Raw genomic sequence first — 56,753 nt, 5'->3', positions numbered from 1 at the left:
ATTCGAGTCGCCGGCCGTGAGCTCGTCGGCATGACCGATCGTGACCTGGCAGCGGTGCGGGGCACCGAAGTGTCGATGATCTTCCAAGAACCTCGCCGCAGTTTGGACCCGGCCTTCACGGTCGGATCCCAGATCGCCGAGGTCGTGCGGAGGCATGAAGGGGTGGATCGGAAGGTCGCCTGGGGGCGCGCGGTGGAGATGCTCGATGCGGTGGGGATCGCGGACGCGGCGCGGCGCGCCCACGCCTATCCGCACGAATTCTCCGGTGGCATGTGCCAGCGGGTGATGCTCGCGATCGCGCTGGTGTGCCGGCCGAAGCTGCTGATCGCGGACGAACCGACCACCGCACTGGATGTGACGGTGCAGGCGCAGATGCTCGAACTGATGCGCGACGTGCAGCAGCAGTTCGACGTGTCGATCCTGTTCATCACCCATGATCTCGGTGTCGTCGCCCAGATGTGCGACGTCGTCAACGTCATGTATGCGGGCCAGGTCATCGAGTCTGCACCGGTCGAGGATCTGTTCCTGTCCCCGCTACACCCCTACACACAGGGGCTGCTCGACGCGATTCCGGATCACCGGGATCGATCGGCCCCACTGAAGTCGATCTCGGGAGCGGTCCCTGCACCGTGGGACTGGCCGCAATCGTGCCGCTTCGCGCCGAGATGCCCCCACGTGCGTCCCGAATGCGAAGTCGGTCCGGTTCCGCTCGCGGGCACCGCACCGGCCGGTTCCATGCGTGCAGTGCGGTGTAGCCGTGCGAATGATCTGGTCTTGGAAGGAATTACAGGATGAGCCCGCTGCTGGAAGTGTCCGAGTTGGTCAAGACCTATCCGGTGAAGCGGAACCTGCTCGGGCGGGTACGTGAGCGCACCACGGTGACCGATCACGTCTCCTTCACCGTCGAGCGGGGGGAGACTCTCGGAATCGTCGGCGAATCCGGTGCAGGAAAATCTACCGTCGGCCGCCTGGTGCTGCGGTTGATCGAACCGGATTCCGGCTCGGTGGCGTTCGAAGGTCGCGATGTTCTCGCCCTGTCCAAGAAGGAATTGCGTGCGTTCCGGCAGCGGGCGCAGATGATCTTCCAGGATCCCTTCTCGTCGCTGGATCCACACATGACCATCCGCGAAGCGGTTGGTGAGCCGCTCACGATCCACCGTGGCTTGAAAGGTTCGGAACGGGACGCAGCGGTGACCGCGCTGTTGGGGCGGGTCGGGCTGCGGGTCGACCAGCTCGACAAGTATCCGCGCGAGTTCTCCGGCGGACAGCTCCAGCGCATTGCGATCGCGCGCGCGTTGGCTACCGAGCCGGATTTCATCGTGTGTGACGAGCCGGTGGCCGCGTTGGACGTCTCGATCCAGGCGCAGGTGCTCAATCTGCTGATCGACCTGCAACGCGAGCGGGGATTGGCCTATGTGTTCGTCTCCCATGACCTGTCGTTGGTGAGGTTCCTGGCGCATCGGGTCGTGGTGATGCAGAAGGGAGTCATCGTGGAGACCGGTCCCACCGAGCAGGTGTTCACCGACCCGCAGCACCCGTACACCAGGAAACTGCTCGAAGCGATCCCGGATCCGCGGGCGCACTTCCTCGCTCGGCGCGCCGAAGTGCTTGCAGGCAAGGCTGTGGCGGCGACGGCCGGCCCAGCGAAGGAGTCCTGATGGTGAACCTGATCGCGAAGCGGATCCTCTCGGCGATTCCGATGTTGTTGTTCGTCAGCTTCTTCGTCTACGCATTGGTCGATCTCGTTCCCGGCGATGCGGCGACTCAGCTCGCGGGGGACAATGCCAGCCCCGAGCAGATCGAAGAGACCCGGCAAGCTCTCGGGCTGAACGAACCTTTGATCGTTCGGTACATCGACTGGCTCGGCGGGGTGTTGAGGGGAGACCTCGGGACCTCGCTCTACAGCTCCCAGACAGTTGTGCAGGTGATCGGGGAACGGCTTCCGGTGACCCTCTCGCTCACTGTCGTGACGATGGTGATCGTCGTGTCCGTCGGACTGCCGGCGGGGATCGCCGCCGCGGTGCGCCCGAACTCGTGGTTGGATCGGGGTCTGACCGTGCTGTCGAGCGTGGCAATGGCGGTGCCGCCGTTCATCGTTGCGCTGGCCTTGGTGATTCCCTTCGCGATCCTCAGTCCGATCTTCCCCGCCACCGGGTACTCGCCTCTCGCCGACGGGGCCGGTGCGTGGCTGCAGCATCTGATTCTGCCGTCGATTGCGATCGCGGCAATTTCCGCCGCTGAACTGGCACGACAGACACGAGCCTCGCTCGTGGATGTGCTGGGACGAGACTTCATCCGCACAGCCCGCGCAAAAGGTCTGCTGCAGAAGACGATCATCGGCAAGCACGGACTCAAGAACGCTGGAGTCCCGATAGTCACGGTGCTGGGCCTGCAGGTGTCCCGGGTTCTCGCCGGTGCTGTGACGGTCGAGTTCGTGTTCGCCCTTCCGGGGCTGGGAACGCTCGCTGTCGACTCCGTGTTCTCCCGTGATGTCCCGGTGATCCTCGGCATCGTCATGGTCTGCGCGGTGTTCATCGTGGTGATCAACGTGATCGTCGATGCCTCGTACGGCTATTTCAACCCGCGTGTCCGCGTCTGAAAGGCTCAATCATGATCCAAACGACAGTCGCCACAGCGCCGCGCACGTCGAATCGCCTCATCCATTTCTGGACCAACAGTCGGCCACTGCGTTTGCTCAGAAGCAATCGAAGTGCAATGGCGGCCTTGGTATTTCTTGCCTTCGTTGCGTTACTGGCCGCGATCGGTGGATTGTTGGCGCCGCATGATCCGAACGCTCAGGACCTGTCGAACAGCTTCGCGCCGGCAGGCGGATCGAATCTGCTCGGAACCGACCTGTACGGCCGCGACAATCTCAGCCGCCTGTTGGACGCGGCATCGGTGACCTTGACCGCGATCGTTCAGGCCGTGGGTGTCGCTGCGATCCTGGGAATCCCGTTCGGACTACTCGCCGGCCTGCTCGGTGGCGGAACGGGGGCTGTCCTGTCGCGGATCTCCGACGCCTTGCAGTCGCTGCCGCCCCTGATCCTGGCCGTCGCCATCGTCGGTGTCCTGGGTCCGGGACTGACCAATGCGATGCTTGCGATAGGTATCGTCCTTGCTCCGTCCCTCTTCCGTCTTGCTCGCGGAGCCGCCGAGTCCGTTTCTACCGAAACCTATATCGAGGCTTGTCGTGCCCTCGGTTGTTCCCGGTGGCGCCTACTGTGGCGACACGTGCTTCCCAACGCCGCGTCCCCGATCCTGGTGCAACTCACATTCTCCGCGGGCGTTGCGATCGTCGCCGAAGCGTCGTTGAGCTTCCTCGGTCTCGGAGTCCAGGCGCCGCAGACATCTTGGGGCAGTATGTTGCGTGATGCGTTCGACAACGTGTACACCGATCCGACTGCACTGATCGCCCCGGCAGTCATGATCGTCGCGACCGTTCTGGCATTCTCCACGTTCGGCGACGGTCTCCGTGATGCCATGGAAGGCACCGGCACCACCCGGAAGGTTCGTCTGCTGAGCCGAAACAAGTGACACCCGGCGGTATTCCGCATGGTTCGGCATGTGGGTGCGGCCGTCGTATTCGTACTCGAGCGGAAGCGGTGCTACCGGTGCCGGCGCGGTCCCGGTTGCCTTCGACATTCGGTTCGGCATGGATAGCGCCGCAACAATATTGGTGGTGCCGAGTCGGCGCCGGAGAAGAGCGTTTCTACCCTGGTGGTTGTGCACCCGTCCCCCTATAATACCGGAGTGAAACCGCCGGAAAACGATGCTAATCGACCGCAATACCCGATCGAATCCGTGGACAATGCGCTGCGAATAATCCTGCTGCTGGGTGAGCGTCGTAGCATTCGACTCACCGAGGTGAGTGAGTACCTCTCCGTCGCTTCGTCAACGGCGCATCGCCTACTCGCAATGCTCCAGTATCGCGGGTTCGTTCGGCAGAGCGAAGGATCGAAATCGTATGAGCCGGGACCGGCGTTGACGACGATTGCATTCTCGGTTCTGCGTCAGATCGACGTGCGCGCCCGACTGCATCCGCTTCTCGAGCGACTCGCTGCCGAAATCGGCGAAACGGTTCATCTCAGTCGACTGGAGGGAAAGACGGTGACCTTCGTCGATTCGGTCGAGAGCCCTCAGGCGGTGCGAGTGGGGTCCCGTGTCGGTCTTTCGATGCGGGCGAGTTCGACATCGTCCGGGAAGGCACTGCTGTCACTTCACGACGATCAGACGCTGCGTGAAATGTACCCTTCGCAGCGCCTCGATGGGATGACGGAGAAATCGATTACCAGGAGATCGGACCTTCTCCGTCAAATAGCGGAAGTGCGAAAGTCCGGTTACGCAACCAGTATGGAGGAGAGCGAAGCGGGTGTGGCCTCAGTGGCGGTTCCGTTGGGCGAGTACGGCGCCACCCGGTACGCACTCAATGTGTCCACGCCGAAGGACCGCATGACGGACGAAAACCAAGTCGAGATCGTCGAAGCACTGTTGAAGGCGGCGGAAGACGCTGCGGTCTATTTCCTCTGAGGGCCGATTTCCGACGAAGTGGCTCCGAATGGGGTCGGAATGTCGGCGCTCCGCCGTCGTGAACCCCATCGCCATCGCACGCTGAGTCGGGGTTGCCGGTCTGGGATCATCGTCAGGTGACGCGAATCAGACTGGTGGCCTCCGACCTCGACGGGACCCTGTTGGGGTCCGACCGAACGGTCTCGGCGCGGACGGCCCGAGCAATGGCCGCTGCCCGCGACGCCGGGATCGAGGTGGTGTGGGCGACAGCCCGTGCCCGCCACTCGGTGGACGCGCTGGCACGTTCGTGCGGCTTCCGAGGAGAAGCCATCTGTGCCAACGGTGCGGTCACGCTCGACCTGACCGACGGCACCCCCGAGATCACCGGCACGGTCTCGATCGAGGTCACCGAGGCCCTGGCCGCGATGGAGCGCGTGCGCACACTTGTCCCGGGCGTGGTGTTCGCGAACGTCGGGCCGACGACGTTCGTGGCCGAACCCGAGTACGCGGCGCTGTGCGACTACGCCGACCACCATCGGACGCTGGACGAGATGATCCTCGAGGAGCAGTTGCCGCGGATGACGGAGCCGATGGTCAAGATCGTCGCCCGGCACCCCGAGGTCTCCAGCCACGAGCTGTACCGCCTCGCGGTCGACGCCGGCGTCGACGGTGTGGAGCTGACGCACTCCGGGGCACCGTACGTCGAGATGGCGGCGACCGGGGTGTCGAAGGCCAGTGCGCTGGCGCGCCTGTGCTCGTCGAGAGGCATTGCGGCGCACGAGGTCGCCGTGATCGGAGACGCGGTGAACGACATCCCGATGTTGATGTGGGCCGGGACCGCGCTGTGTCCGGAGAATGCATTGCCGGAGGTGCGCGCGCTCGCCGACCGGGTGCTGCCGTCGAACGACGACGACGGTGTCGCGCAGTACCTCGAGGAACTGGTGGCCTGACCCGATCTGGAGTCGGCCAGGACCTGGCCCGATTCACCGTAATCGGCAATGATGCAATCCGTTGGACAATCGAGACGAAGGGTGCGGCTGGATGCTCAAGCAGGAGCGGGCGGCGATCACGCGGAACCAGATCGTCAAGGGGGCGGCCGAGATGTTCGACCGCGCAGGATACGAGCGCGCAAGCCTCGCCGAGATCGTCGATCTGTCCGGTATCACCAAGGGAGCGCTGTACTTCCACTTCAAGTCCAAGGACGATCTGGCGAGTGTGGTCATCGAGGAACAGCACGCCATCTCGATGAATGCCGTGCAGGCCATCTTGTCGTCGGGTGCTCCCGCACTCGAGCAACTGGCCATGCTCTGCTACGAGATGGCCCGGCAGATGATCGAGGACCCGATCGTTCGAGCCGGTATCCGTCTCACTCTGGAGATGAGCGCCGACGGCGGTCCACGGAAGCCGTACGCGGACTGGATCGTCAGCTGCGAACGGGTCGCGTGCGCCGCGATCGATGAGGGGGACGTCGTCGACACGGTCGTTCCTGCCGAGCTGGGCCGCTTCATCGTCGGTGCCTTCACCGGCGTGCAACTGGTTTCGAACGTGCTGACCGGACGGGACGATCTGTACGAGCGCATCGATCAGATGCTGACGCTGCTGCTGCCCGGGATCATGCCTCCGCGGCGCCGACACAAGATCGACCGGATCCGTGCGGCTCGCTGGACACCACCCGCCGCCGACTGAATCGACCGAGACACCGAGGGCCGGCCCGGGATCGCCGGGCCGGCCCTCGTGTCGGGGAAGCGGAATCAGGCGGGCAGACCCGCGAGCGACTCCATCTCCTTGATGAACTCCTCCGGCTGCCCGAACAGCTGCGAGCTGCCGTGGGCGCGCTTGAAGAACAGGTGCGCGTCGTGCTCCCACGTGATCGCGATGCCGCCGTGCAGCTGGATCGAATCACCGGTGATCGCGAGCAGCGCCTCCGAGCAGTAGGCCTTCGCGACCGCCGCATCGGCGGCGGCCGTCGGCAGACCCTCGCTCAGCGAGTACACGGCCGCGTACGACGCCGACCGCGCCGTCTCCACCAGGAAGTACAGATCTGCCATGCGGTGCTTGAGCGCCTGGAAGCTGCCGATGGCGCGACCGAACTGGACGCGGTCCTTGCTGTAGTCCACCGTCATATGCAGGCAGCGCGCGGCGGCGCCGACCTGCTCGGCCGACAGCGCCACGATCGCGATCTGACGCACGCGCTCGAGGGCCGCGGTCGCGTCGTCGGCGGTGAGCCGGACGGCCGGGGCGGAATCGAACTCCACCAGCGACATCGGACGGGTGAGGTCCATCGTCGGGAGCTGGCGGCGGGCGACACCGTCGGCGGACGGGTCGACCTCGAACAGCGCGATCGCGCCGTCCACCGACGCCGCCACGATCAGCACGTCGGCGTGCGCGCCGTCGAGCACGTAGTGGGCGGCACCGGAGACGGTGTAGCCGTCCGCGTCGCTGCCGGCGGCCGTGCACGCGACCTCGTCACTGCGCCAGTGACCCTCGGGGCCCACCCAGCACAGGGCGGCGATGGACGAGCCCTCGGCGATGCCGGGGAGCAGGCGTTCGCACGCCTCGTCGTTGCCGGTCGCCAGGATCGCCTGCGCGGCCAGGACCGCGGAACCGAACATCGGCGACGGCGTCAGCGCGCCGCCGAGCTCCTCGAGCACCAGGTGCTGCTCGACGAGCGTGGCGCCGAAGCCGCCGAACTCCTCCGGGATCGCGAGCGCCGCGACACCGACCTGCTGGCACAGCACGTCCCACAGGCCGCGGTCGAACGCCTCGCCCGACTCGAGCGTCTTGCGCAGCGCGGCCGCGTCGGCGCGCTTGCTCAGCAGCTGGGCAACCGTCTTGCGGAGTTCGATCTGCTCCTCCGCGAACACTCCGACCCCACTCACAGCGCGCTCGCAATCCGTGCGCGGTGTGCAGAAGCGGTGCCCCACGCGGACTGCAGCGCCCGCGTCTTGGTCAGCCACAGCGACAGGTCGCACTCGAGGGTGTAACCGATCGCGCCGTGGACCTGCAGCGCCTTGCGCGACGCCACGTACGCGGCGTTCGCGGCGGCGACCTTGGCGGCCGACACGTCGCGGGCGACGGTGTCGGATCGCTCGGCGATGGAAATCGCCGCGCCGTACACCAGCGGGGTCGCCATCTCGACGGCCACGAGGGCGTCGGACATGTGGTGCTTGACGGCCTGGAAGCTACCGATGACGCGGCCGAACTGCGAACGGTTCTTGGCGTACTCGGTGGCGGTCTCGATCATCGCGTGGCCGGCGCCGATCAGCTGCGCCGACGCGGCCAGGACCGCGAGGTCGTAGGCCTTCTCGGCGGCGGCGGCGACGTCCGCGCCCTGCGCGAGCGTCTCGACCGACTCGACCTCGAACAGGCGGCGGGCCGGGTCGACCGACTCGAGCTGCGTGGTCGGGCGGACCAGCTCGAGGGTGTCGCCGGAGACCCGCAGGACAGGCTCGGCGACATCGGCGTCGAGGGCGCGCGGCGTGGACGGCTCGAGCACCAGCGACGCGAGGGTGCCCTCGGCGATGCCGGGCAGGAAGCGCTTGGCCAGCTGCTGGTCGTTCAGCGCCGACAGCAGGGCGGGGACGGCGGCGGCCGTCTCCAGGATCGGACCCGGAACCGCGGCGCGGCCCAGCTCGATGAACGCGACGGCCAGGTCGGCCGGATGGGCGCCGATGCCGTCGAACTCCTCGGGCACGGCGAGCGCGGTCACGCCGGTCTCGGCGAGCTGCTGCAGCAGGGCCAGACCCGGAGCGGTGTCGTTCTCACCCCACGACCGGACGACGGCCGGGGTGTTGGCGTTGGTGAGCAGGCCGCGGAGGCTCTCCGCGAAATCGCGCTGCTCGGTGGACAGAGAGAATTTCATCGATCCGCCTTCGGGAGTCCGAGCATCCGCTCGGCAACGATGTTGCGCTGAATTTCGTTGGTGCCGGCGTAGATCGGGCCGGACAGCGAGAAGAGGTACCCGTCCTGCCACTTGCCGGCGAGCTCGCCGTCGGCGCCCATCAGGTCGAGCGCCGTCTCGTGGATGCGGACGTCGAGCTCGGACCAGAAGATCTTGTTGATCGAGCCCTCGACGCCGAGGGGCACACCCTCGAGCATGCGGGTCACGGTGCCCCACGTGTGCAGGCGGTACGCCTCGGCGCCGATCCACGCGTCGACGACGCGGTCACGCATAGCCGTATCGGGTGCGTCGGCAGTGTTCTCGACGCTCTTCCACACCTCGATCAGACGGTTCACCGCGGAGATGAAGCGGCCCGGGCTGCGCAGCGACAGGCCGCGCTCGTTGGAGGCGGTGCTCATCGCGACGCGCCAGCCGTTGTTGACCTCACCGACGACGTCGGCGTCCGGCACGAATACGTCCTCGAAGAAGATCTCCGCGAAGCCGGGCTCACCGTCGAGCTGCGGGATGGCGCGCACGGTGACGCCGTCCTGGTTCAGCGGGAACATGAAGTAGGTCAGACCCTTGTGGCGCTGGGCCTCCGGGTCGGTGCGGAACATGCCGAAGCCCCAGTCCGCGTACACCGCGCGCGAGCTCCACGTCTTCTGGCCGTTGAGGATCCAGCCGCCCTCGGTGCGACGAGCCGTCGAGCGGATGCCCGCGAGGTCGCTGCCGGCCTCCGGCTCGGACCACGCCTGCGCCCAGATGACGTCGGCGCGGGACATGCTCGGCATGATGCGCGCGAGCTGCTCCTCGGTGCCGTGCTCGAACAGCGTCGGCGCGAACAGGAAGATGCCGTTCTGGCTGACGCGGCCAGGGGCACCGGCCTTGTAGTACTCCTCCTCGAAGAGCACCCACTCGATCATCGACGCGTCGCGGCCGCCGTACTCCACCGGCCACGCGACGGTCGACAGGCGTGCGTCGGCGAGCTTGTGCTCCCACTCGCGGTGGGCCTCGAAGCCCTCCGCGGTGTCCATCGACGGCAGCGGTTCCGCCGGGACGTTGGCAGCGAGCCATTCGCGCACTTCCAGCTGGAAGGCGCGGGCCTTTTCATCCAGTTCGAGATCCACTATTTCGCCTTCGCTTTCATACTGTTGACGTCCATTCCACCCAGCGAGTCCCTGCCCACCTCGGCATTGTGCGCGTGGGCAAAGTGGTGCAGGCCGAACACCGAATCCATGCCGGCGCGCTGACCCATGAGGTCCTCGCACTGGTTGACAGCCTTCTTGGTGAGCGCCAGTCCGAACCGCGGCATCTCCACGATGCGGGCGGCCAGCTCGAGGGTCTCGGTCTCGAGGTCGGCGCGCGGCACCACCCGGTTGACCATGCCCACCTCGTACGCGCGCTGCGCGGAGAACCGGTCGCCCGTGAAGAGGATCTCCTTCGCGAACCGCGATCCCAGCACCCACGGGTGTGCGAAGTACTCGACACCCGGAACACCCATACGCACAACGGGATCCGCGAAGAACGCGTCCTCCGAGGCGACGATCAGGTCGCAGCACCACGCGAGCATGAGGCCCCCGGCGATGCAGGCGCCGTGGATCTGGGCGATCATCGGCTTCGGGATCTCCCGCCACCGACGGCACATGCCCAGATAGACCTCGGTCTCGCGGGCGAAACGCTGGTCACCGCCGGCCTTGCCGAGGTGGTCCCACCACAGCGCGGCCTTGTTCTCGTAGTGCACGTGGTGATCGCGGCCGGGCGTGCCGATGTCGTGGCCGGCGCTGAAGTGCTCGCCGTTGCCGGCCAGCACGATCACCTTCACGTCGTCGTCCTCGACGGCCCGCTCGAAGGCGGCGTCGAGGGCGTACGTCATCACCGAGTTCTGGGCGTTGCGGTAGTTGGGACGGTTCAGCGTCACGAACGCGATGTGGTCCCGCACCTCGTAGGTGACGACTTCCCCCTCGTCGGGAACATCCCCCCGATCGGAAACACTGTGGGGGACGGTCATGCCTTGCCCTCCCGCAGATCGTTCTTCAGCACCTTGCCCGAGGGGTTTCGCGGCAGCGCGCCGACGATCGCCACCTCGCGCGGGATCTTGAAGTTCGCCAGGCGCTCCTTGCAGAACGCGATGACCTCGTCCTCGGTCACGACGGCGCCGGCCTTCGGCACGACGTACGCGCGACCGACCTCGCCCATCCGCTCGTCCGGGATGCCGATGACGGCGGCCTCGGCGAGGGAATCCATTCGGGCGAGGGCGTTCTCGATCTCCGCGGGGTACACGTTGAACCCGCCGGAGATGTACATGTCCTTGAGACGGTCGGTGATGTCGAGGTAGCCGCGCTCGTCGAGCACGCCCACGTCGCCGGTGTGCAGCCAGCCGTCCGCGTCGATCGTCTTCTTGGTCGCCTCGGGATCATCGAGGTAGCCGAGCATGACGTTCTCGCCGCGCACCAGGATCTCGCCGTGCTCGCCGATCTTGACCTCCATGCCGGGGATCGCGCGGCCGGACGACGTCGACACCGTGACCGGGTCGTCGTCCATACGGCACATCGTCACGACGACGGCCTCGGTCTGGCCGTAGGCGGTGATGACGGCGTCGTAGCCGAGTTCGGCCTGCATGCGCTCGACGAGCACGACGGGCACGGCAGCGGCGCCGGTGATCGCGACGCGCAGGCTCGACAGGTCGTAGTCGTCGCGGGTCGGGAAGTCGAGGATCGTCTGGTGGATGGTCGGGGCACCCGGCAGCACGCTGATCTTCTCGTTCGCGATCGTCGCCATGATCGTGGGGACGTCGAAGACCGCCGCCGGGACCATCGTGGCGCCGCGCAGGATGCACACCATGAGTCCGGCCTTGTAGCCGAAGGTGTGGAAGAACGGGTTGATGACGAGGTAGCGGTCGTTGCTGTCGACCTCGGCGCAGTCGGCCCACGCGTCGGCGATGCCGACCGTCTGGCGGTGCGCGGTCATGACGCCCTTGCTCTTGCCGGTGGTGCCGGACGTGAACAGGATGTCGGCGACGTCGTCGGGGGAGACGGCGCGGGCGCGAGCGTCGGCCTCCTCCACGGTGACCGGCTCGGCCGCGGCCGCGAGCTGATCCCACTCGAGGATCTCGCCGCCGGGGAACTCGGTGGTCGGGGCGGCGGCCGCGGGATCGTCCGACGGCGTGCGCAGCACGAGCTGCAGAGTCGGGATGCCCTCGTCGCCGGCAGCCTTCAGGACGTCCGCGAGGCGATCGTTCTTGAGGAAGCGGTCGGGGACGACCAGGACCTTGGCCTGGGTGCGCTCGAGCAGGTCGAGGGCCTCGTGACCGGTGTAGCGGGTGCTGATCGGGACGAGTGTCGCGCCGGCGTAGTGCGCGGCCAGGAACGCCTCGATCCAGTGGTGGGTGTTGGGCGCCCAGATCGCGACGCGATCGCCCGCCTCGATGCCCTTGGCCATCAGCGCCCGGGCCGCGAGGCGCACGCGCTCCAGCAGTTCGGTGTAAGTGGTCCGGTCGGATCCGTCCGCAACAGCCTCGTTCGATCCGAATTGTTCAACGGCGCGCCACAGCGCAGCCGGGGTCGTCCGGGGCTCGGTGGTCACATTCGTGCTCACAATCTCTCCTAAGGCGAGGCGGAACCTCTATACAAAGCAAGTGCTTGGTAGGGTACCGTATCGCTGTGGACGTTAGCCAGGGAAGTGCGACCAGCGAGAACGCGACCGCCGACGCGGCCTTTGCGAAGGAAATTCGTGAATGGCTCGAAGAGAACCTCTCCGGGAAGTTTGCCGAGCTGAAGGGCCTCGGCGGGCCGGGGCGTGAACACGAGGCGTTCGAGGAACGCCTCGAGTGGGACCGTCACCTGGCTGCCGCCGGTTGGACCTGCCTCGGATGGCCCAAGGAGTACGGCGGCCGGGAGGCGACGCTGAGCCAGCAGATCATCTTCCATCAGGAGTATGCACGCGCGAATGCGCCTGCGCGCGTGAGCCATATCGGTGAGGAGCTGCTGGGCCCGACGCTCATCGCCTTCGGCACCGAGGAGCAGAAGCAGCGCTTCCTGCCGGGCATCAAGACCGTCACCGAACTGTGGTGCCAGGGCTACTCCGAGCCCGGCGCCGGCTCCGACCTCGCGAACGTGTCGACCACCGCGCGCCTCGACGGCGACCAGTGGTCGGTCAACGGCCAGAAGGTCTGGACGTCGCTCGCCCACCTGGCCGACTGGTGCTTCGTCGTCGCCCGTACCGAGCCGGGCTCGTCGCGCCACAAGGGCCTGTCGTACCTGCTGGTTCCCATGAACCAGGAGGGCGTCGAGGTTCGCCCGATCATCCAGCTCACCGGCACCTCCGAGTTCAACGAGGTGTTCTTCGACAACGCGCGCACCGACGCCGACCTGGTCGTCGGCGGCGAGGGCAACGGCTGGGGCGTCGCGATGGGCACGCTCACCTTCGAGCGCGGCGTCTCCACCCTCGGTCAGCAGATCGGCTTCGCCCGTGAGCTCGAGTCGATCGTCGAACTGGCCGAGCGCAACGGCGCGGCCAAGGATCCCGCGATCCGCAACAAGATCTCCCGCGCGTGGATGAGCTTGCAGGTCATCCGCGCCCACGCGCTGCGCACCCTCGCGAGCGTCGACGCGAGCGCCAACGGTGGCGAGGCGTCGGTCGCGAAGCTGCTGTGGGCCAACTGGCACCGCGGACTCGGCGAACTCGCCATGGAGGTCCAGGGCGCGGCCTCGCTGGTCGGCGTGGAGAACACCGAGCCGGGCGAGGAGCTCAACGATCTGCAGCGCCTGTGGCTGTTCACGCGCGCCGACACCATCTACGGCGGATCCAACGAGATCCAGCGCAACATCATCGCCGAGCGTGTGCTCGGCCTTCCCCGAGAGGCACGCCCGTGACCGCCACCATCAAGTCCCCGCTCGCCGTCGCTCCCGAAGAGGTTGCGGGCCACGACCTGCTCAAGGGCAAGAAGATCGTCGTGACCGCCGCGGCCGGCACCGGCATCGGCTTCTCGACCGCGCGCCGCGCGCTGCTCGAGGGTGCCGACGTCCTGGTCTCGGACTTCCACGAGCGTCGTCTCGGTGAGACCGTGGAGAAGCTGTCTGCCGAGTTCGGCAGCCAGCAGGTCGAGTCGTTCGTGTGCGACGTCTCGAGCACCGAGCAGGTCGACGCACTGATCGTCGGCGCGGCCGAGAAGCTGGGCCGCATCGACGTCCTGGTCAACAACGCCGGCCTGGGCGGCGAGACCCCGATCGTCGACATGACCGACGAGCAGTGGGACCGCGTCGTCGACATCACGCTGACGAGCACCTTCCGCGCCACCCGCGCCGCGCTGCGCTACTTCAAGGGTGTCGAACACGGCGGCGTCATCGTCAACAACGCCTCCGTCCTGGGCTGGCGTGCGCAGCACTCGCAGTCGCACTACGCGGCCGCGAAGGCCGGCGTCATGGCGCTCACCCGCTGCTCCGCGATCGAGGCCGCCGAGTTCGGCGTCCGCATCAACGCGGTCTCGCCGTCCATCGCCAAGCACCCGTTCCTGGCGAAGGTCACCAGCGACGAGCTGCTCGACAGCCTGGCGTCGCGCGAGGCGTACGGCCGTGCCGCCGAGGTGTGGGAGATCGCGTCGGTCATCGCGATGCTCGCGAGCGACTACACCACCTACATGACCGGCGAGATCGTCTCGGTCTCCAGCCAGCGCGCGTAGGTCGTCGACCGTGCCCGCGGTGGCCGAATGTCACATCGGTTCAGTTCAGCTGCGCCGATGTGACATTCGGCCGCTGTGGAAAACTGCCCGCTGGGCGAAATGCGGCGATACCCTAGCAATCGCTTGGTTGGTAGGATGTCCGGCATGACTCCACCCCGAGACGCCGACGAGTCTTCGAACAAGTCCGGGCGTCGCGCCGAGCTCCTCGAACTCGCCGCGGGCCTGTTCGCCGAACGTGGTCTGCGGGCCACCACCGTGCGTGACATCGCCGACGCGGCGGGCATCCTGTCCGGCAGCCTCTACCACCACTTCGACTCCAAGGAGTCGATGGTGGACGAGATCCTGCGCGGCTTCCAGGACGACCTGTTCGGCCGCTACCGAGAGATCGTCGACGCGGGCATGGGCTCGCGCGAGACCTTCGAGGCGCTCGTGATCGCGTCGTTCGAGGCGATCGACGCCTCGCACAGCGCGGTCGCGATCTACCAGGACGAGGTCAAGCACCTCGCCGCCAACGAGCGATTCGCGTACCTCGCCGAGCGTAACCAGGAGTTCCGCGACCTGTGGGTCGGGGTACTCGAGGCCGGTGTCGCCGACGGGAGCTTCCGCAAGGATCTCGACATCGAAATCGTCTTCCGCTTCATGCGCGACACGGTCTGGGTTGCCGTGCGCTGGTACCGGCCGGGTGGTCCGATGACCGCCGAAGCCGTTGCCAAGCAGTACCTCTCCATCGTTCTGGACGGGCTTGCCAGCCCCGACTCCCACAAGTAATCCGAATCCAGGAGCTGTTATGCCCGAGGTTTACATCGTCGACGCGATCCGCACCCCGATCGGCAAGAAGAATGGTGGCCTGGCCCCCGTTCACCCGATCGACCTGGGCGCGCACGTCATCAAGGCCGTCGTCGAGCGCACCGGCATCGACCCGTCGGATGTCGACGACGTCGTCTTCGGCTGTGTCGATGCGATCGGCGGTCAGGCCGGCAACATCGCGCGCATGTCGTGGCTGGCCGCAGGTCTGCCGCAGCACGTGCCCGGCGTGACGGTCGACCGTCAGTGTGGTTCGAGCCAGCAGGCCATCCAGTTCGGTGCGCAGGCGATCCTCGCGGGTACCGCCGACCTGATCATCGCCGGCGGCGTCCAGAACATGAGCCAGATCCCGATCTCGGCCGCCATGATCGTGGGCCAGCAGTACGGCTTCAGCACCCCGACCGCCGAGTCCAAGGGCTGGACCGCGCGCTACGGCGACGAGGAGGTGTCGCAGTTCCGCGGCGCCGAGATGATCGCCGACAAGTGGGACATCAGCCGCGAGGAGCTCGAGAAGTGGGCTCTGCAGAGCCACGAGCGCGCCAAGGCCGCGATCGCCGAGGGGCGTTTCGACAACGAGATCGTCCCGTTCGGTGAGGTCACCACCGACGAGGGCCCGCGCGAGACCAGCCTCGAGAAGATGGCGGGCCTCAACGTGCTGGTCGAGGGTGGCCGCCTGACCGCCGCCGTCGCCAGCCAGATCTCCGACGGCGCCAGCGCGCTGCTGCTCGCGTCGGAGGAGGCCGTGAAGAAGTACGGCCTGAAGCCGCGCGCCCGCATCCACCACATGAGCGCCCGCGGCGACGACCCGATCTTCATGCTGAGCGCGCCGATCCCGGCCACCCAGCACGCGCTGGAGAAGACGGGCCTGACCATCGACGACATCGACCTGGTCGAGATCAACGAGGCCTTCGCGCCGGTCGTGCTCGCCTGGATCAAGGAGCTGGGGGCGGACCCGGCCAAGGTCAACGTCAACGGCGGCGCGATCGCGCTCGGCCACCCGCTCGGCGCGACCGGCACCAAGCTCATGGCGACCCTGCTCAACGAGCTCGAGCGCACCAACGGTCGCTACGGCCTGCTCACCATCTGCGAGGGTGGCGGCACCGCGAACGTCACGATCATCGAGCGCATCCAGGACTAGTCCCGGCCGCTTCCGAAGACCTCCCGAGCCCTCCCGGTCGTCGATCGGGAGGGCTTCGGCGTCTGCACCGCTGTCGAGGTGTCCGTCAGCTGTCCTTGCGCGAGACGCCGGCGATCTGCGTGTTGACCGGCAGGAAGGGCGAGTGCAGCCGGTAGGCCTCGATGGTCGTCTCCGCGAATCCGGCAGCCTCGATGGATGCCTGCAGGTCCCGCTCGCAGGAACAGCCTTCGAAGATCCAATTCCACGGCCGGCGGGCGGCCCGCTGCAGACGCCGGAGCACGGTGCCGTCCGGGGCGGCGACGTGTTCCAGGAAGGCGTATCGCCCGCCGGGACGCAGGACGCGGTGCACCTCGGCGAGGACGGCGCCGGGGTCGGACACGGTGCAGAGCACGAGGCTGGAAATCACCGCGTCCACCGACGCGTCGGGCAGGTCGAGCTGTTCGGCGCCGGTGGTGTGCAGTTCGAGATCGATGTGGGCGCGTGCGGCTCGCGCGCGCAGGCGATCGTGCATGGCCGGGTTCGGCTCGACGGCGATCAGCCTGGTGCCGGCGCGGAGATAGCGCAGGTTGGCCCCCACACCGGGCCCCAGCTCGAGGACCGTAGCGGGAAGGTCGTCGAAGAGGGATCGCTTGTGCGGCCACAGCAGGTGATCCAGGTACCGGTCGAGTGCCGTGAAGAACAAGGCGTTGAACGGCCCGCGGAGTGGATGGGGCCGAAATGCTTCTGGCGTTGTCGGCGTCGGCTCCTTCGGCTCGAAGGACAACACGTCGTGGCTGGCGTCCATCGCTGCGCTCCTTTCGAGGTTCGCGGTCAGTCGATGTGACTACGAGCCTCGCGGAGGGGCGTACCGGCGGATAGGCGGGAATCACCCCTGCCGGTACCTCAATCCGGTACCTCGACGTCGGTTCCCGGGCCGGGGGAGACGCGTCGGGCCCACCAGGCGGCCACCTGGGCGCGGGAGGTGACGCCGAGGCGGAGACGGATGCGCTCGACGTGTCCCTCGGCGGAGCGTTCCTCGATGCCCAGCCGTCGGCCGATCTGCCGGTTGGTCATGCCCTCGGCGACAAGTGCCGCCACCTGCAGCTGCCGTGCGGTCAACTCACCCGAGGGCGGGGCCGGCCGCTCCGACGGGGGCACGGCGGAACTGTCCCCCAGGAATTCCAGGATCACCCGGACGACGGCGGCGGCATCGCCCACATGTGGGAAATGGCTGCTGCCGGGCAGCGAGACCAGGCGCGCGCCGGGGATCCGCGCGGCCAGCTCCCGGCCCGCACGGTAGGGCATCGCCCGGTCTCCGCGCCGGTGCACCACCAGCGTCGGCGCGGAGACGCGGGCGAGTAGATCGGTCACGTCGATCTCGTAGCACTGCGCGAGCAGGTCGACGGCGAGGAGTGGCGACGCCGCCTCCCGCTGCAGCCGAGCGAAGAGCGCCTTGGTCGCGGCACTGCCGTCCGGCAGGAAGATGTCGGTGAGTAGCTCCGACCCCAATCCCCAGTGCGCCCGGATCATGCCCAGCATGGCGGTGCGGACCTCCGGCGTGGCGATGTGCGCGCCGTCGGCGTAACCGCCGTACAGGATCAGCCGGCCGACCCGCCCAGGGAACCGCGCCGCGAAGGCGACCGACACCGGCGCCCCCAGGGAGATGCCCAGTAGGTCGAAGCGCTCCAAGTCCAGGTGATCGGCGAGGGCCTGAAGCACCGCCACATCGGTGTCCAGCCCCTGGGCGCCGGGCCAGGGGTCGGAAAGCCCGCAGCCGGGCCGGTCGTACTGCACCACCGTGCGGACCGCTGACAGAGGAGTGAAGAAGGCGCGGTAGGCCGGGTCCTGCCACAACAGTTCCAGATGGCTGATCCACGCCGCGGGAACGAGGAGTGCCTGCCCCCTTCCCATGCAGGTGTAGGCGATCCGCGCGCCGGTCGGCGCCGTGCAGAAGCGGACCGGGCGGCGCGGCTCGGGTGCCTCCTGCGAGGACGGTTGGCCCATGTGGGCCTCCAGCCTTGTGATGCCTAGGTCAAAACACCATCATGCCCGAAGACGCGGCAGTGTGGCTTGCCGTCGCGTCGTTCATTCGTGATCACGCGGTCGCAGCTTCAACGTGAAGCCGACGGGCATGAGCGTCAGACGTTCCTGGATGCGCAGCCGGTAATCCGGGTCCGCGGAGAAGTCGTAGCGGCGCAGAATGGTTCCCAGCACGAGGACGGCTTCGTGGATCGCGAATTGTCTTCCGATGCAGGCGCGTTCGCCGGTGCCGAACGGCTTGTAGATGTGCGGCGCCCGGCCGCGGACGTGCTCGGGGGAGAAGCGTTCGGGGTCGAACCGCTCCGGGTCGTCGCCCCACGCCGGGTCGCGGTGCAGTGCCGGGATGAGCACGAGCATCCAGTCGCCGGCCCGCATCGGGTACCGGCCGGCGAGCACGGTGTCCTCCCGCGCCTCGCGTGCGTACGCGGGAGCTGTCGGCCACAGGCGCAGCGTCTCGTCGAGGATGCGTCGGACGTAGCGCAGCTTCGCGATCTTCTCGAACGGTGGCGTCTCGTCGCCCCACACCGCGTCCACCTCGGCGCGCGCCCGCGCGAGGACGTCCGGGTTGTGTGCGAGGTAGTAGAGAGCGAACGACAATGCGCCCGAGGTAGTTTCGTGACCGGCGACGAGGAATGTCACCACCTGGTTGCGAATGTTCACCTCGTCGAGGCGGTTCGGGTCGCCCTCGCGGGCTGTGCGCAGCATGATCTCGAGCAGATCCTCGGGGCCCTCGCCGACCGTGTCACGGCGATGTCGGATCACCTCGTCGACCACGTCTGCCATGTACGCGGTGTCGGCCGCGTTCTGCTGATCGGACTTGCGGTACAAGAACTTCGAGAGCAGTGGCACATTGCGGAACGTGCGGCGCTGCGCGTGCGTGAGGGCCCGGACCATCGCCTCGACGAACGGGTGCGGATGCTCGCGGCGGAACGAGTCGAACGAATAGCTGAAGCCGGTGCGCCCGATGGTCTCGAGGGTCAGCTTCGTCATGTCCGACGACACGTCCACCGGGGCGCCCACCCGTGCGTCCCAGTGGTCGGTGAGCTCACCCGCCACCTGCACCATGATGTCGTGGTACGAGCGCATCGCGGCCTGCGTGAACGCCGGGCGCAGCAGGTTGTGCGCCCGCGCCCAGTTCGGTTCCTCGTTGTACGCGGTGAACAGGCCGTCGCCGCCGATGCCACGCAACTCTGCGATGCCGGGCGCAACGTTCTTCGCGAAGCGGGACTCGTCGGACAGCTCCGCGACCATGTCGGCACCGGAGACGAACACGAACCGGTGGCCCAGGGCCTTGCGCTCGAAGATCGGTCCCAGCTTCCTGCCGAGCCGCATCGAGTCCTGGACCGGGGTGTGCAGCGAGACGCCGAGGACGTCGCCGAGCAGGGGCAGACGGCGCGGCGGATGGGGGATCGACGCGGCTTCGGTATCCAGTTCCAACGCGACGCGCATGGTTCCCCCGCAGTGACGGCCCGGTATCTGATACCGAAAGTACGCGGTATCTCGGGCACGTGGAACCCTTTCGGACGTCGTTTCGCGGGATTACCGTTCGAGGCATGTGCCGAAACATCACCGAGCTGCGCGGGCTCGAACCGGCAGCCACACCCGAGGAGATCGAGGCCGCAGCCCGGCAGTACGTCCGCAAGGTCAGTGGCATCCACAAACTCTCGGACGCCAACCGGGCGGCCTTCGAGAAGGCCGTCGAAGAGGTCACCGCGACGACAGCGGAGTTGCTTGCCGCCCTGCCGGCGCGAAGGCAGCCACCCAAGACCGTCCCACCGCTGCGGCGGCCCGAGGTCCGGGAGCGGATCGCTGCACGGGGTGCGGCAGCGTCTTCCTGACTCCCCTCGAGGCGCTCCGAAGCCCTCCGAGGGGGCGGGTCGAATCGGTCCGCCGGCCCAGGTACTATCCCGAATTGCAAATTGTCCGGCCTGGGGGATGCGGGTCGGCGGGGGACGATCATCGTGATGGGGGCGGCGTTGTTGCCGAGGGGGATTGCCGGGCGTTCACGTGCCCGGGTGGCGGGCGCTTCGGTCGCTAGCCACGTCGATGCCTCCTTCCCCGCGAGCCATCGGACGTCTCTGTCGCCGTCTCAGTGCTCCGTCTGGTCGGGCCGATCGACTTCGTTCAGGACACCGAGGGGGATTCGATAGATGGGTAAGCACCACAAGTCGCGTGTAGGGACGGTTGCACGCGTCGCGATCGTTCCGTCCGCTGCGGCCGCCGTACTGGTGGCGGCCTCGGGCGCGGCGCAGGCGGCACCGAACCAGCTGCCCTCGCAGGGTGGTGTCACATCCACTCCCTCGACGCAGGGTGGCGTGACGTCGGCGCCGTCGACGCAGGGTGGCGTCACCTCGGCGCCCGCGCAGCCCGAGCCCGTGTACTGGGTGGAGCCGCCGGCGCAGTACCAGAACATCGAGTACCAGCCGCTCGAGTACTACAACTACGACACCAACACCTACGACGCACCCGACGACTACTACGTTGCGCCCGTGCAGGTTCAGGACCTGCACCTGCCCACGTACGTCGAACCCACCGCGCCGATCATCGCGCCGCGGGAGACCCTGCGCCTCGGCACCTACCATGTGTCGCAGCCCAACTGGATGACCGACGGCGACCTCGCGCGCACCAACAACACCTCCGCCGTCATCGAGGCCGAGGTGTCGACATTCTGGCGCTCGCTGGGCGTCGAGACCAGCCGCGCCAACCGGGTCGCCGCCGCGCAGCTCGGCATGGGTGCGGCGCACGCGGCCGGATGGGGCGTCGTCGGCGCCTTGGCGGGTGGGACGATCGGTGGCGTCATCGGTGCCGGAATGTCGGGCGGGACGCTCCTCAGCATTCCGGGGCAGGTCATCTTCGTCACCAACGGTGTTGCCGGCACTGCGATCGGTGCTGCGGTAGGAGCAGCGGTCTTTGCCGCGCCAGCCGCTGTCACGGGCGTCGTGGCCGGAACCATGGTCGGCGCCGGCGATCTCGGTGAGCCGCAGCCGCTGCCGGATCCTGCCGACAAGGTCTTCCGCGACGTCGACAAGCCGGAGATCAAGGCCTGGACGGAGGAGACCCTCGCGCAGTGGGAGACGAACCCGGCCGGTGCTGCTGCGGCGTCGGCTGTGCGTGACGCCGTTGCTGCGGCGCCCGGAATGGACCGTCAGGCACGCGATTTCGTCGCATCCCAGCCCGGCGGCGACCAGATGCTCGAGCAGGTCGACGCACGCCTCGCGGGATTCTTCAAGGACTCGTCCCTCGGTGTCGCGTCGAACATGATCAGCGACGCCGTCGGGACCGGCATCCAGGCTTGAGACAGGGGTGGGGCGGGCCCGGACGCGGGCCCGCCCCACCTTCGCAGGAGGACATATGGCGACGGACAACCGGACCGAGCACTCTCTGTTCCCGGACGTGACCGAGCACTACGAACGGGAACCGGCCACCGAGGAATCCGCGCCGCAGGCTCCACCCGAGCCACCCGCCGTGCCGGAGGAGGTGTCAGTTCGGGTTCCGAACCCTGCACCGGAGCAGGATGTTCCGGTCGACGGTGCGTCGGTCGGCGCCCTGCCTCCCCAGGCCGACCTATCGATGGATTCGACTCTGCCCGACGAGTTCGACCAGATGCCGACCTGGTTGGTTGCCCCGGAATCACCTGCCCCCGACCGAAAGAAGCGCGAGAAGCGCGCGAAGGGCGAGAAGCGGGAGAAGCCTGAGAAGGCGGCGAAGCCTGAGAAGGCCGCGAAGCCCGAGAAGGCTGCGAAGCCCGAGAAGGCTGCGAAGCCCGAGAAGCCCGAGAGGGCAGCAAGACCGGAGAAGGCGGCAAAGCCCGAGAAACCCGAGACGGCGACGACCGGCGGCCGGAAGCCCCTCCTGATCGGCGGCGCTGCGGTCGCACTCCTCGCGATCGCGTCGGCGGCAACCGTGATCGTCCTCGGTAGTGGCGACACTGCGACCGAGGGCACGCCGAAACCGGCTGCCGTCGCTGCGGCCACGACATCGGCGACCTCGACAACGCCGGAGGCGGCGGCCCCAGCCCCGGCGTGGTGTGTGGAATCGGCGGCCGACGGCCGCAGCGTTGGCCGCGGCCCCGGTAGCACCTCGGACGGCCCCGGTGTCATCCGAGCCTTCGACCACGCCTACTACGTCGAACGGGACGGTGCACGGGTTGCATCGCTCATGGTCGCGCCCAACGCGGTTCCGGAGATCCAGAAGTGGATCGACGACGTCTCCCTCGGCACCGAGCACTGCGTCACCGTCGCCTCCACCCCCGACCCGAACGTCTTCAATGTCGATCTCGGGCTGCGCAAACCGGGCTCGTCCGATGGCGTCATCCGTCAGCGGATCACCGTCGCCCCGTCACCCACGGGATTCAAGATCGCGAAGGTGGAGGACACGCAATGAGCAACGTGGTCTCGCTGCGCCGGGTGCCGAACATGCCCGAGCCCGAACGGGTGTCCGCGGCGGTCGTGGCCGGTTCGGGCGGTGCGGCAACCACCACTACCGCCTACGGCCTGGCAACCGCGCTGCGACTCGGAACCGGCAAAGAGGTCTCGGCCGTCGACGCGACCAGCGACGGCGGAAACCTGCTCTCCCGAACAGGATTCGAGGGCGTCGACCAGGCACGGTCGATTCGGCAGTTCGAGTCCCGTATGGCGCTGACGTCGGCCGGTGTCGTGGTGGTCGGTGGCAGCGACGGGCAGCCCAGCGACCCCGCGATCGTCGACGAACTCCTCGCGGCCCGCCACAGTGCCCGCATCCACGACGTCGGTACGGCACTGCGTTCCCCGCGACTGGCCCCGCTGATCAGGTCGGGTGCCGCGCTGGTGATGGTCGCCCCCGCGCGCTCCGAACCGCTGAGTCGCCTGCGCGACGCCCTCACATGGGTGATGTCGACGTACGGGGCGCAAGTGCTCGGCGAGGCGATCGTCGTCGTCTCGCACCAGATGCCCGACGCGCCTGTCGATCTGGGTCCGATTCGGGACGCCCTGTCGCCGCGGGTCGCGGGGTTCGTCGAGGTCCCGTTCGATACCGCCCTCGCGCAGCCCGGCGTTCTCGACCACCGCAGGCTCGCGCCGTCGACCATCGACTCGTGGACGGACGCGTTGGACGTGATCGGCGGGCTCCTCTCGCGGTCGGAGCCCGGAGCGACGGCCGGTAGCGAACTCGCCTGACATCGCGGCGGAACCGCCGAACGGGCCGCCGGCTGATCGAACTATTGATCGGCCAGCCGACCACCTGCGTTCGTGATCGTGCCTGTTCGCATCGGTGAGAGGCCGTGGAAGCGTAGACTTTTTGCGGACAGAGAGTCGCTGGCAGTCGACAGTTCGGCGGTCTGACATGACGGTCAAGGTGGGAAACCTGCCGTTCGAACTGACCAGTTTCGTCGGTCGACGGTCAGAGGCAACGGAGGCGCGGCGTCTCGTCACGGAATCGCGTCTGGTGACGCTCACCGGTTTGGGCGGTGTCGGCAAGACGCGTCTCGCGCTTCGGGTCGCTGAGGATTCGTCCAGGACGTTCCCGGACGGGACCTGGCTCGTCGAATTGGGCGAACTGCAGGACCCGGCGCTGCTCGAACGGACGGTGATCAGCGCACTCGGGATCCAGGACCGGTCGACCCGTTCACCGCGCAAGGTGCTGATCGACCACCTGTGTGACAGTCGAATCCTGCTGGTGCTGGACAATTGTGAGCATCTCGTGGCAGCCGCCGCTGACCTGACGGCGGAGTTGCTCCGGAACTGTCCGGATCTGTCGGTTCTGGCGACGAGTCGCGAGCAGCTCGGTGTCCCCGGGGAGATCGTGATGCGGGTTCCGCCGTTGGGCGTGCCCGGAGAAGCCGGGATTCCGTCGTCGCCCGCCGAGGACGCTGACGGCGACGCGGTCGCCCTCTTCGAGCAGCGTGCGCAGGCTGCGTTGCCGAGCTTTCGGATCACCGAGGAGAACCGCGCTGCTGTCGAGCAGATCTGTCGGCGGTTGGACGGTCTGCCCCTGCCGATCGAACTCGCCGCCGCTCGGTTGGGGGCGATGTCGGTGGACGACATCCTTCGGCGATTGAACGATCGATTCCGGCTGCTGACCCGCGGCAGTCGGACGGCGCCGAGTCGGCAACAGACGCTGGGTTGCAGCATCGATTGGAGTTACGACCTCTGCACCGAGGCGGAACGTCGGCTGTGGACGTGGCTGACCGTGTTCGCCGGCAGTTTCGATCTGGAGGCGGTCGAGGGAGTGCTCGTCCGCGAGACTGCACGTGATGACCTCCTGGACCTGGTGACCTCACTGGTCGGCAAGTCGATCCTCATTCGGGACGAGTACGACACGACCGTGCGGTATCGGATGCTCGACACTCTCCGCGACTATGCGCGAGGCCACCTGGCCGACGACGAGTGGACGTCTCTGCAACGGTGTCATCGCGATTGGTACGAGCAGTTGGTCGTGCGCGCGCGGGACGACTGGATCGGACCCCGGCAGGTCGAGTGGACGCGCAGGCTCGATCTGGAGCAGCCGAACCTGCGGGACGTGTTCGAGTTCAGCGTGGGGGATCCCGACTCGGGTGAGGCGGCGCTGCGCATCGCCGCTGCCCTGCACGACTACTGGATGGTGCGAGGCCGATTCGGCGAGGGCCGACTCTGGTTGGACCGCGCCCTCGCCGCCGACACCGGATCGACCGCGTGCCGGGTCGAGGCGATCGCGATGGACTGTCTGCTGGCCGCGCTGCAGCGGGACATCCCGGCGGCGACGGCGTTGGCCGAGGAGATGCTGCGCCTGGCAGACGAGGTACCGGATCCCGTCGTGCAGGCGACGGCCTACTACGCCGCCGGCTGCCTGGACATTGCGGCCTGGGACGTCACGGACAGCGCCGAGCACCTCGGGCGGGCCAGCGAATTGTTCCGTTCCACATCGGATCTCGTGCGGTTCGTGCCGACGCTCTACTGGCTCGGATTCGCCGTCGACGCGCTCGGCGACGCGGACCGGGCCGCTGCGGTCTACGAGGAGGTCCTGGCTGTCACCGAATCTCACGAGGAGATCATGTGGCGCGGCATGTCGATGACGGACTTCGGGTCGATGCTGTGGCGGCGAGGCGACCACGAGCGCGGGATCGCACTGCTCGAGGATTCCCTCGGGCTGCTGCGCAGGCTCGACAACCTGTACGGCTGCGCCTGGTGCTTCGAGCAGTTGGCGTGGACGCTCGTCGACCGGAAACCGGACCTCGCGGCGGTCCTGATGGGCGCCGCGGACGCGCTGTTCACCGCGACCGGAAGTCCCCTGGAGACATTCTTCAACCTGGTCGGCTACCACGACGCGTGTACACGATCCGCGCGTGATGCTCTCGGCGACAGGGGGTTCGACAGCGCACTCGAACGTGGGCGAGGCCTGAGTCTGGACGAGTCGATCGCCCGTGCGCTCGGGGAACAGCCGAGCGAGGAATTGCCGGCGTCCGCGCCCGACGGTGCCCGCGCGCTGACGCCGCGAGAGACGGAGATCGCCGAACTCGTCGCGACCGGCATGACCAACAAGGCGATCGCCGAGCGGCTGGTGATCTCCCAGCGGACGGTCGAGGGACACGTCGAGCACATCCGCGAGAAGCTCGGATTCACCTCGCGCACCCAGATCGTCACCTGGGTCATCCGGCGCGACGAGGACACCTGAGGCGCGTCCGACCCCGTCACGAGCGAAGGGACCCTGCACGCGCTGGTGGCGCGCGCGGGGTCCCTTCGGACGAAAACCCGGACCGGTCAGGCCTTCAGGTCTCCAAGTGCGTCGATACGCGTCACGGCCTCGGCCATGATCCGATCGATCAGTTCCTTGCAGCTCGGCAGGTCGTCGATCATGCCGACCACCTGACCGGAGGCGAGCACGCCGGCCTCCGTGTTGCCCTCGACCAGACCGGCCTTGAGTAGCATCGGGGTGTTGGCGGCCATGATGATCTGCTGCCACGTGCGGTCGCCCGACTTCTTCATGGCGAGCCCGTCCTTGGCGAGGGTGGACCACTTCATGCCCGTCATCGCCTTGAACTTCATGGCATTCTTGGTTGCCGCGACGAGTCCCTTTGCGTAGCTGGACTTCTCGAGTGCGTTCACCAGGTCGGTGTTGAGCACGCGGTGCGGCATGCCGTCGACCTTCACGGACACCGTGGTGTCGGTGAGGCTGCGCTTGAGGTACTCCTGCTTGACCGAGTCCGGCACCGCCGAATCGCTCGTGAGCAGGAAGCGGGTGCCCATCGCGACACCCGCGGCACCGTACGACAGCGCCGCGGCCAGGCCGCGACCGTCGAAGAAGCCGCCGCCGGCGACGACCGGGATGTCGACCGCGTCGAGCACGGACGGCAGCAGCAGCGTGGTCGCGACACCACCGGTGTGGCCACCGCCCTCACCGCCCTGCACGATCACCGCGTCGGCGCCCCACGAGGCCACCTTCACGGCGTGCTTGGCGGCACCGATCGACGGGATCACGACGATCCCGTTGTCCTTGAGCTTGGCGATCAGTTCCTTCTTGGGCGCCAACGCGAACGACGCGACCTTGACGCCCTCGCGGATCAGCAGATCGCACCGCTTCGAGGCGTCCGACGCGTCGGCGCGCATGTTGACGCCGAACGGCTTGTCCGTGAGCTGCTTGGTCTTGAGGACCGCGGCCTCGAGCTCCTCGTACGTCATCGTCGCCGAGGCGAGGATGCCGAGGCCGCCCGCGTTGGCGGTGGCCGCGGTCAGGCGCGGGCCGGACACCCAGCCCATGCCCGTCTGCACGATCGGATGCTCGACACCGACAAGTTCGGTGAACGGCGTCTTCAGCACGGCGGTCACGCCGAGACCTCGCGGTCACGCAGGTTCTTGGGATCCAGGACCTCGCGGATGATCCGCAGCTCCTCGGCGGTGGGCTCGCGGGTGATGCCCACCGAGTCCAGGCCCTCGACCTCGAAGGAGGTGTTCGACGCGACGTCCTCGGCGGTGACGCCGGGGTGCAGCGACAGCGCGCGGAACGCGTGCTTCTCGCCACCGAAGTCGAAGACACCGAGGTTGGTGACGACACGGTGCAGGTGCAGGAAGCGGAACGCCGGGTCGCCCTCCTCGAACTGGTCGTAGCCGACGCCCGAGACGACGTCGACCTTGTCGACGAAGACACGCGAGGAGTGCTTGCCGACCCAGTAGCTGGTGGCGTGGTTTATCGTGTTGCCCGGGGCGCCACGAACACCGAACATCTGGCGGGTCGGCTGCTGGAGCGGGCCGAACGCCGACAGGTTCTGGTTGCCGTAGCGGTCGATCTGGTTGGCGCCCATGACGACGTGGCGGCGTCCGCCGGCGACGACGTCGAACACCTTGCGGAACGGCATCCAGCCCTCGATCGCGCCCTTCTTGCCGACCGCGGGGGTGTCCGCGAAGATCAGCGCCTCACCGTCGGTGATGAGCAGATCCGGCTCGGAGGTCAGACGCGCCAGGCGGGCGCCGATGAGCGGCAGCGTCGCCATCGGGCTGGCCATGATCTCGCCGGCGCCGGCGAAGATCTCGGCGCATGCGATCGCGCAGTATTCGGCGCGAGTGACGGTCTCGGTGGAGGTCATGCCTGCTGCTCCTCTGCGAACTTCTTGACGGCGGCCTGGTAGTCGTCCTCGGATCCGGACAGGAACCGGTCGACGAACGCCTGCCACGACTCGGGGGTCTTGGCGGCCTCGGCGTAGTGGCGCTGGAACTTCTCGTCGCGGCCGTAGCTCTCGCCGGCGAGGGTGAAGTGCGCGCCGCCCGGTGCCTCGACGACACCGTCGACCATCATGCGGTTGAGGATCAGCTGCTGCAGCGGAACCTCCTTGACGAGCTGCTCGGTCTCGACGACCTTCTCGACGGAGACGTAGCGCTTCTCGGCGGCCATGCAGTACAGGTCGTCGAAGTACGGGTCGACGCCCTGGTAGCCGGCGTTGCCTTGCGCGTCACCGATGTTCAGGTGCACGAACGACGCGTCCAGGTTCAGTGCCGGCATCGCGATGAGCGTCTCGGCCTTGCCCGACGCATCGGTGTACGGCGAGGTGACGGTCTTGAGCTCGTCGCCCCAGAAGTTGCGGACGTCCGAGCCCAGTCCGGCGCGGATCGGCAGGAACGGCAGGCGCGCCGCAGCGGCCTCGAGGCCGCACTTGACCATGCCCTCGTCCATCTCGCGGACGTCGATCTCGCCGTTGGTACGCGCCTTCGCGAACCACGGATCGTAGAACGGGGCCGAGTCCAGGGACACGAAGCCGTAGTAGGCCTTCTTGACCTTGCCGGCCGAGCACAGCAGGCCCAGGTCCGGTCCGCCGTAGGTGACGACGGTCAGGTCCTTGATGTCCGAACGCAGGATCGCGCGCACGAAAGCCATCGGCTTGCGACGCGAACCCCAGCCACCCAGGCCGATGGTCATTCCACTGCGCAGTTCGCCGACGACCTCGTCGAGCGACATCCTCTTGTCACGCATTGTTGTTCACTCCCTACTTGTTCGCGCGCGGCTTGCCGGTGGCGACGAACTCGTCGCGGTGCTCGTCGGCGACGCCGGCGAGGTTCAGCTCGAACGTGAAGCCCTGCTCGATCCGGTAGCTGGTGTGCACGTCCTGCACGTCGATGCGGTTGATGGCTTCCTTGGCACGGCGGATGACCCGGGTGTCCTTGGCGGCGATCTCACCGGCGATCTTGCGGGCGCACTCGTCGAGCTCGGCGCGCGGGACCACGTCGTACACGGAACCGAAGTGCTTGAGCGTCTGGGCGTCGACGTTCTTGGCCGTGTAGTACAGCGTGCGCATCATGTGCTGCGGGACCAGGCGGGCCAGGTGCGTGGCCGCACCGAGCGCGCCGCGGTCGACCTCAGGGAGGCCGAAGACGGCGTCGTCGGACGCGACGATGACGTCCGCGTTGCCGACCAGGCCGATGCCGCCGCCGACGCAGAAGCCGTTGACGGCGACCACGACGGGAACCTCGCAGTCGTAGACGGCGGAGAACGCCGCCGCGCAGCCGCGGTTGGCGTCGATCAGGGCGCCGTGACCCTCGGTGGCCTGCATTTCCTTGATGTCCACGCCCGCGTTGAAGCCGCGGCCCTCGGCTCGCAGGATCACCACGTGGGTGTTGGGGTCCTTGCCCGCTTCGAGGATGGCGTCGGCCAACTCGAACCAGCCCTTGGAGGGGATGGCGTTCACGGGCGGGTAGTCGACGGTGACCGTGGTGATACCGGCACCGTCCGAGGTCGAGGTGATGCCCATGGCATGTTCCTTACGTCTATTGACCGAACCAAGCGATTGCTTGGTAAGTTATCACAGACGGGTGCGAATGGCCCGTGCCGCTTCAGGGAGGAACAAGGTGGATCTCGGTCTCGAAGGCAAGGTCGTACTGGTGACCGGCGGAGTGCGCGGAATCGGTGCCGGAATCAGCCGGTCGTTCCTGCGTGCGGGGGCGACGGTCGTGACGTGTGCGCGCCGTCCGGCGGACGAGCCGATCGAGGTCGACGGTCGTGGTGTCGACTTCATCGCGTGCGATGTCCGCGACGCCGAGCACGTGCAGTCGATGGTCGATCAGATCGTCGCGAAGTACGGCCGGCTCGACACGGTGGTCAACAACGCCGGCGGCGCCCCGTTCGCGATGGCGGCCGACGCCAGCCCCAAGTTCCACTCCAAGATCGTCGAGCTGAATCTGCTCGCGCCCCTGCTGATCTCGCAGATCGCCAACGCGGTCATGCAGAAGCAGGAGGACGGCGGATCGATCGTGATGATCTCCAGCGTCAGCGGCAGCCGACCGTCCCCGGGCACCGCGGCCTACGGTGCGGCGAAGGCCGGTATCGACTCCTTGTCGGCGAGCCTGTCCGTCGAGTGGGCGCCCAAGGTGCGCGTCAACTCGATCGTCGTCGGCCTGGTGCAGACCGAACTGAGCCATCTGCACTACGGCGACGACGCCGGCATCGAGGCGGTCGGTAGCACCGTCCCGCTGGGTCGGATGGCGCGTCCCGAGGACATCGGCAACTGTGCGACATTCCTGGCATCCCCGCTGGCGGCCTACGTCAGCGGTTCGACCCTTACCGTCCACGGCGGCGGCGAGCGCCCGGCCTTCCTGGCCGCGGCTACTACAGAGGAGAACAAGTGAGCGGTTTGCTTGACGGCCGAGTCGTCATCATCACCGGCGCCGGCCGTGGAATCGGTCGCGCCCACGCACTGGCCTTCGCGGCCGAGGGCGCCAAGGTCGTCGTCAACGACATCGGTGTCGGCGGCGACGGCTCCAACACCGGCGAGACCCCTGCCGAGCAGGTCGTCGCGGAGATCAAGGCCGCCGGCGGCGAGGCTGTCACCAACGGTGACGACGTCGCGTCGTGGGAGGGTGCCCAGAACCTGATCCAGACTGCGATCGACACGTTCGGTGGCCTGGACATCCTGGTCAACAACGCGGGCTTCCTGCGTGACCGCATGCTGGTCGGCATGAGCGAGGAAGAGTGGGACGCGGTCATCCGCGTGCACCTCAAGGGCCACTTCGCGCCGCTGCGGCACGCCGCCGCGTACTGGCGTGCCGAGTCCAAGGCCGGACGCCCGGTGGACGCCCGCATCATCAACACCAGCTCGGGCGCGGGCCTGCAGGGCTCCATCGGCCAGGGCAACTACGCCGCGGCCAAGGCCGGCATCGCCGAAATGACCATCCAGGCTGCCGCCGAGCTGAAGAACTACGGCGTCTCCGTCAACGCGATCGCCCCCGCGGCCCGCACCCGCATGACCGTCGGTGCCGGTGGCGCGATGGCCGAGGCGATGGCCGCTCCGGAGGAGGGCTTCGACGCGATGGCGCCGGAGAACATCTCCCCGCTCGTCGTGTGGCTGGGCTCCGCCGAGTCGAAGGACGTCACCGGACGCGTCTTCGAGGTCGAGGGCGGCAAGATCACGGTCGCCGAGGGCTGGCGCCACGGCCCGTCGCAGGACAAGGGTGACCGCTGGGATCCGAAGGAGCTCGGCCCGGTCGTCGCCGACCTGCTGGCGAAGGCCGAGACCCCCACCCCGGTCTACGGCGCGTAAGCCACGCCTACGAAGAACGCCCGTGCGCACGATGCGCACGGGCGTTCTTCGTGTTCGGCCTTCTATGCCGGCGTGCGGACGATCAGCGTCGTGCCGGGGAAGTAGGCGGCCAGCACGCTGCGGGCCTGCTTGAGCGCGGCCGTGCCGTACCCCTGCTTGCGGGAGTCGGGCGCCACCCAGATCGCCACGTCCACCTCGCTGCCGGTCAGCTCGCCGAACACCAGCCCGACGCTGCTCGGCTCGTCACCGGTGGTGCACTCGGCGACGAACCACGCCGCCGACTCGTCGTCGATGCGCTCGAGGCCACCTCGGCGCTCCTGCTCGACGCGTTCCGGGCTCCACGGGTTGCCGGAGTCGTCGAAGCGCTCGGCGGATCGCTCGCGGAACAGTTCGGTGTCGGCGTCCGAATCGGTGAACGGGCGCAAGCGAACTCCCACACCGGTGCTGTACGGGCGCTGCTCGGGCAGCCACTCGAGGGTTGCGTCGAGATCCTCGATTTCGGTGCGGATACGGTCGCGCTCCCTGACCGTGAGCCGGTCGAATCGCAGATTCAGCACCGCGTCGGCGCAGAACTCGGTGGTGTCGAGGAGTTCGCGCACGGCCGCGACGGCAGCCTCGCGGTCCTTGCTCTCGACGATGGCGTCCAGGACCTCGTGGCGACGGTCGAGCGCCTTCAGCAGGGCCGAAGCGATCTCGCGCCGGTCGATCACCTGGTCGTGGTTCTTCACTGTCATGTCGCGACATTCCTCCTAGCGAGGCGGTGTGCCCGGCGCGGGGATGCCGGGCGTCACCCACCATTATTCCCGCCGGGATCCCGAGCCGGGGAGTGCCGCGCGCTATTCGCAGATGACGACTGGGATCGTCCGGTCGGTCCAGGACTGGTAGTTGTCGAAGTCGGCGTAGAGGTCGACCAGGCGCGGCCACAGCTCGGCCCGCTCGTCGTCCGTCGCGACCCGCGCCCGCATCTTCCGGATGTGGGACTTGATCTGGACTGTCACGTCCGGGTTGGCGCGAATGTTCAGGTACCACATCGGATTCTTGGGCAGCCCGCCCTGCGAGGCGACCAGCACGACGCGGTCGCCGTCCTCGAGGAACAGCAGCGGGCTGATGCGGGGCTGCCCGCTCTTGCGGCCCGTGGTGGTGAGCAGGCAGACGGGGATTCCCCACGGGAAGGCGCTGCCCACGCGCCACGTGCCGCCGAGGCGCCCGCCGGTGGCCCGATACAGCTTCACGTTGATCCTCGACATCCACTTGATGATGTCGGCCGTGTACTTGGAATCGAGCCCCGACGGGCGCTGCGTGGTCATCTGCGGATCAGATCCGCTCGATGATGGTGCCGGTGGCGAGAGCGCCGCCCGCGCACATCGTGATCAGCGCGGTCGAGGCGTCGCGACGCTCGAGCTCGTGCAGCGCGGTCGTGATGAGGCGAGAACCGGTGCTGCCAACGGGATGTCCGAGCGCGAGAGCGCCGCCGTTGACGTTGACCTTGTCCATGTCGGGACCGTGGACCTGGGCCCACGACAGCGCGACGGCCGCGAAGGCCTCGTTGACCTCGAACAGGTCGAGGTCGCCGATCTTCATGCCGGCCTTCTCGAGCACGCGCGACGTCGCCTGCACCGGGCCGTCGAGGTGGTACTCGGGCTCGGCGCCGACGAGCGCCTGGCTGACGATGCGGGCACGCGGCTTCAGGCCGAGCGCGCGGGCGCGGTCCTCGTCCATGAGCATGACGGCGGCGGCGCCGTCCGAGATCTGCGACGACGTGCCGGCGGTGTGCATGCCGCCCTCGAGGACCGGCTTGAGCCTGGCGAGGGACTCGGCGGTGGTGTCGCGCAGGCCCTGGTCACGGCTGACGACGTTCATCTCCGACGTGGGCTGCTTGTCCTCGCCGATGACCGGCGCGGTGACCGGGACGATCTCACGGTCGAAGCGGCCCTCTGCCCACGCCTGCTTCGCGCGCGCCTGCGACTGCACGCCGAGCACCTCGAGATCCTCGCGAGTGAGCCCCCGGCGCTTGGCGATCCGCTCGGCGGCCTCGAACTGGTTGGGCAGGTCGATGTCCCACGATGCCGGACGGCGCGGCCCGGCCTCGGTGCCGACGTTGGCCCCGAGCGGGACCTGGCTCATGTCCTCGACACCGCACGCGATGCCGATGTCGATCGCGCCGGTCGCGATGAGTCCGGCGATGAGATGGTTCGCCTGCTGCGCGGATCCGCACTGGCAGTCGATGGTGGTGGCGCCGACCTGCCACGGCAGGCCGGCGGCGAGCCATGCGGTGCGGGTGACGTTGTTGGACTGCGCGCCCGCCTGCGTGACACATCCGCCGATGACCTGCTCGACGAGCGCCGGGTCGATACCCGCGCGGTCTACGATGCCCTTCTGTGCGGCACCGAGGATCTCGGTTGCGTGCAGGCCGGACAGCCAGCCACCGCGCTTTCCGATCGGGGTGCGAACTGCCTCGACGATTACTGGTGTGCCCACGGTGGGATCCTTTCACTCGCTTCTACGAAAAGTAGAACAGGTTCTCCCCATCAGGCAAGGACTGGGAGGGCGGATTTTTGCCTAGTCTTTCCCTGATCGACGCTCTGTGATTCAATGCATGTAGAACGTGTTCCACATCACTTCGCGCCTGGTCGCGAGGGCAGGAGACAGCAGTGGCACAGCCCAACATTCCCGCAGGGTTCGACTTTACGGACCCCGACATCTACGCGCACCGACTCCCGGTCGAGGAGCTTGCCGAGGTCCGCAAGACGCAACCGGTGTACTGGGTCGAGCAGCCCGACGGCGTCGGCGGGTTCAACGACGGTGGCTACTGGTTGGTCACCCGGCACGAGGACATCCGCGATGTCTCGATGCGCAGCGATGTGTTCTCCACCTGGGAGAACACCGCGATCCCGCGCTTCAACGACGACATGGAGCGCGCGCAGATCGAACTCCAGCGTTTCGTCCTCCTGAACAAGGACGCGCCGGAGCACACCAAGCTGCGCAAGCTCGTCGCCCGCGGTTTCACGCCCCGCGCCATCAACGGCCTCAAGGCCGAACTGAAGTCCCGTGCCGAGTCCATCGTCAAGGCCGCCGCTGCGGAGGGTAGCGGCGACTTCGTCACGCAGGTCGCGGCGGAACTGCCACTGCAGGCCATCGCCGAACTGATCGGTGTGCCGCAGGAGGATCGCGGCAAGGTCTTCGAGTGGTCCAACCAGATGACCTCGTACGACGATCCTGAGTTCGCCGACATCGATCCGGCGGCCGCGTCGATGGAGATCCTCGGCTACGCGTACCAGATGGCGGAGGCCCGCAAGGCGAACCCGGCCAACGACCTCGTCACCACGCTCATCGAGGCGGACGTCGACGGTGACGTGCTCAGCCCGGAGGAGTTCGGCTTCTTCGTGATCGTGCTCGCGGTGGCCGGCAACGAGACCACCCGCAACGCCACCACGCACGGCATGAAGGCCTTCATGGACAACCCCGAGCAGTGGGAGCTGTTCAAGAAGGAACGCCCGAAGACCATGGCCGACGAGGTCATCCGTTGGGCCACCCCGGTCGCGTCGTTCCAGCGCACTGCGCTGCAGGACACCGAGATCGGCGGCGTGCAGGTCAAGAAGGGCCAGCGCGTGGTGATGAGCTACGTCTCGGCGAACTTCGACGAGGACGTGTTCGAGAACCCGCACACGTTCGACATCACGCGTGACCCCAACCCGCATCTGTCGTTCGGCGGTACCGGCGCTCACTACTGCCTGGGTGCCAACCTCGCTCGCATGGAAATCGAGCTGATCTTCAACGCGATCGCCGACTTCCTCCCGGACATCACCGAGGCCGGCGACACCCGCCGCCTGCGGTCCGGCTGGCTCAACGGCATCAAGGAGTACCAGGTCGACTACAAGACCTCGGGCTGCCCGGTCAAGCACTAGGCTCGAATCGCACACACAGACGCGGTAGCGTCAGCGAGATCCCTCATCCCTCGCTGGCGCTATCGCTTTGTCCGGGATCTTCAGACTCAGACCAGAGATGCACGGACACAACGAAAGTGGGGCGGTCACCGGATTCCGGTGACCGCCCCACTTTCGTGCTTCAGACTCAGATCTTCTTCAGCGTCTTCATCGCACGCTCGACCTCCCAGAAGGCGCGCAGCGACTGCAGCTTGCCCTCGGCGTTGACGCGGTAGATGAACACGCCCTCGGCATCGACCTGATTGCCGGCAATGACCGTTCGGATCGAGCCGATGTTGACGTTCTCGTCGCCGCACACCAGCGAGTCGTTCACGATGAACTCGAGCGAGTCGGTGTTGGCGATCGTCACGTCGTAGAACTTCGAGATCGCCTCGCGACCGTGGTGACCCTTGCCCTCGGGATCGAAGCCCGACGGGCCGACCGGGTCCTCGACCCAGCCGTCCTCCGCGAACAGATCGAGCCACTCCTCCTTGCGCTTGCCGCTCGCGGCAGACTGCGAGGCCTTCGCGGCGATACGCGCGGGGTGCTCGGTACCGGTTGTCGTCATGCGTTGCTCCCTAGCGGATGTACTGATCGGCGAACTTGCGCAGCGAGTCCTGCTTGGCCTCGAGCGGGGCGTCGAACCCGAGTCCGTCGAAGATCCACGGGACGACGATGTTGTCGGTGATGCCGGCCTCGGCCATCTGGGCGTACCCGTCCTTGCCGAACCGGTCGATGCACACCGCCTGGATCTCGAAAGGCTGGTCGGCTCGGCCGTATTCGGTGCGGAGTTCCTTCAGACGGGCCATCGTGGTGACCAGGTCGTCGAACTTCATCATCGCCGACGTCCAGCCGTCGCCAACCCGGGCCGCGCGCTTGAGCGCGACTTCGGTGTGCCCGCCGACGTAGAACGGAACCGGCTTGCTGGGCGCCGGGCTCATCTGCAGTCGGTCGAAGTCGAAGAACTCGCCGTGGTAGTCGACCATCCCGCCGGCCAGGACCAGCTTGATGATCTCGATCATCTCGTCGACGCGGGCGCCTCGCTTCTTGTACGGCGCCCCGCACCACTCGAACTCTTCGGGCGCCCAGCCGATTCCGACGCCGAACCCGAATCGGTTGCCGGTCATGTTGGCAACCGAACCCACCTGCCTCGCGAGCAGCAGGGGGTTGCGGGAACCGAGCTTGAGGACGTTCGTGTAGAAGCCGATGGTGCTCGTGACGGCGCCCATCGCGGCCGCCGCGATCAACGGGTCCACCCACGGCGTCTCGGCATTCCACATGCGCGAGCCGTCGGGGGTGTACGGGTAGTCCGCGGCGGCCGTCTCCATGAAGAACAGGGAGTCGGGCAGCGCGATGTTCGCGAAACCACACTCCTCCGCGGTCTGTGCCAGGGCGGTCAGTTGGTCGAGCGGGCTCATCGCGATGCCGACTGTGAACTTCATGGCTGAATTCCTCCTAGTTGGTCGGACGGTCGGAGCCGACCACCCACATCGCGAAGTACTGCGATCCGCCACCGTACGCGTGGCCGAAGGCCTTACGGGCGCCGTCGACCTGGTGGTCGCCCGCCCGCTCCATCACCTGCATCGCCGACTCCGCGTAGCGGATCATGCCGGACGCGCCGATCGGATTCGACGAGAGCACGCCGCCGGACGCGTTGACCGGCAACTGCCCGCCGATCGCGGTCTCGCCGGCCTCGGTGAACTTCCAGCCCTGGCCCTCGGGCACGAAGCCGAGGTTCTCGAGCCACATCGGCTCGAACCACGAGAACGGCACGTAGATCTCGGCCTCGTCGATCTCGTTCAGCGGATCGGTGATGCCCGCGGCCTTCCACAGCGCGGCGGAGGCGTCGCGGCCGGCCTGCGGGTTTGCGACGTTGCGGCCGGCGTACGACAGCGGTTCGGTGCGCATTGCGGTCGCGTGGATCCACGCCACCTTGCGGCCCTCGGACAGGATCTCCTTCGCGGCGTCCTCGTTGCCGATGACGATCGCGCAGGCGCCGTCCGACGACGGGCACGTCTCGTCGTAACGGATTGGATCCCACAGCATCTGGGAGGCCTGCACCGACTCGACGGTGATGTCGGGCTGCTTGAGGTGCGCGTACGGGTTCATGGCGCCATTGCGACGGTCCTTGACGGCGACCATCGCGCCGATGTGGTCGGGGGCGCCCGAGCGACGGATGTACGAGCGCACGTGCGGTGCGAAGAAGCCACCCGCGCCCGCGCCGACCGGCATCGTGAACGGCACCGGGGTGGACAGCGCCCACATCGCGTTGGACTCGGACTGCTTCTCCCACGACACCGCGAGCACCCGCTTGTGCACGCCGGCCTGCACCAGGCTGGCCGCGACGTTGCCCGTCGAGGCGCCCACAGATCCGGCGGTGTGCACGCGCAGCAGCGGCTTGCCGTGGGCGCCCAGCGCATCCGACATCGCGAGCTCCGGCATCATCGACCCCTCGAACAGGTCGGGGGCCTTGCCGATGACGATGGCGTCGATGTCGTCCCAGCCGACGTGGGCGTCGGCCATCGCGCGGTCGATCGCCTCGCGGACCATGCCGGCCATCGTGACGTCGTGACGCTTGGCGACGTAGTAGGTCTGGCCGGTGCCGAGGACGGCGGCGAGTTGCTTGGCCATATCAGTTACGTCCTTCCATGACGGCGACCAGGTTCTGCTGCAGCACAGGGCCACTGGTGGCGTGGGCGAGGACGCGCTGCGCGTCACCGCTGAAGATCTGTCGGGCCGCGTGGCCGATGCGCTCGAGCCCGCCGGAGAACATCGGGTTGCCGGTGAGGGGGCCACCCGACGGGTTGATCGTGGTGGCGTCGGTCAGGCCGATGGCCTCGCGCAGGATGATCTCCTGGTGCGTGAACGGCGCGTGGAGTTCGGCAACATCGATGTTCGACACGTCGCCACCCGTTGCGGCGCGCGCGGCCGACGCCGTCGACGGCGACGTCGTCAGGTCCCGCGAACCGATGTTGGGGGAGTCGATCCGGTGTTCGATGCCGGTGATCCACGCCGGACGCTCGCACAGCTCACGGGCACGATCGCCGCGCGCCAGGATGATCGCGGCGGCACCGTCGGTGATCGGCGCGCAGTCGTGGGCCCGCAGCGGGTCCGCGACGTACTCGGACGCCAGCAGCGCCTCGATGTCGACGTCACCGGAGATCTGGGCGTCGGGGTTGCTCTTCGCTGCGGCGCGGCTGCGCTGAGCGATCGCCGCCATCTCTTCTGCCGTCCACTTGCCGGCGTCCAGGCCGAGACGGGCCTGCAGGCCCGCGACCGACACCGAATCCGGCCACAAAGGGGACACCAGGTACGGATCCATCTGCATCGCGAGGATCTGACGGAGGTTGCCCGCGGACGACTTGCCGAAGCCGTACACGAGGGCGGTGTCGACCTCACCGGTCATGAGCTTGACCCATGCCTCGTACAGCGCCCAGGCGGCATCCATCTCGACGTGCGACTCGTTGATCGGCGGCACGGCACCGATCGAGTCGATCGCGGAGATGAACGAGAACGAACGTCCGGCCAGGTAGTCGGAGGATCCGGAGCACCAGAATCCGATGTCGGACTTGGTGATTCCGAGGTCGGAGTACAACTCCTGGAAACAGGGGACCAGCATCTCGACACCGTTGGTGGTGCCGGTGGTCTCACGCACATGAGGGGCCTGTGCGAAGCCGACGACTGCAATGTCTGTCATGTTCTCGAGGCTCCTAGAGGTGGTGCTTGTAGCTGTCGTAGTCCGCGTCGGGCTCACCGCTCGGGCGGAAATGGGAGACGTTGCGGAGCGAGTACTCCCACTCCTCCTTCGGCCGCCACACGGCCTCCACGCGCATGCCCATCCGGACCTCGGATGCGTCGACGTCGAGGATCAGGTGCAGGAACGGGATGTCGGCGCCGTCGAGCAGCACGTAGGCCGCGACGTACGGCGGCTTGATCTGCTGGCCCATGAACGGCACGTTGACGATGCAGAAGGTCGTGATGGTGCCCTTGTCGGACACCTCGACCTGCTCCTTGGTGGGCCTGCCGTCGGTGGGGTTGGCGCCGCGCGGCGGCACGTAGACCTTGCCGTTCGCGTCGGTGCGGCCGCCGATGATCTTGCCCTCCATGAGGCCGCGCAGGTAGTATGTCTCCTCCAACGACGCGGTGTGGGTGTAGTGCAGGTCGATCGGAGTGACGATGTCGGTGACCGGATCGCCGGCGGAAACGGTTGCGGTGGAGTCGGAATCGCTCTCACCGGGCTCGAAGCACGCGATGTCCTGGATGCGCCCGGTGCGCTCGTCGGCCCAGCGGACCCGCACCCGCATCCCGGTGCTCATCGCGTCCGGGGAGCCGGCGTCGACGGCGTGCAGGATCGAGGTGTCGGCGCCGTCGAGCTTGACCAGTGCCCACGCGAAGGGATGCGTCAGCGGCTGGCCCTCGATGGGCTCGGACATCCACGACCAGCTGACGACCTTGCCGGTGTCGGAGACATCGACGAAGTCGGTCATCGGCTCGTGGGTCGCCGGATCGAATTCCGGTGGGGGAACGTGGACTCGACCGTCGGATCCGCGGGCGCCGATGACCTTTCGGTCACGCAGGCCGGTCACGAATGCGCCGATGGTCGGTCCCAGCGATCGGGTGTAGTTGAATTTCAGATTAAGTGGTGCTCTCAGTGGCTGCTCGGCCACTCCGCTCTTTCCAGGGGTCACAGATTCGAGTAGAACAGGTTCTTATTACTGTGGCAAGCGTCACTGCCGATATGGGAAAACACGGAGGCACGCAATGAAGCTGGGGTTACAACTCGGGTACTGGGGTGCGCAGCCTCCGTTCAATGCGCAGGAGTTGGTGAACGAGGCCGATGCCTCCGGATTCGACGCCGTCTTCTCCGCTGAGTCGTGGGGCAACGACGCGTTCACTCCGCTCGCGTGGTGGGGTTCGAGCACCGAGCGCATCAGGCTGGGCACATCGGTGGCGCAGATGTCCGCGCGGACGCCGACGAACTGCGCGATGCACGCGCTGACGCTCGATCACCTCTCCGGTGGGCGCGCGATCCTGGGGCTGGGTGTGTCGGGACCTCAGGTCGTCGAGGGCTGGTACGGGCAGCCGTTCCAGAAGCCGTTGGCCCGCACGCGCGAATACGTCTCGATCGTGCGTCAGGTTCTCGCCCGCGAGGGTGCAGTCCGCAACGACGGACCGCACTACCCGCTGCCGTACAGCGGGCCGGGTTCTATGGGGCTCGGGAAGCCTCTCAAGCCGATCACGCATCCACTGCGCGCGGATCTGCCGATCTGGCTCGGCGCCGAGGGGCCCAAGAACGTTGCGCTGACGGCAGAGATCGCGGACGGTTGGCTTGCGATCTACTACACCCCGCGCCTGGCGCCGATGTACAACGAGTGGCTCGACGAGGGCTTCGCCCGCCCGGGTGCGCGCCGCAGCCGTGAGGACTTCGAGATCGCTGCGACGTGCCAGGTGGTCGTCACCGACGATCGCCAGGCCGAGATCGACAAGCTTCGTCCGATCACCGCGCTGTACGTCGGCGGCATGGGCGCGGCGGAGATGAACTTCCACGCCCAGGTGTACACCCGGATGGGATACGGCGAGGAGGTCAAGGAGATCCAGAACCTGTTCCTCTCCGGTCGTAAGGAGGAGGCCGCCGCGATCGTGCCGGACCAGATGGTCACGGACACAATGATCATCGGCAACGTCAACGAGGTCCGCACCCAGGTCAAGGAGTGGGAGGACGCCGGCGTCACGATGCTGCTTGTGACGTGCCGCAGCGTCGAGCACATGCGCCAGCTCGCGGCCGCGGTCGGCACCGCCTGATCCCTCCCGATACGCGAACGGCGCGGGCCGTGGTGGACTCGCCACCACGGCCCGCGCCGCTTTCGTGCGTCTCCCGAGACGCGCGCAGTCTGCTACTTGCCGGTGAACTTGGGGGAGCGCTTCTCGGCGAACGAGCGCGGGCCCTCCTTGGCGTCGTCGCTCTTGAAGACGGCCATGCCGATCTGGGCCTCGAGCGCGAACGCCTCCTCCTCGTGCATGCCCTCGGTCACGCGGATGGTCTTCAGGATCGCCTGTACCGCGATGGGGCCGTTGGCGGCGATCTGCTCGGCGATTTCGAGCGCCTTGTCGAGCGCCTGGCCGTCGGGGACGACGTGGCCGATGAGGCCGATCTCCTTGGCCTCGGGCGCGGGCACCGTCCGGCCGGTGAGCAGGATCTCGGCGGCGAGGGTGTAGGGGAGCTGACGGACCAGTCGGACCGCGGAGCCGCCGAGCGGGAACAGCCCGAGGCGGGCCTCGGAGACGCCGAAGCGGGCGCTCTCGCCGGCGACGCGGATGTCGGTGCCCTGCAGGATCTCGGTGCCGCCGGCGATGGCTGGGCCCTCGACCGCGGCGATGAGCGGCTTGGTGAGGCGACGGCCCTTGAGCAGTGCGGGCAGTCGGGTCACGTCCATTCCGCCCGAGAACTTGTCGCCGGGGGCGTTGCGGTTCATCTCCTTGAGGTCCATGCCGGCGCAGAACGTGCCACCCGCGCCGGTGAGGATCGCGACCCGGATGTCGGGATCGGAGTCGATCCGGTCCCAGGCCTCGACCATGATCTCCATCATCTCGCCCGACAGCGCGTTGCGGGCCTCGGGACGGTTCATCGTCACGATCAGGACGTGGCCGCGCTTCTCGACCAAGCAGTGGGGCGTTTTCGCCGAAACGTCTGTATTTTCCGCGGTTCCGGTAGACACTGGTGACTCCTGATATGTGTGTGAGCTGAGTCTCTAACTGGGTCTTGTCAGCGACAGTAACACGTTCTACTTTGTTGACGTGGCCATTAATATCGCAGACCTTGTAGAGCACTCGATCGACCTCAACCCGGACCGTCTCGCCCTGGTGGACGCCGACCGCGAACTGACGTTCGCGCAACTGGAGGAGAAGGCCAACCGTCTGGCCAACTACCTGCGGGATCAGGGCGTCGAGCCCGGCGACAAGGTCGGCATCTACAGTCGCAATACGATCGAGGCGATCGTGACGATGGTCGCGGTGTTCAAGGCCCGCGCCATCATGGTCAACGTCAACTACCGCTATGTCGAGAACGAGTTGCAGTACATCTTCGAAAACTCGGACATGGTTGCGCTCATCCACGAGCGCCGCTACAGCGACAAGGTCGCGGGCGTCCTGCCGAACACCCCGCTCGTCAAGACGGCGATCGTCGTCGAGGACGGAACCGATCTCGACTACTCGTCGTACGGCGGTGTCGAGTTCGAGCAGGCGCTGTCCCAGGGCTCGCCCGAGCGCAATTTCGGCGAGCGCAGCCCCGACGACATCTTCATCCTCTACACGGGTGGCACGACCGGCATGCCGAAGGGCGTCATGTGGCGGCACGAGGACTGGTGGCGCGTGCTGGGCGGCGGCGTCAACTTCGTCACCGGCGAGTACCTCGAGGACGAGTGGGAGATGGCGAAGCTGGGTGCCGCCAACCCTGCGATGGTCCGCTTCCCGATTCCTCCGATGATCCACGGTGGGTCCCAGTCGGCCGTGTTCCACAGCCTCTTCGGTGGCGGCACGCTCGTGATGCACCCCGAGTTCGACGGACACGAGGTGTGGCAGGTCATCGACCGGCACAAGGTCAACCTCATCTTCATCACCGGCGACGCGATGGCGCGCCCGATGATCGACGCACTCATCGCCGGCAACCCGGAGACCGGTGAGCCGTACGACCTTTCGTCGCTGTACGTGATCGCCAGCAGCGCGGCGCTGTTCTCTCCGGCGCTCAAGGAGCAGTTCCTCGACCTGCTGCCGAACCGTCTGCTCACCGACTCGATCGGCTCCTCCGAGACCGGCTTCGGTGGATTGGCCACCATCACCAAGGGCTTCGAGCACACCGGCGGTCCGCGCGTGAAGATCGACGCCGCCACCGTCGTCATCGACGACGAGGGCGTCCCCGTGGTGCCCGGTTCCGGACAGGTCGGCATGCTCGCCCGCAGCGGCCACATCCCCCTCGGCTACTACAAGGACGAGGAGAAGACCAAGGCGACGTTCAAGGTCCTGAACGGAGTTCGCTACTCGATCCCGGGCGACTACGCCACGGTCGAGGAGGACGGCACCGTCATCATGCTCGGACGCGGATCGGTCTCGATCAACAGCGGCGGCGAGAAGATCTACCCTGAGGAGGTCGAGGGCGCCGTCAAGACGCATCCCGACGTGTTCGACGTCCTCGTCGTCGGCGTGCCCGACGAGCGCTGGGGCAACCGCGTCGCGGCCGTCGTCGCGCCGCGTCCCGGCACGCGTCCGAGTCTGGCCGACATCGTCGACGCGGCCCGCAAGGAGATCGCCGGCTACAAGGTGCCGCGCAGCCTGTGGCTGGTCGACGAGATCAAGCGTTCGCCGGCCGGTAAGCCCGACTACAAGTGGGCCACCGCGCAGACCCAGTCCCGCGACGCCGACGACCATCTCACCAACGGCAAGGACTCGTGATGCGCACCGATCTCGCCGAGAAGTTCGGTATCCAGTACCCGATCTTCGGGTTCACTCCGTCCGAGCATGTGGCCGCGGCGATCTCGCGCGCGGGCGGACTCGGCGTCCTCGGGTGCGTCCGGTTCAACGACCCGGACGAGCTCGAGGCCACCCTCACCTGGATGGACGAGAACACCGACGGCAAGCCGTACGGCGTCGACATCGTGATGCCGGCCAAGGTGCCCACCGAGGGGGCCGCGGTCGATCTCGACAAGCTCATCCCGGCCGAGCACCGCGCATTCGTGAACCGCACGCTCGACGAGCTCGGTGTCGCACCGCTGTCCGACGACGTCGAGCACGCGACCGGCGTCCTGGGTTGGCTCCACTCGGTGGCGCGCTCGCACGTGGATGTCGCGCTGAATCATCGGATCGCGTTGATCGCCAACGCCCTCGGCTCGCCGCCGAAGGACGTCATCGACCTGGCGCACGAGAAGGGCGTTCCGGTCGCGGCCCTCGCGGGTGCGGTCGAGCACGCCCGCAGCCACGTCGAGAACGGCGTCGACATCGTCATCGCGCAGGGCTACGAGGCCGGTGGGCACACCGGTGAGATCGCCTCGATGGTGCTCGTGCCCGAGATCGTCGACGCGATCGGTGACACCGCCGGTGTCCTCGCCGCCGGCGGCATCGGCAGCGGCCGTCAGATCGCCGCGGCCCTCGCACTCGGTGCGTCCGGTGTGTGGATGGGCTCGTACTGGCTCACCACCAGCGAGTACAAGCTCGGCAGCGCCGCCGACGGCCCGTCCTCGATCCAGCGTGCGCTGCTGCACGCGTCGTCGGCCGACACGGTCCGCTCGCGGATCTACTCCGGCAAGCCGGCCCGACTGCTCAAGACCAAGTGGACCGACGCCTGGGCCAAGCCCGGCGCGCCCGAGCCGCTCCCGATGCCGCTGCAGAACATCCTCGTCAGCGAGGCACACCAGCGCATCTCGGCGGGCAACGACCCCGAGGTCGTCGCCATGCCGGTCGGTCAGATCGTCGGCCGGATGAACGAGATCCGCCCGGTCGCCGAGATCATGGCGGAGTTGGTGGGGGAGTTCGAGTCGACGGTCTCGCGCCTCGACGGACTGAAGTAGACCGTCCTGCACTAGAGCTCGCGCCCGGAACGGATAGTTCCGGGCGCGAGCTCTTTGTGTGTGATCAGGCGTTCGCCGTCGTCCGCTCCAGCGTGAGCGCGAGTTCCGGTGTGAGGAGCCGGAACTCGTCCTGGCCGCGGTCGCGCACCCAGACCGGGTCGGCGCAGTGCCAGCGTTCGGCGCTCAGGGTGCGGGTGACCACCTTGAACGTCGCGGTCCGCGGGAACTCGCTGCACACGCGCACCAGCGTCGGCTGCTGCTTCGGGCCGAGATCCGGCTGCTCGTCCAGGAAGCGCGCGAACGCAACCGGATCGAAGTCGGTGGCGTCGCCGGCGGGAATCACGGCGGCCATCACCCGGTCGCCGACCTCACGGTCCGGCACGCCGTACACCGACACCTGGGCGAACCCGGGGTAGCGGATCACGATGCGCTCGATGGGGGCGGCGCCGAGGTTCTCGCCGTCGACCCGCAACCACCCGGAGCTGCGCCCCGCGAAGTACACGAACCCGTCGGCGTCCCGGTACGCCTGGTCGCCGCTCCAGTACATGCCGTCCCGCAGACGCTCGGCGTCGGCAGCAGGATTCTTGTAGTAGCCGGCGAACGCCCCGGCGCCCGCCACGTTGACCATCTCGCCGGTCGCCTCCTCGGCATTGACCAGACGCCCGTGTGCATCGAACTCGGCCGGGGGACAGACGGTTCCGGTGTCGGGATTGCGGATCTCGATGTTCGCCGGCAGGAGGCCCAGGGCGCCGGCCGGGGCGTCGGGGTGCGCCGAGATGGACACACCGCCCTCGGTGGACCCGAAGCCGTCGACCACCCGCGTACCGAAGCGGCGGGCGAACTCCCGGACCACCGGCGCGGAACCCTCGTTGCCGTACATGATCTTCAGGGTGTTCTCGGAGTCGTCGGGGAGCTCCGGGGTGGCCAGGATGAACGACAGCGGCTTGCCGACGTAGTTCGCGTACGTGACGCCGTAGCGGCGCACGTCGGGCAGGAATCCCGAGGCGGAGAACTTGCGCCGGAACGCAATCCCGCTGCGGCCGTGCAGTGCAACGGCCCACGCAGCCATCATCGCGTTGGAGTGGAACATCGGCATCGACATGTACACGACGTCGTCGGGCGTGAGGCCGAACCGGTCGGCGAGCATGACGCCCGGGTCGGCGATCTTGCCGTGGGTGCAGCGCACGGCCTTCGGGTCGCCGCTGGTGCCGGAGGTGAAGATCAGCATCAGGAGGTCGTCGGGCTGCGCCGCGGCCGGAACAGCCGGGCTGCCGGTGAACGGCGCGAGCGCCTCGTCCCACTCCGGCGAGTCGACGTTGACCAGCCGGACGCCGTCGAGGTCCAGCCCGTCCAGCAGATGGGCCTGGCTGTTCTCGGTGAAGACGATCTGGCAGTCGGAAAGGTCGATGTCGCGGGCGAGCGCCTCGCCGCGGCGGGTGGTGTTCAGGCCGGCGACGACGGCGCCGGAGAACGCGGCTGCGCCGACGAGCGACGAGAACTCCGGAATGTTGTCCATCAGGACGCCGAAGTGTCGTGGACGCTCCGGATCGAGCAGCGTATTCAAAAGTGCCGCACGGTCGTACATTCCGTGGACGTGATCCGTCCACGGAATGTACGCATCCTCGAAGCGGATTCCGTGCGTGTCGACGTCGCGTAGCTGTTCGAGCAGGTCGGCGACGGTGGGAGTCACTGTCATGCCCCCATCATGACGGGTGTGACGCCCGTCATGCTTCCTCATTTCACTGTATGGGACTGCTTGTGTCCGAGTCTCTTACGCGGGAGTCGCGGCCAGTTCGGCGCCGAGACGGCGGAGCTGATCGGTCGCGGACCCCAGCAGGAACTCCTGGCGCTTCGCGGCGAGGAAGTACCGGTGCACGGGGTGGTCCTCGTCGAGTCCGACGCCGCCGTGGACGTGCACGACGGTGTGCGCGACCCGGTGGCCGGCATCCGCCGCCCAGAACTTGGCGGTCTCGATCTCGCCCTCGATCGGCAGACCCTCGGCCAGGCGGAAAGCGGCCTGCCACAGCGTCAGTCGAACGCCCTTGACGTCGATGTAGCCGTCCGCGAGACGCTGCGCCACGGCCTGGAAGCTGCCGATGGGCCGGTCGAACTGGACCCGCTCGCGGGCGTACTCGGCGGTCATCTTCAGCGCCTGGTCGAGAACGCCGAACTGGAAGGCGCTCGAGCCGACGGCGCCGCGGTCGAGGATCCAGTCGACGATCTCCGCACCGCGCTCGGCGGAACCGAGCACGCGGTCGGCGCCGACGCGGACGTCGGTGAGCTCGACGATGCCGGTGCATCCGAAGTCCGTCGTCTGCTGGCGGGTCACCGCGACACCGGCGTCGCCGGCCTCGACCAGGAACACCGCGGTGCCGTTGTCGGTGGCGGCCGGGACGAGGAACAGGTCCGCGACCGGGGCGCCGTCGACGACGATCTTGGTGCCGCGCAGCGTCCACCCGTCCGACGTGCGCTCGGCGCGGGTGATCGGCGCCGCGGGATTGTCGTTGAGCTCCTCGGCGAGTGCGACAGCGAGAATCTTCGAACCGGCGCCCGCCTGGGCCGCCCAATCCGAACGCTGTGCGTCCGAACCGAACTCAGCGATCGCGCCGGCTGCCATGACGATCGACGTCAGGTACGGCACGGGGGCGACGCCGCGGCCCAGCTCGATCAGGATGCTGGCCTGCTCGAGGATGCCGAAGCCGTCACCTCCGACGGACTCGGGCAGCGCGGCGCTGAGCACTCCGGACGTTGCCAGGGCGTCCCAGAGCTTGCGATCGAAGCGGTCCTCGGCGGAGTCGAGTTCGCGCAGACGCTCGTTGGTGACGATGTCGGAGACGATGCCGTTGGTGAGGCCGGCCAGATCGTTCTGGGCCTCGGTGAGGGTGAAGTCCATGTTGGTCGTCCTTCCTTATCGCTTCGATGCCGGCTGGCCGAGGGCGGTCATCGCGATGATGTCGCGCTGGACCTCGTTGGTGCCACCACCGAACGTGAGGATCAGTGCCGAGCGGTGCATCCGCTCGAGTCGTCCGCGGAGCAGGACGCCGGCCGAGTTCTGGCGGATCGTGGCCGACGGGCCCAGGATCTCCATGAGCAGGCGGTACGCCTCGGTCGCGAACTCGGTGCCGAAGACCTTGTTCGCGGACGCGGCCTCGGGGCCCGGCGCGTGGTCCTCGGCCGATGCGATCTCCCAGTTCATCAGCTTGAGGTACTCGGTCTTGGCGTGCACCCGGGCGAGGTTGATCTGCACCCACTCCTGGTCGATCACCCGGCGGCCGTCGGCCAGCTTGGTGTTCTGTGCCCACTCACGGACTTCCTGGAGCGCCGTCATGATCGGGCCGGCCGACGTGAGCGCGACGCGCTCGTGGTTCAGCTGGTTCGTCACGAGTCGCCATCCGCCGTTCTCCTCGCCGACGAGGGAGCTCTGCGGAACACGGACGTCCTGGTAGTAGGTGGCGCTGGTGTCGGGGCCGGCCATCGTGTGGACCGGGGTGTACGAGAAGCCCTCCGCCGTGGTCGGCACGATGAGCATGCTGATGCCGCGGTGCTTCTTGGCGTTCGGATCGGTGCGGCACGCCAGCCACACGTAGTCGGCGTACTGGATGAGGCTCGTCCACATCTTCTGGCCGTTGATGACGTAGTCGTCGCCGTCCTTGACCGCGGACGTGCGCAGCGACGCCAGATCGGTGCCGGCTCCGGGCTCGGAGTAGCCGATCGAGAAGTGCAGCTCACCGGCCGAGATCTTCGGCAGGAAGAACGCCTTCTGCTCGGGGGTGCCGAAGTGCATGATCGTCGGCGCGACCGAGTTGATGGTCAGGAAGGGGACCGGAGCGCCCGCAATCGCGGCCTCGTCGGTGAAGATGAGCTGCTCCATCGGGGACCGCTCCTGGCCGCCGTACTGCTTGGGCCAGCCCAGCGTCAGCCAGCCGTCCTTGCCCATCTCCTGGACGACCTCGCGGTAGACGTTTCCCTCGCCGTACTCGCCGGTCGTCGCCGCCAACGCTTCGCGACGGTCCGGGGTCATCAATTTCGCAAAGTAGCTTCGCAATTCCTCGCGCAGCTGCTGCTGCTGCGGGGTGTAGGTGATATCCACGTTGGTTCTCCGTTCCAGAGCTATCGTCGGCGCTGCTTCGTCCGATGAGTTCCCGGTGTCTGGAATGATCGCGAGCACGGCTGATCTGGTTCGAGGCTGTGACAGCGGCCGTTCCGTCACCGGTGCCGATCGTGCGGTCGGCGCGTCGAGGATGGTTGTCCGAATCATTGCACAGCAGTGAAACGGGTTCTAGTCTTATGGCGGAAAGTCGTTGCACCACAGCCCGGTGCACCGTGCTTCCGTCGAGTCTTTCGAGCGAATGCGAAGTGAGGAGTTGTCATGGAGGTCAGGGTCGACAGGGACCGCTGCGAAGCGAACGGCGTCTGCGTCGGAATCGCGCCCGACATCTTCGATCTGGACGACGACGAGCAGCTGATCATCTCGGCGCCCGTTCCGCCGGCCGACCGGGAAGCGGATGTTCGTTCGGCTATTGCGCAGTGCCCGCGCGCGGCTCTCACCGAGCACTAGCGGCACCCTTGCGGCCAATGTAGAACACGTTCTACATTGGCCGCGTCGCCGACAGTCGCGGCGATGAGGCACCGATCGGCACGAGGCCGGTCGACGTCACGGGTTACGGGAGTGTGCGTTCATGAGTGCAGACAGCAGCCGCGAGGTCAGCTTGGAGGGCAAGGTCGCGATCGTGACCGGGTCGGGATCCGGTCTCGGCCGGGCCGAGGCGATCGGCCTCGCGCAGTCGGGAGCTGCCGTGGTCGTCAACGACCTCGCGGTGAACGAGGCGGTCGAGTCGACGCTCGACGAGATCCGCACGCTCGGGGGCAAGGTCGAGTTCGTCGGCGGTGACGTCGGAGAGCGGTCCACGGCGGACGCGCTCATGGCGGCGGCGCAGGGACTGGGTGGCGTCGACATCGTCGTCAACAATGCAGGCATCGTCCGCGACCGCATGCTGTTCAGCATGTCGGACGAGGACTGGGACCTCGTCCTCAAGGTCCACCTGCGCGGTCACTTCCTTCTCTCCCGCAATGCCGCGACGTTCTGGCGCGACAAGTCCAAGGCGGACGGCGCCCCGGTCTACGGGCGCCTCATCAACACGTCGTCCGAGGCGGGTCTGCTCGGTCCGGCCGGGCAGCCGAACTACGGCGCCGCGAAGGCCGGCATCACGGCCCTGACCCTGTCGGCGGCGCGTGGCCTCTCGCGCTACGGCGTGCGAGCCAACGCGATCTGCCCGCGGGCCCGGACCTCGATGACGGAATCCGTGTTCGGCGACGCCCCGGCGGGCGAGGTCGATCCGCTGTCGCCGGAGCACGTCGCGGCGCTGGTGTCGTACCTGGCGTCGCCGGCCGCGGACAACGTCAACGGACAGGTCTTCGTCGTCTACGGCCCGATGGTCGCGCTGATGGCGGCTCCGGTCGTCGAGCAGCGCTTCGACGCGTCCGCGGCGCAGTGGACGCCGTCCGCGCTCGCCGACGAGATGGGCGCCTACTTCGGCGATCGTGACCCCGAGCGCATGTTCTCGGCGTCGGAGGCCCTCAAGAGCCTCGGCTGACTGCCGGCGTCTCGACGCCTGCTCACGATCGGATGGATCCCGCAATCTTCCTGTGTAACGGGAGATTGCGGGATTCTCGATACATCCAGGACGAAACCCGACGATGATGGGGCGAACGTGCTACGGCTCGCGCGCGCCGTCGGTGTTGCGGCCGGGGGGTCGGGCACCCGTCGCCTTTCGCTGTACTGGTGTCTAGAACACGTTCCAATTATTTGGCCGCGGGCGCGGCGTGTGGCGTGGCGTTCGGGGTGGGGCTCAGGCTGTCGATCACGCGCCCGTGTGGATGTCGGGCGGGATCACGTGCGTACTTCGGTCTTCTTGTTCGGGAGCGGTCGACTTCCACGCTGGAGTGATTGAAAGCGCAGTTCAATCAGGGTTTATGGTTCTTCGGCCCTTCGTTGCCCGGTGGTTCGATCGGGCGCGCGAATCGGTCGGCTCGATGTGTGTCGATGCGAGCTGCAGCGGGCGCATGCAAGGCCTCGGTGACCGTCCTGCGTGGTCGTCGAGCGGAAGTCTTTGACAGGTGAACACGTTCTAGTTAATATGACCTGGGTCACAGGGCATTTGTGCTGTTCGGACGCCCTGGGGGACGCGTTGCGTCGCGAAAGCGGTGCGCGCACGGTGATTAACCATGACGAGTTTGGTGAGGAGGAAACGTGGTCGACCTCCTCGAGGTCCCGTTGCGGGCCGCCGGCGGCTTCTTCGCGATGTCGGTAGACACCCTCAAGGCTGTCTTCTCGCGCCCGTTCCAGCGGCGTGAATTCATCGATCAGGCGTGGTTCGTCGCTCGGGTCTCGATGGTCCCGACCGTGCTTGTCGCCATCCCGTTCACCGTGCTGGTGAGTTTCACGATCAACATTCTGCTTCGCGAGATCGGTGCCGCCGACCTCAGCGGTGCGGGTGCTGCCCTGGGCGCGGTGACGCAGGTCGGGCCGATGGTCACGGTGCTCATCGTGGCCGGCGCAGGCGCGACCGCCATCTGTGCCGACCTCGCCGCGCGGACCATCCGCGAAGAGATCGACGCGATGCGCGTGCTCGGCATCAACCCGATCCACCGGCTGGTCGTACCGCGTGTGCTGGCCTCGACGGCAGTCGCGCTGCTGCTCAACGGCCTGGTGTGCACGATCGGTATCCTCGGCGGCTTCCTCTTCTCGGTGTACGTCCAGGACGTCAATCCCGGCTCGTTCGTCAACGGCCTCACGCTGCTCACCGGATTCGGCGAGCTGATGCTCTCGATGCTCAAGGCCGGCCTGTTCGGAATGATCGCCGGGCTGATGGCCGCCTACCTCGGTCTCAACGTCAAGGGCGGTGCCAAGAGCGTCGGCGACGCCGTCAACCAGACCGTCGTCTTCTCCTTCATGGCGCTCTTCGTGGTCAACGTGCTCGTCACCGCCATCGGCGTCAAGCTGACGTCCGGGTGAGTGGCAGGGGGGTGAACTAGATGGCTCTGGTGGCATCAGGGCGATTCGTCCGTACTCGGCGGCGTCTCGCGCGCGCATCACGGTCGGTGGACCGTATCGGCGAGCAGGCGCTGTTTTTCTGGCGCGCGCTCGTGTGGGCGCCGCGCGCGCTCATCCACTACAAGAAGGAAGTGCTGCGGCTCGTCGCCGAGATCAGCATGGGCACCGGCGCACTCGCCGTGATCGGCGGCACCGTCGTCATCGTCGCCTTCCTGACGCTGTTCACCGGCGGCACGATCGCCGTCCAGGGCTACAGCTCGCTCGGCAACATCGGTGTCGAGGCGCTCACGGGCTTCTTCGCGGCGTTCATCAACGTGCGCATCGCAGCACCCGTGATCGCGGGCATCGGCCTGGCCGCCACCATCGGCGCCGGCTCCACCGCGCAGCTCGGTGCCATGCGGGTCTCCGAGGAGGTCGACGCGCTCGAGTGCATGGCGATCCCCTCGATCCCGTACCTCGTCTCGACTCGCGTGATGGCGGGCATGATCGCGATCGTCCCGCTGTACTCGCTGGCCGTGATCGCGTCGTTCGTGGCCAGCCGCTTTGCGACGGTGTTCCTCTACAACCAGTCGCCCGGCATCTACGACCACTACTTCTCGACCTTCCTGATGCCGACGGACATCCTGTGGTCGTTCGCGCAGGCCATCGTGATGGCGTTGGCCGTCATGCTCATTCACACTTACTACGGCTTCAACGCCAGCGGCGGCCCTGTCGGTGTCGGCGTCGCGGTGGGCAACGCGGTTCGCACGTCGCTCATCGCGGTCGTGACCGTGACCCTGTTGATCTCGCTGGCCATTTACGGCCAGTCCGGCAACTTCAACCTTTCCGGATAGGGCGGAGGAACGATGCCCGAAGCAAGGTGGAAGACAAGTCTCGCTGCGGCCGTGATGGTGTTCGGCCTCGTGGCGATCGTCGTGGTGGCACTGACTATGTTCGTCGGCGGTTTCACGAAGAGTGAGTCGGTCATCGTGACGGCCCCGCGTGCGGGTCTCGTGATGGACACCGACGCCAAGGTGAAGATGCGTGGAGTCCAGGTCGGCAAGGTCGCATCCATTTCCTACACCGGTGATGGTGCCGAGTTGAAGCTCGATATCGACCCGTCGATGATGTCGAAGATTCCCGCGAACGCCACCGTCGAGATCGACTCGACAACGGTGTTCGGCGCCAAGTTCGTCAACTTCGTCGAACCCGAGGCTCCGTCGACGAACTCGCTGCAGCCCGGCACTGTGATCAGCGCCGACAGCGTGACCGTCGAGTTCAACACGCTGTTCCAGCACCTGACCGAGGTTCTCGACCAAGTGCAGCCCGAGAAGCTCAACGCCACTCTGGGTGCACTGGCCTCCGCATTGCGGGGCCGGGGCGAGGATCTCGGGATCCTGCTCGAACAGAGCGACCAGTACCTGAAGACGATGAATCCGACTCTGCCGCAGGTGGAGTACGACGTCCGGGCAACCGCGGATGTCTCGAACATCTATGCAGACACCGCGCAGGATCTGCTGAAGATTGTCGACAACGCGACCGGCACGAGCGGATCGATCGTCGAGGAGCGGGCGAACCTCGACCTGCTGCTGATGAACGTCACCGGGCTCGCGAACACGGGCAACGCCGTGCTGCGGGAGAACGAGGCCAATGCGGTAACCGCGCTGGATACACTCACCCACACGACGACGCTGCTGCAGAAGTACTCGCCCGAGCTGACATGCTTCATCACCGGACTGAACGCGGCCCGGATCAAGTTCGAGCCGATGACCGGCACCGGTAAGTACTCGTCCATCATGCTCAGCACGAACTTCATGCTCGGCGCCGAGACCTACAAGGCGCCGGGCGAACTCCCCAAGGTTGCGGCCTCCGGTGGCCCCAACTGCTACGGCCTCCCGGATTTCGACCCCAAGAAGGACGGTTTCGCACCGTTCGCCGTCGCGAACACGGGGGCCAAGCCGTACGTGCCGAGCGAACAGGCGCGCCTTTCGGTGCCGACGATCTTCCGGTTCCTGTTCGACGGCTACACCGAGGCGGACCAGTGACATGAGAGCCACAACAGTCAAGCTCCTGATCTTCACCACGGTGATGGCGTTGATCTTCGCGGGCCTCGCAATCGTGTTCAGCCAGTTCCGGTTCAGCAGTTCGGAGAGCTACCACGCCACCTTCGCCGATGTGTCCGGGCTCAAGTCCGGAGACAAGGTCCGCATCGCCGGCGTGCCGGTGGGATCGGTGAAGTCGGTCGGTGTCGACGACGACAACCACGCCGAGGTGAAGTTCTCGGTCGACTCGCAGTACACGCTCCTCGCGAGCACCAAGGCGACGGTGCGGTACGAGAACCTCGTTGGCGACCGTTACCTCGAGTTACTCGAGGGGCAAGGGTCCGTGGAGCCGCTCGGTGCGGGTGGGTCGATTCCTCTCGACCAGACTGCGCCGGCCCTCGATCTCGATCTCCTGCTCGGTGGGTTCAAGCCGCTGCTGCGTGGACTGGATCCAAAGCAGGTCAACGATCTGTCGGCCGCGCTGGTGCAGGTGTTCCAGGGCCAGGGCGGAACACTTGTGTCGCTGCTCGGCAGCACCAGTTCCTTCACGAGCACACTCGCCGATCGCGATCAGCTGATCGGGGATGTGATCACGAACCTGAACACGGTGCTCGGCACGATCAACGACAAGGGCGATCAGTTCTCGACCACGATCGATCAACTGCAGCAGCTCGTCAGCGGGCTAGCACAGGACCGCGGGCCGATCGGCGAGGCGATTCCCCAGATCGCAAGTGCAACAGGTTCGCTCGCAAGTCTGCTGCAGGGCACACGCCCTGACATTCAGGCGATGATCGAACAAACGAACCGGACTGCGAATCAGTTGGTGCTTGGTCAGGACGACATCGACAAGTCACTCTCCCGGCTGCCGACGGACTACAAGAAGCTGATCCGCGTCGGTTCCTACGGTGACTTTTTCCAGTTCTTCTTGTGCTCGAACATCTTCAAGTTCTCCGGCCCGGACGGTTCGACGATCATCCTTCCCGGCGCGGAGCAGACTACGGGAAGGTGTGCAAAAGTCGAATGAGTCCACATCGTGAACGAAATCTGGTGCGGATCGGCATCATCGGCGTCGCGGTTTCCAGCGCGGTGGTGTTGGCGACCCTGCAGTACGACCAACTCCAGTTCCTCTCCGGCGGTGCCCGCTACTCGGCAGCCTTCGGGGACGCCGGCGGACTGGTGGTCGGTGACAACGTGACCGTTGCCGGCGTCAACGTCGGCAAGGTGAACAAGGTCGAGCTGAACGGACAACAGGTGCTCGTGACCTTCACGGTCTCGGACGGCGTCGTGCTCGGTGATTCGACGGGCGCCGACATCAAGACCAACACGGTGCTCGGCAAGAAGTCGCTCGCAGTAACGCCGGAGGGATCTGGGACGTTGCGTGTCGGCGACACCATTCCCATCGAGCGCACCAATTCGCCGTACTCGCTGACCGACGCACTGGGTGATCTGGGGACCTCGATTTCGGAACTGGATACCGGACTGGTCGACAAGTCTCTCGACGCGGTCTCCGGTGCGCTGCAGGACACTCCGCCCGAACTCCGGGCGGCACTCGACGGAGTTTCGCGTCTGTCGAAGAGCATCAACGATCGGGACGAGAGCCTGCTCGATCTGCTGAAACGCGCCGAAGGCGTGACCAAGGTGCTCTCGGACCGCAGCGACCAGATCAACTCGCTGATCGTCGACGGCAACCAGCTGTTCGGTGAGCTGGAACGTCGCCGGGACGCGATCAACGAACTGATCGTCAACACGTCCGCGGTGTCACGTCAGTTGTCCGGCTTGGTTCAGGAGAACCAGGCCCAGATGGGGCCGACACTGGACAACCTGAATCAGGCTGTCGCCGTGCTGCAACGCAACAAGCAGAACATCGCGGACGCGTTGGACGGACTGGGTCCGTACATCGGTGCTCTCGGCGAAACCGTCGCGAGTGGCCCCTACTTCAAGGCGTACGTGGCCAACATCCTGCCGAGCCAGTGGTGGAAGACCGCGTTCGATGCCGGATTCGCGCCCGAGCAGCTGCCGCAGGACATGCAGGATCTCGTTCCTGAAACCAAGCCACACACGAGGGGACCGGGCCAATGATCTACGACTCGACGGGCCCTTCGGAATCGACTGCGGCCGAGGACGACGACGTGAACGCGTCGGCGGAGCCCACAGCTCAGGCGGCGCCGATCGAGGTCGCGGATACCAAGCAGCCTGGGTGGCGCAAGTGGTTGGTGCCCGGTCTCGTGATCGCGCTCGTCGCGGCTGTCGGCCTCGGTGCAGCAGTGTTCCTGCTGCCAGGTCTCGGTAAGAACACCGTGTACGCGCACTTCGTCTCCACGACCGGTTTGTACGAGGGCGACGATGTCCGGGTTCTCGGGGTCAAGGTCGGAACGGTCAAGAAGATCGAGCCCGGCGAGAACGACGCCAAGGTGACCATGTACGTCGACAACGACGTGCGCATTCCGGCTGATGCGAAGGCCGTGATCGTCGCCCAGAACCTCGTCTCGTCGCGGTTCGTCCAGCTGACCCCCGTGTACAGCGGCGGTGACGAAATGTCGGACGGTGCAACCATTTCGATCGATCGCACCGCCGTCCCGGTGGAGTGGGACGAGATCAAGACCGAGTTGACGAAGCTCTCTACCGCACTCGGGCCGGAAGGGCTCGACGACCAGGGGTCGCTGGCTCGGTTCATCGACACTGCCGGTGCGAACCTCGAGGGGAACGGAGACGCGCTTCGGCGGACACTGCGTCAGCTGTCGGACACGATGCACACGCTGTCCGAGGGCCGGACCGACCTGTTCTCGACCATCCGGAACCTGCAGGCGTTCGTGTCGGCTCTGTCGTCCAGCAACCAGCAGATCGTCCAGTTCGGTGGCCGACTCGCGTCGGTGTCGGACCTCCTCGCGACCAGCTCCGACGAGCTGGGGACCGCGCTCAGCGATCTCAACCTCGCTGTGGGCGACGTGCAACGCTTCGTCGCGGACAACCGCGACGGGCTCTCCGAGTCCGTGCAGCGCCTCGCCGATGCGACCCAGGTTCTGGCGGACAAGCGTCCCGAGATCGAGCGGGTGCTGCATGCCGGCCCGACCTCGCTCGCGAACTTCTACCAGATCTACAAGCCCAAGCAGGGAAGCCTGACTGGCGCGATCGGACTGAGCAACTTCCGGAATCCGGTGAACTGGATCTGCGGTTCCATCGAGGCCGCGGCGACGTCGACGG

54 protein-coding genes (2 of these 54 running past the window's edge) are annotated in these 56,753 nt (G+C 67.1%); 30 read left to right on the top strand and 24 right to left on the bottom strand.

Translation table 11 applies throughout. The features are described 5' to 3' along the window. The 7 genes from ABI214_RS10185 to ABI214_RS10155 all read left to right on the top strand — a co-directional run. Positions 1 to 795: the 3' portion of an ABC transporter ATP-binding protein gene (locus tag ABI214_RS10185; RefSeq protein WP_348609657.1), read on the top strand. Its footprint begins 324 nt before the window's first position; 795 of the gene's 1,119 nt are visible here — the last part of the coding sequence; its start codon lies beyond the left edge, outside the window; its stop codon occupies positions 793 to 795. Further along, positions 792 to 1,658, top strand: a complete 867-nt coding sequence (locus ABI214_RS10180; RefSeq protein WP_348609654.1) for an ABC transporter ATP-binding protein — start codon at positions 792 to 794, stop codon at positions 1,656 to 1,658. Before ABI214_RS10185 ends, ABI214_RS10180 begins: the two co-directional genes overlap by 4 nt. Continuing rightward, positions 1,658 to 2,599: an ABC transporter permease gene (locus ABI214_RS10175; RefSeq protein ID WP_348609651.1), complete on the top strand. Its 942-nt coding sequence runs from the start codon at positions 1,658 to 1,660 to the stop codon at positions 2,597 to 2,599. The genes ABI214_RS10180 and ABI214_RS10175 overlap by 1 nt, the downstream gene beginning before the upstream one ends. 11 nt (positions 2,600 to 2,610) lie before the next feature. Next, positions 2,611 to 3,534: an ABC transporter permease gene (locus tag ABI214_RS10170; RefSeq protein ID WP_348609648.1), complete on the top strand. Its 924-nt coding sequence runs from the start codon at positions 2,611 to 2,613 to the stop codon at positions 3,532 to 3,534. A 216-nt stretch (positions 3,535 to 3,750) separates the two neighbouring features. Next, complete coding sequence (locus tag ABI214_RS10165) at positions 3,751 to 4,527, top strand: IclR family transcriptional regulator (RefSeq protein ID WP_348609645.1); 777 nt, start codon at positions 3,751 to 3,753, stop codon at positions 4,525 to 4,527. A gap of 116 nt (positions 4,528 to 4,643) precedes the next feature. Continuing rightward, the gene (locus tag ABI214_RS10160; RefSeq protein WP_348609643.1) at positions 4,644 to 5,456 is read left to right on the top strand and encodes an HAD family hydrolase; all 813 of its coding nucleotides are present in this window, start codon (positions 4,644 to 4,646) and stop codon (positions 5,454 to 5,456) included. A 91-nt stretch (positions 5,457 to 5,547) separates the two neighbouring features. Then, entirely contained in the window at positions 5,548 to 6,192 is a 645-nt protein-coding gene (locus ABI214_RS10155; protein WP_348609641.1) for a ScbR family autoregulator-binding transcription factor, read from the top strand. A 65-nt stretch (positions 6,193 to 6,257) separates the two neighbouring features. On the opposite strand, the gene ABI214_RS10150 is transcribed toward ABI214_RS10155, so the two are convergent. From ABI214_RS10150 to ABI214_RS10130, 5 genes are read right to left on the bottom strand one after another with little or no spacing between them, the layout of a single operon-like run. Then, a complete protein-coding gene (locus ABI214_RS10150) occupies positions 6,258 to 7,385 on the bottom strand; it encodes an acyl-CoA dehydrogenase family protein (protein WP_348609638.1) in 1,128 nt (375 codons plus the stop codon). Beyond that, a complete protein-coding gene (locus tag ABI214_RS10145; RefSeq protein ID WP_348609635.1) occupies positions 7,382 to 8,368 on the bottom strand; it encodes an acyl-CoA dehydrogenase family protein in 987 nt (328 codons plus the stop codon). Before ABI214_RS10145 ends, ABI214_RS10150 begins: the two co-directional genes overlap by 4 nt. Next, entirely contained in the window at positions 8,365 to 9,513 is a 1,149-nt protein-coding gene (locus ABI214_RS10140) for an acyl-CoA dehydrogenase family protein (RefSeq protein WP_348609632.1), read from the bottom strand. The genes ABI214_RS10145 and ABI214_RS10140 overlap by 4 nt, the downstream gene beginning before the upstream one ends. After that, positions 9,513 to 10,394, bottom strand: a complete 882-nt coding sequence (locus ABI214_RS10135) for an enoyl-CoA hydratase (RefSeq protein WP_348609629.1) — start codon at positions 10,392 to 10,394, stop codon at positions 9,513 to 9,515. Before ABI214_RS10135 ends, ABI214_RS10140 begins: the two co-directional genes overlap by 1 nt. Next, a complete protein-coding gene (locus ABI214_RS10130) occupies positions 10,391 to 11,968 on the bottom strand; it encodes a FadD3 family acyl-CoA ligase (protein ID WP_348611466.1) in 1,578 nt (525 codons plus the stop codon). Before ABI214_RS10130 ends, ABI214_RS10135 begins: the two co-directional genes overlap by 4 nt. 77 nt (positions 11,969 to 12,045) lie before the next feature. Between ABI214_RS10130 and ABI214_RS10125 the strand changes: the two genes are divergently transcribed. The 4 genes from ABI214_RS10125 to ABI214_RS10110 all read left to right on the top strand — a co-directional run bounded on the left by ABI214_RS10125 (position 12,046) and on the right by ABI214_RS10110 (position 16,005). Beyond that, positions 12,046 to 13,257, top strand: coding sequence for an acyl-CoA dehydrogenase family protein (locus tag ABI214_RS10125; RefSeq protein ID WP_348609626.1), 1,212 nt, complete (start codon positions 12,046 to 12,048; stop codon positions 13,255 to 13,257). Beyond that, positions 13,254 to 14,063, top strand: a complete 810-nt coding sequence (locus ABI214_RS10120) for an SDR family oxidoreductase (RefSeq protein ID WP_348609623.1) — start codon at positions 13,254 to 13,256, stop codon at positions 14,061 to 14,063. The genes ABI214_RS10125 and ABI214_RS10120 overlap by 4 nt, the downstream gene beginning before the upstream one ends. 144 nt (positions 14,064 to 14,207) lie before the next feature. Next, on the top strand, positions 14,208 to 14,831 hold the full coding sequence (locus tag ABI214_RS10115; RefSeq protein WP_174908103.1) for a TetR/AcrR family transcriptional regulator: 624 nt from the start codon (positions 14,208 to 14,210) through the stop codon (positions 14,829 to 14,831). A 19-nt stretch (positions 14,832 to 14,850) separates the two neighbouring features. After that, positions 14,851 to 16,005, top strand: a complete 1,155-nt coding sequence (locus tag ABI214_RS10110) for an acetyl-CoA C-acetyltransferase (RefSeq protein ID WP_348609617.1) — start codon at positions 14,851 to 14,853, stop codon at positions 16,003 to 16,005. A gap of 85 nt (positions 16,006 to 16,090) precedes the next feature. Here ABI214_RS10110 and ABI214_RS10105 read toward each other — a convergent pair whose 3' ends face one another. From ABI214_RS10105 to ABI214_RS10095, 3 genes are all read right to left on the bottom strand, one after another. Next, positions 16,091 to 16,789: a class I SAM-dependent methyltransferase gene (locus ABI214_RS10105; protein WP_348609613.1), complete on the bottom strand. Its 699-nt coding sequence runs from the start codon at positions 16,787 to 16,789 to the stop codon at positions 16,091 to 16,093. A 98-nt stretch (positions 16,790 to 16,887) separates the two neighbouring features. Continuing rightward, on the bottom strand, positions 16,888 to 17,988 hold the full coding sequence (locus ABI214_RS10100; RefSeq protein WP_348609609.1) for an alpha/beta fold hydrolase: 1,101 nt from the start codon (positions 17,986 to 17,988) through the stop codon (positions 16,888 to 16,890). Positions 17,989 to 18,069: 81 nt separating this feature from the next. Continuing rightward, positions 18,070 to 19,473: a cytochrome P450 gene (locus tag ABI214_RS10095; RefSeq protein ID WP_348609606.1), complete on the bottom strand. Its 1,404-nt coding sequence runs from the start codon at positions 19,471 to 19,473 to the stop codon at positions 18,070 to 18,072. Positions 19,474 to 19,577: 104 nt separating this feature from the next. Here ABI214_RS10095 and ABI214_RS10090 point away from each other — a divergent pair, with 104 nt between their 5' ends. From ABI214_RS10090 to ABI214_RS10070, 5 genes are all read left to right on the top strand, one after another. Next, positions 19,578 to 19,862: a DUF2277 domain-containing protein gene (locus tag ABI214_RS10090; RefSeq protein WP_348609602.1), complete on the top strand. Its 285-nt coding sequence runs from the start codon at positions 19,578 to 19,580 to the stop codon at positions 19,860 to 19,862. 312 nt (positions 19,863 to 20,174) lie between these two features. Then, the gene (locus ABI214_RS10085; RefSeq protein ID WP_348609597.1) at positions 20,175 to 21,320 is read left to right on the top strand and encodes a hypothetical protein; all 1,146 of its coding nucleotides are present in this window, start codon (positions 20,175 to 20,177) and stop codon (positions 21,318 to 21,320) included. Between the two features lie 55 nt (positions 21,321 to 21,375). Next, positions 21,376 to 22,407 carry a hypothetical protein gene (locus ABI214_RS10080; RefSeq protein ID WP_348609592.1) on the top strand — a complete coding sequence of 344 codons (1,032 nt, stop codon included), beginning with the start codon at positions 21,376 to 21,378 and terminating at the stop codon, positions 22,405 to 22,407. Then, positions 22,404 to 23,177 (top strand): hypothetical protein, encoded by a 774-nt coding sequence (locus ABI214_RS10075; protein WP_348609589.1) that lies wholly within the window; start codon positions 22,404 to 22,406, stop codon positions 23,175 to 23,177. Before ABI214_RS10080 ends, ABI214_RS10075 begins: the two co-directional genes overlap by 4 nt. A gap of 166 nt (positions 23,178 to 23,343) precedes the next feature. Further along, positions 23,344 to 25,650 (top strand): ATP-binding protein, encoded by a 2,307-nt coding sequence (locus tag ABI214_RS10070; protein ID WP_348609586.1) that lies wholly within the window; start codon positions 23,344 to 23,346, stop codon positions 25,648 to 25,650. Positions 25,651 to 25,736: 86 nt separating this feature from the next. Here the strand turns inward: ABI214_RS10070 and ABI214_RS10065 are convergent, their stop codons facing one another. The 4 genes from ABI214_RS10065 to echA20 are packed head-to-tail and all read right to left on the bottom strand — an operon-like array spanning position 25,737 to position 29,212. Next, the gene (locus tag ABI214_RS10065; protein WP_348609581.1) at positions 25,737 to 26,801 is read right to left on the bottom strand and encodes an NAD(P)H-dependent flavin oxidoreductase; all 1,065 of its coding nucleotides are present in this window, start codon (positions 26,799 to 26,801) and stop codon (positions 25,737 to 25,739) included. Further along, the gene (locus ABI214_RS10060; RefSeq protein ID WP_348609578.1) at positions 26,798 to 27,556 is read right to left on the bottom strand and encodes a CoA-transferase subunit beta; all 759 of its coding nucleotides are present in this window, start codon (positions 27,554 to 27,556) and stop codon (positions 26,798 to 26,800) included. The genes ABI214_RS10065 and ABI214_RS10060 overlap by 4 nt, the downstream gene beginning before the upstream one ends. After that, positions 27,553 to 28,437, bottom strand: coding sequence for a cholesterol ring-cleaving hydrolase subunit IpdA (ipdA, locus tag ABI214_RS10055; protein ID WP_348609575.1), 885 nt, complete (start codon positions 28,435 to 28,437; stop codon positions 27,553 to 27,555). The genes ABI214_RS10060 and ipdA overlap by 4 nt, the downstream gene beginning before the upstream one ends. Before the next feature lie 13 nt (positions 28,438 to 28,450). Further along, complete coding sequence (gene echA20, locus ABI214_RS10050) at positions 28,451 to 29,212, bottom strand: (7aS)-7a-methyl-1,5-dioxo-2,3,5,6,7,7a-hexahydro-1H-indene-carboxyl-CoA hydrolase (RefSeq protein ID WP_348609572.1); 762 nt, start codon at positions 29,210 to 29,212, stop codon at positions 28,451 to 28,453. 97 nt (positions 29,213 to 29,309) lie between these two features. On the opposite strand from echA20, the gene ABI214_RS10045 reads away from it, so the two are divergent. Both ABI214_RS10045 and ABI214_RS10040 read left to right on the top strand, forming a co-directional pair. Beyond that, entirely contained in the window at positions 29,310 to 30,086 is a 777-nt protein-coding gene (locus tag ABI214_RS10045) for an SDR family oxidoreductase (protein ID WP_348609569.1), read from the top strand. Beyond that, positions 30,083 to 30,997: an SDR family oxidoreductase gene (locus tag ABI214_RS10040; protein WP_348609566.1), complete on the top strand. Its 915-nt coding sequence runs from the start codon at positions 30,083 to 30,085 to the stop codon at positions 30,995 to 30,997. The genes ABI214_RS10045 and ABI214_RS10040 overlap by 4 nt, the downstream gene beginning before the upstream one ends. Positions 30,998 to 31,059: 62 nt before the next feature. Here the strand turns inward: ABI214_RS10040 and ABI214_RS10035 are convergent, their stop codons facing one another. From ABI214_RS10035 to ABI214_RS10025, 3 genes are all read right to left on the bottom strand, one after another. Continuing rightward, positions 31,060 to 31,731 (bottom strand): GNAT family N-acetyltransferase, encoded by a 672-nt coding sequence (locus ABI214_RS10035; RefSeq protein ID WP_348609563.1) that lies wholly within the window; start codon positions 31,729 to 31,731, stop codon positions 31,060 to 31,062. 102 nt (positions 31,732 to 31,833) lie between these two features. Then, positions 31,834 to 32,304 carry a nitroreductase family deazaflavin-dependent oxidoreductase gene (locus ABI214_RS10030; RefSeq protein ID WP_348609560.1) on the bottom strand — a complete coding sequence of 157 codons (471 nt, stop codon included), beginning with the start codon at positions 32,302 to 32,304 and terminating at the stop codon, positions 31,834 to 31,836. 7 nt (positions 32,305 to 32,311) lie between these two features. Beyond that, entirely contained in the window at positions 32,312 to 33,475 is a 1,164-nt protein-coding gene (locus ABI214_RS10025) for a steroid 3-ketoacyl-CoA thiolase (protein WP_348609557.1), read from the bottom strand. A gap of 173 nt (positions 33,476 to 33,648) precedes the next feature. Between ABI214_RS10025 and ABI214_RS10020 the strand changes: the two genes are divergently transcribed. Next, a complete protein-coding gene (locus ABI214_RS10020; RefSeq protein ID WP_348609554.1) occupies positions 33,649 to 34,902 on the top strand; it encodes a cytochrome P450 in 1,254 nt (417 codons plus the stop codon). A 166-nt stretch (positions 34,903 to 35,068) separates the two neighbouring features. On the opposite strand, the gene ABI214_RS10015 is transcribed toward ABI214_RS10020, so the two are convergent. Genes ABI214_RS10015 through ABI214_RS09995 form a run of 5 tightly spaced genes read right to left on the bottom strand, consistent with a single transcriptional unit; the run spans position 35,069 to position 39,608 of the window. After that, the gene (locus ABI214_RS10015; RefSeq protein WP_348609551.1) at positions 35,069 to 35,488 is read right to left on the bottom strand and encodes a nuclear transport factor 2 family protein; all 420 of its coding nucleotides are present in this window, start codon (positions 35,486 to 35,488) and stop codon (positions 35,069 to 35,071) included. A gap of 10 nt (positions 35,489 to 35,498) precedes the next feature. After that, on the bottom strand, positions 35,499 to 36,362 hold the full coding sequence (locus ABI214_RS10010) for a TIGR03619 family F420-dependent LLM class oxidoreductase (protein ID WP_348609548.1): 864 nt from the start codon (positions 36,360 to 36,362) through the stop codon (positions 35,499 to 35,501). Between the two features lie 13 nt (positions 36,363 to 36,375). After that, positions 36,376 to 37,551, bottom strand: a complete 1,176-nt coding sequence (locus ABI214_RS10005; RefSeq protein WP_348609545.1) for a thiolase domain-containing protein — start codon at positions 37,549 to 37,551, stop codon at positions 36,376 to 36,378. Position 37,552: 1 nt separating this feature from the next. Beyond that, complete coding sequence (locus ABI214_RS10000) at positions 37,553 to 38,617, bottom strand: thiolase domain-containing protein (RefSeq protein WP_348609543.1); 1,065 nt, start codon at positions 38,615 to 38,617, stop codon at positions 37,553 to 37,555. Between the two features lie 13 nt (positions 38,618 to 38,630). Then, entirely contained in the window at positions 38,631 to 39,608 is a 978-nt protein-coding gene (locus ABI214_RS09995; protein ID WP_348609541.1) for a Zn-ribbon domain-containing OB-fold protein, read from the bottom strand. Between the two features lie 73 nt (positions 39,609 to 39,681). Here ABI214_RS09995 and ABI214_RS09990 point away from each other — a divergent pair, with 73 nt between their 5' ends. Then, positions 39,682 to 40,722 (top strand): LLM class F420-dependent oxidoreductase, encoded by a 1,041-nt coding sequence (locus ABI214_RS09990; RefSeq protein ID WP_348609539.1) that lies wholly within the window; start codon positions 39,682 to 39,684, stop codon positions 40,720 to 40,722. Between the two features lie 92 nt (positions 40,723 to 40,814). Here ABI214_RS09990 and ABI214_RS09985 read toward each other — a convergent pair whose 3' ends face one another. Then, the gene (locus ABI214_RS09985; protein ID WP_348609536.1) at positions 40,815 to 41,636 is read right to left on the bottom strand and encodes a crotonase/enoyl-CoA hydratase family protein; all 822 of its coding nucleotides are present in this window, start codon (positions 41,634 to 41,636) and stop codon (positions 40,815 to 40,817) included. Positions 41,637 to 41,715: 79 nt separating this feature from the next. Here ABI214_RS09985 and ABI214_RS09980 point away from each other — a divergent pair, with 79 nt between their 5' ends. Together ABI214_RS09980 and ABI214_RS09975 are read left to right on the top strand one after the other, a co-directional pair. Continuing rightward, on the top strand, positions 41,716 to 43,365 hold the full coding sequence (locus ABI214_RS09980; RefSeq protein WP_348609533.1) for an acyl-CoA synthetase: 1,650 nt from the start codon (positions 41,716 to 41,718) through the stop codon (positions 43,363 to 43,365). Further along, positions 43,365 to 44,477 (top strand): NAD(P)H-dependent flavin oxidoreductase, encoded by a 1,113-nt coding sequence (locus ABI214_RS09975; protein ID WP_348609530.1) that lies wholly within the window; start codon positions 43,365 to 43,367, stop codon positions 44,475 to 44,477. Before ABI214_RS09980 ends, ABI214_RS09975 begins: the two co-directional genes overlap by 1 nt. A 64-nt stretch (positions 44,478 to 44,541) precedes the next feature. Here the strand turns inward: ABI214_RS09975 and ABI214_RS09970 are convergent, their stop codons facing one another. The 3 genes from ABI214_RS09970 to ABI214_RS09960 all read right to left on the bottom strand — a co-directional run bounded on the left by ABI214_RS09970 (position 44,542) and on the right by ABI214_RS09960 (position 48,567). Further along, a complete protein-coding gene (locus tag ABI214_RS09970; RefSeq protein ID WP_348609527.1) occupies positions 44,542 to 46,173 on the bottom strand; it encodes a long-chain-fatty-acid--CoA ligase in 1,632 nt (543 codons plus the stop codon). 75 nt (positions 46,174 to 46,248) lie between these two features. Beyond that, entirely contained in the window at positions 46,249 to 47,370 is a 1,122-nt protein-coding gene (locus ABI214_RS09965) for an acyl-CoA dehydrogenase family protein (protein WP_348609524.1), read from the bottom strand. 15 nt (positions 47,371 to 47,385) lie between these two features. Beyond that, complete coding sequence (locus ABI214_RS09960; protein ID WP_348609521.1) at positions 47,386 to 48,567, bottom strand: acyl-CoA dehydrogenase family protein; 1,182 nt, start codon at positions 48,565 to 48,567, stop codon at positions 47,386 to 47,388. Between the two features lie 279 nt (positions 48,568 to 48,846). On the opposite strand from ABI214_RS09960, the gene ABI214_RS09955 reads away from it, so the two are divergent. From ABI214_RS09955 to ABI214_RS09920, 8 genes are all read left to right on the top strand, one after another. Next, a complete protein-coding gene (locus ABI214_RS09955; protein ID WP_280763693.1) occupies positions 48,847 to 49,035 on the top strand; it encodes a ferredoxin in 189 nt (62 codons plus the stop codon). Positions 49,036 to 49,156: 121 nt separating this feature from the next. Further along, positions 49,157 to 50,071 carry a 3-oxoacyl-ACP reductase gene (locus tag ABI214_RS09950; protein ID WP_348609517.1) on the top strand — a complete coding sequence of 305 codons (915 nt, stop codon included), beginning with the start codon at positions 49,157 to 49,159 and terminating at the stop codon, positions 50,069 to 50,071. 656 nt (positions 50,072 to 50,727) lie between these two features. Continuing rightward, complete coding sequence (locus ABI214_RS09945; RefSeq protein WP_348609514.1) at positions 50,728 to 51,492, top strand: MlaE family ABC transporter permease; 765 nt, start codon at positions 50,728 to 50,730, stop codon at positions 51,490 to 51,492. Between the two features lie 20 nt (positions 51,493 to 51,512). After that, entirely contained in the window at positions 51,513 to 52,364 is an 852-nt protein-coding gene (locus ABI214_RS09940) for an MlaE family ABC transporter permease (protein ID WP_348609511.1), read from the top strand. Between the two features lie 12 nt (positions 52,365 to 52,376). Further along, positions 52,377 to 53,555, top strand: a complete 1,179-nt coding sequence (locus ABI214_RS09935; protein WP_348609508.1) for an MCE family protein — start codon at positions 52,377 to 52,379, stop codon at positions 53,553 to 53,555. 1 nt (position 53,556) lies between these two features. Continuing rightward, positions 53,557 to 54,576 (top strand): MCE family protein, encoded by a 1,020-nt coding sequence (locus tag ABI214_RS09930; RefSeq protein ID WP_348609505.1) that lies wholly within the window; start codon positions 53,557 to 53,559, stop codon positions 54,574 to 54,576. After that, positions 54,573 to 55,631 carry an MCE family protein gene (locus ABI214_RS09925; protein ID WP_348609502.1) on the top strand — a complete coding sequence of 353 codons (1,059 nt, stop codon included), beginning with the start codon at positions 54,573 to 54,575 and terminating at the stop codon, positions 55,629 to 55,631. Before ABI214_RS09930 ends, ABI214_RS09925 begins: the two co-directional genes overlap by 4 nt. After that, positions 55,628 to 56,753, top strand: the 5' portion of a protein-coding gene (locus ABI214_RS09920; RefSeq protein ID WP_348609500.1) for an MCE family protein. It continues 263 nt past the right edge of the window; the window shows 1,126 of its 1,389 coding nt (coding positions 1–1,126); its start codon is at positions 55,628 to 55,630; its stop codon lies beyond the right edge, outside the window. Before ABI214_RS09925 ends, ABI214_RS09920 begins: the two co-directional genes overlap by 4 nt.

The sequence above is a fragment of the Prescottella soli genome (genome assembly GCF_040024445.1).
GTDB lineage: Bacteria > Actinomycetota > Actinomycetes > Mycobacteriales > Mycobacteriaceae > Prescottella > Prescottella soli.
The sequence above is the reverse complement of the archived record's forward strand: the minus strand, read 5'-3'. Positions and strand labels throughout refer to the sequence as shown.

Coding starts and splice junctions, on each gene's coding strand:
- ABI214_RS10180 (WP_348609654.1), top strand. CDS start 792: ATGAGCCCGCTGCTGGAAGTGTCCGAGTTGGTCAAGACCTATCCGGTG.
- ABI214_RS10175 (WP_348609651.1), top strand. CDS start 1,658: ATGGTGAACCTGATCGCGAAGCGGATCCTCTCGGCGATTCCGATGTTG.
- ABI214_RS10170 (WP_348609648.1), top strand. CDS start 2,611: ATGATCCAAACGACAGTCGCCACAGCGCCGCGCACGTCGAATCGCCTC.
- ABI214_RS10155 (WP_348609641.1), top strand. CDS start 5,548: ATGCTCAAGCAGGAGCGGGCGGCGATCACGCGGAACCAGATCGTCAAG.
- ABI214_RS10145 (WP_348609635.1), bottom strand. CDS start 8,368: ATGAAATTCTCTCTGTCCACCGAGCAGCGCGATTTCGCGGAGAGCCTC.
- ABI214_RS10135 (WP_348609629.1), bottom strand. CDS start 10,394: ATGACCGTCCCCCACAGTGTTTCCGATCGGGGGGATGTTCCCGACGAG.
- ABI214_RS10115 (WP_174908103.1), top strand. CDS start 14,208: ATGACTCCACCCCGAGACGCCGACGAGTCTTCGAACAAGTCCGGGCGT.
- ABI214_RS10110 (WP_348609617.1), top strand. CDS start 14,851: ATGCCCGAGGTTTACATCGTCGACGCGATCCGCACCCCGATCGGCAAG.
- ABI214_RS10105 (WP_348609613.1), bottom strand. CDS start 16,789: ATGGACGCCAGCCACGACGTGTTGTCCTTCGAGCCGAAGGAGCCGACG.
- ABI214_RS10100 (WP_348609609.1), bottom strand. CDS start 17,988: ATGGGCCAACCGTCCTCGCAGGAGGCACCCGAGCCGCGCCGCCCGGTC.
- ABI214_RS10095 (WP_348609606.1), bottom strand. CDS start 19,473: ATGCGCGTCGCGTTGGAACTGGATACCGAAGCCGCGTCGATCCCCCAT.
- ABI214_RS10090 (WP_348609602.1), top strand. CDS start 19,578: ATGTGCCGAAACATCACCGAGCTGCGCGGGCTCGAACCGGCAGCCACA.
- ABI214_RS10085 (WP_348609597.1), top strand. CDS start 20,175: ATGGGTAAGCACCACAAGTCGCGTGTAGGGACGGTTGCACGCGTCGCG.
- ABI214_RS10080 (WP_348609592.1), top strand. CDS start 21,376: ATGGCGACGGACAACCGGACCGAGCACTCTCTGTTCCCGGACGTGACC.
- ABI214_RS10075 (WP_348609589.1), top strand. CDS start 22,404: ATGAGCAACGTGGTCTCGCTGCGCCGGGTGCCGAACATGCCCGAGCCC.
- ABI214_RS10070 (WP_348609586.1), top strand. CDS start 23,344: ATGACGGTCAAGGTGGGAAACCTGCCGTTCGAACTGACCAGTTTCGTC.
- ABI214_RS10060 (WP_348609578.1), bottom strand. CDS start 27,556: ATGACCTCCACCGAGACCGTCACTCGCGCCGAATACTGCGCGATCGCA.
- ipdA (WP_348609575.1), bottom strand. CDS start 28,437: ATGCGTGACAAGAGGATGTCGCTCGACGAGGTCGTCGGCGAACTGCGC.
- echA20 (WP_348609572.1), bottom strand. CDS start 29,212: ATGGGCATCACCTCGACCTCGGACGGTGCCGGTATCACCACGGTCACC.
- ABI214_RS10035 (WP_348609563.1), bottom strand. CDS start 31,731: ATGACAGTGAAGAACCACGACCAGGTGATCGACCGGCGCGAGATCGCT.
- ABI214_RS10030 (WP_348609560.1), bottom strand. CDS start 32,304: ATGACCACGCAGCGCCCGTCGGGGCTCGATTCCAAGTACACGGCCGAC.
- ABI214_RS10015 (WP_348609551.1), bottom strand. CDS start 35,488: ATGACGACAACCGGTACCGAGCACCCCGCGCGTATCGCCGCGAAGGCC.
- ABI214_RS10010 (WP_348609548.1), bottom strand. CDS start 36,362: ATGAAGTTCACAGTCGGCATCGCGATGAGCCCGCTCGACCAACTGACC.
- ABI214_RS10005 (WP_348609545.1), bottom strand. CDS start 37,551: ATGGCCAAGCAACTCGCCGCCGTCCTCGGCACCGGCCAGACCTACTAC.
- ABI214_RS10000 (WP_348609543.1), bottom strand. CDS start 38,617: ATGACAGACATTGCAGTCGTCGGCTTCGCACAGGCCCCTCATGTGCGT.
- ABI214_RS09990 (WP_348609539.1), top strand. CDS start 39,682: ATGAAGCTGGGGTTACAACTCGGGTACTGGGGTGCGCAGCCTCCGTTC.
- ABI214_RS09975 (WP_348609530.1), top strand. CDS start 43,365: ATGCGCACCGATCTCGCCGAGAAGTTCGGTATCCAGTACCCGATCTTC.
- ABI214_RS09970 (WP_348609527.1), bottom strand. CDS start 46,173: ATGACAGTGACTCCCACCGTCGCCGACCTGCTCGAACAGCTACGCGAC.
- ABI214_RS09965 (WP_348609524.1), bottom strand. CDS start 47,370: ATGGACTTCACCCTCACCGAGGCCCAGAACGATCTGGCCGGCCTCACC.
- ABI214_RS09955 (WP_280763693.1), top strand. CDS start 48,847: ATGGAGGTCAGGGTCGACAGGGACCGCTGCGAAGCGAACGGCGTCTGC.
- ABI214_RS09950 (WP_348609517.1), top strand. CDS start 49,157: ATGAGTGCAGACAGCAGCCGCGAGGTCAGCTTGGAGGGCAAGGTCGCG.
- ABI214_RS09940 (WP_348609511.1), top strand. CDS start 51,513: ATGGCTCTGGTGGCATCAGGGCGATTCGTCCGTACTCGGCGGCGTCTC.
- ABI214_RS09935 (WP_348609508.1), top strand. CDS start 52,377: ATGCCCGAAGCAAGGTGGAAGACAAGTCTCGCTGCGGCCGTGATGGTG.
- ABI214_RS09930 (WP_348609505.1), top strand. CDS start 53,557: ATGAGAGCCACAACAGTCAAGCTCCTGATCTTCACCACGGTGATGGCG.
- ABI214_RS09925 (WP_348609502.1), top strand. CDS start 54,573: ATGAGTCCACATCGTGAACGAAATCTGGTGCGGATCGGCATCATCGGC.